Origin of the sequence: Mesorhizobium sp. IMUNJ 23033, from assembly GCF_044778005.1 — a bacterium.
Classification (GTDB): Bacteria; Pseudomonadota; Alphaproteobacteria; order Rhizobiales; family Rhizobiaceae; genus Mesorhizobium; species Mesorhizobium amorphae_A.
The window spans coordinates 1-51,338 of record NZ_JBJACT010000032.1 but is presented as its reverse complement, the minus strand read 5'-3'; the positions used below and the strand labels follow the sequence as shown (position 1 = coordinate 51,338).

At 63.3% G+C, this 51,338-nt stretch carries 64 protein-coding genes, 1 pseudogene and 1 riboswitch (1 of these 66 running past the window's edge); of the genes and pseudogenes, 34 read left to right on the top strand and 31 right to left on the bottom strand.

The annotated features are described in order from the left end of the window. The 3 genes from ACFX5Q_RS28205 to ACFX5Q_RS28195 all read right to left on the bottom strand — a co-directional run. On the bottom strand, positions 1 to 590 hold the 5' portion of the coding sequence (locus tag ACFX5Q_RS28205) for an RNA polymerase sigma factor (RefSeq protein ID WP_404283212.1). Its footprint begins 100 nt before the window's first position; the window shows 590 of its 690 coding nt (coding positions 1–590); its start codon is at positions 588 to 590; its stop codon lies beyond the left edge, outside the window. An 83-nt stretch (positions 591 to 673) separates the two neighbouring features. Next, entirely contained in the window at positions 674 to 1,762 is a 1,089-nt protein-coding gene (locus ACFX5Q_RS28200) for an HPP family protein (RefSeq protein WP_404283210.1), read from the bottom strand. A gap of 224 nt (positions 1,763 to 1,986) precedes the next feature. After that, the gene (locus ACFX5Q_RS28195; protein WP_404283208.1) at positions 1,987 to 3,156 is read right to left on the bottom strand and encodes a cystathionine beta-lyase; all 1,170 of its coding nucleotides are present in this window, start codon (positions 3,154 to 3,156) and stop codon (positions 1,987 to 1,989) included. A 360-nt stretch (positions 3,157 to 3,516) separates the two neighbouring features. Here ACFX5Q_RS28195 and ACFX5Q_RS28190 point away from each other — a divergent pair, with 360 nt between their 5' ends. The 7 genes from ACFX5Q_RS28190 to ACFX5Q_RS28160 all read left to right on the top strand — a co-directional run bounded on the left by ACFX5Q_RS28190 (position 3,517) and on the right by ACFX5Q_RS28160 (position 10,439). Further along, a complete protein-coding gene (locus tag ACFX5Q_RS28190; RefSeq protein ID WP_404283206.1) occupies positions 3,517 to 4,152 on the top strand; it encodes a DUF1326 domain-containing protein in 636 nt (211 codons plus the stop codon). A 9-nt stretch (positions 4,153 to 4,161) separates the two neighbouring features. Beyond that, positions 4,162 to 5,019, top strand: a complete 858-nt coding sequence (locus tag ACFX5Q_RS28185) for a DUF2182 domain-containing protein (protein WP_404283204.1) — start codon at positions 4,162 to 4,164, stop codon at positions 5,017 to 5,019. Positions 5,020 to 5,392: 373 nt separating this feature from the next. Beyond that, positions 5,393 to 6,421 (top strand): amino acid ABC transporter substrate-binding protein, encoded by a 1,029-nt coding sequence (locus ACFX5Q_RS28180; protein WP_404283203.1) that lies wholly within the window; start codon positions 5,393 to 5,395, stop codon positions 6,419 to 6,421. Between the two features lie 63 nt (positions 6,422 to 6,484). Further along, positions 6,485 to 7,672 carry an amino acid ABC transporter permease gene (locus ACFX5Q_RS28175; protein ID WP_404283201.1) on the top strand — a complete coding sequence of 396 codons (1,188 nt, stop codon included), beginning with the start codon at positions 6,485 to 6,487 and terminating at the stop codon, positions 7,670 to 7,672. Between the two features lie 4 nt (positions 7,673 to 7,676). Beyond that, a complete protein-coding gene (locus ACFX5Q_RS28170; protein WP_404283200.1) occupies positions 7,677 to 8,834 on the top strand; it encodes an amino acid ABC transporter permease in 1,158 nt (385 codons plus the stop codon). A 75-nt stretch (positions 8,835 to 8,909) separates the two neighbouring features. Continuing rightward, on the top strand, positions 8,910 to 9,659 hold the full coding sequence (locus ACFX5Q_RS28165) for an amino acid ABC transporter ATP-binding protein (RefSeq protein ID WP_192180127.1): 750 nt from the start codon (positions 8,910 to 8,912) through the stop codon (positions 9,657 to 9,659). 111 nt (positions 9,660 to 9,770) lie between these two features. Then, positions 9,771 to 10,439, top strand: a complete 669-nt coding sequence (locus ACFX5Q_RS28160; protein ID WP_404283199.1) for a TIGR02117 family protein — start codon at positions 9,771 to 9,773, stop codon at positions 10,437 to 10,439. A gap of 15 nt (positions 10,440 to 10,454) precedes the next feature. Here ACFX5Q_RS28160 and ACFX5Q_RS28155 read toward each other — a convergent pair whose 3' ends face one another. The 4 genes from ACFX5Q_RS28155 to ACFX5Q_RS28140 all read right to left on the bottom strand — a co-directional run bounded on the left by ACFX5Q_RS28155 (position 10,455) and on the right by ACFX5Q_RS28140 (position 12,602). Then, entirely contained in the window at positions 10,455 to 10,778 is a 324-nt protein-coding gene (locus ACFX5Q_RS28155; protein WP_404283198.1) for a BrnA antitoxin family protein, read from the bottom strand. Continuing rightward, positions 10,756 to 11,046 (bottom strand): BrnT family toxin, encoded by a 291-nt coding sequence (locus ACFX5Q_RS28150; protein WP_404283196.1) that lies wholly within the window; start codon positions 11,044 to 11,046, stop codon positions 10,756 to 10,758. Before ACFX5Q_RS28150 ends, ACFX5Q_RS28155 begins: the two co-directional genes overlap by 23 nt. Before the next feature lie 61 nt (positions 11,047 to 11,107). Further along, positions 11,108 to 12,343, bottom strand: coding sequence for an FAD-dependent monooxygenase (locus ACFX5Q_RS28145; protein ID WP_404283195.1), 1,236 nt, complete (start codon positions 12,341 to 12,343; stop codon positions 11,108 to 11,110). A 13-nt stretch (positions 12,344 to 12,356) separates the two neighbouring features. Then, positions 12,357 to 12,602: a zinc-finger domain-containing protein gene (locus tag ACFX5Q_RS28140; RefSeq protein ID WP_006200489.1), complete on the bottom strand. Its 246-nt coding sequence runs from the start codon at positions 12,600 to 12,602 to the stop codon at positions 12,357 to 12,359. Between the two features lie 168 nt (positions 12,603 to 12,770). Between ACFX5Q_RS28140 and ACFX5Q_RS28135 the strand changes: the two genes are divergently transcribed. Together ACFX5Q_RS28135 and ppx are read left to right on the top strand one after the other, a co-directional pair. Continuing rightward, positions 12,771 to 14,972: an RNA degradosome polyphosphate kinase gene (locus ACFX5Q_RS28135; RefSeq protein WP_404283193.1), complete on the top strand. Its 2,202-nt coding sequence runs from the start codon at positions 12,771 to 12,773 to the stop codon at positions 14,970 to 14,972. Then, entirely contained in the window at positions 14,969 to 16,501 is a 1,533-nt protein-coding gene (ppx, locus tag ACFX5Q_RS28130) for an exopolyphosphatase (protein ID WP_404283191.1), read from the top strand. Before ACFX5Q_RS28135 ends, ppx begins: the two co-directional genes overlap by 4 nt. 14 nt (positions 16,502 to 16,515) lie before the next feature. Here the strand turns inward: ppx and ACFX5Q_RS28125 are convergent, their stop codons facing one another. The 4 genes from ACFX5Q_RS28125 to ACFX5Q_RS28110 all read right to left on the bottom strand — a co-directional run bounded on the left by ACFX5Q_RS28125 (position 16,516) and on the right by ACFX5Q_RS28110 (position 19,765). Beyond that, on the bottom strand, positions 16,516 to 16,938 hold the full coding sequence (locus ACFX5Q_RS28125) for a DoxX family protein (RefSeq protein ID WP_404283189.1): 423 nt from the start codon (positions 16,936 to 16,938) through the stop codon (positions 16,516 to 16,518). Between the two features lie 138 nt (positions 16,939 to 17,076). After that, entirely contained in the window at positions 17,077 to 17,499 is a 423-nt protein-coding gene (locus tag ACFX5Q_RS28120; protein WP_404283187.1) for a DoxX family protein, read from the bottom strand. Positions 17,500 to 17,613: 114 nt separating this feature from the next. Further along, complete coding sequence (gene fumC, locus ACFX5Q_RS28115) at positions 17,614 to 19,011, bottom strand: class II fumarate hydratase (RefSeq protein WP_404283185.1); 1,398 nt, start codon at positions 19,009 to 19,011, stop codon at positions 17,614 to 17,616. 274 nt (positions 19,012 to 19,285) lie between these two features. After that, a complete protein-coding gene (locus ACFX5Q_RS28110) occupies positions 19,286 to 19,765 on the bottom strand; it encodes a cupin domain-containing protein (protein ID WP_404283184.1) in 480 nt (159 codons plus the stop codon). A gap of 109 nt (positions 19,766 to 19,874) precedes the next feature. Between ACFX5Q_RS28110 and ACFX5Q_RS28105 the strand changes: the two genes are divergently transcribed. Continuing rightward, positions 19,875 to 20,846: a LysR family transcriptional regulator gene (locus ACFX5Q_RS28105; RefSeq protein WP_404283182.1), complete on the top strand. Its 972-nt coding sequence runs from the start codon at positions 19,875 to 19,877 to the stop codon at positions 20,844 to 20,846. A 59-nt stretch (positions 20,847 to 20,905) separates the two neighbouring features. Here the strand turns inward: ACFX5Q_RS28105 and ACFX5Q_RS28100 are convergent, their stop codons facing one another. Both ACFX5Q_RS28100 and betI read right to left on the bottom strand, forming a co-directional pair. Then, positions 20,906 to 21,679 carry an SDR family NAD(P)-dependent oxidoreductase gene (locus ACFX5Q_RS28100; protein ID WP_404283181.1) on the bottom strand — a complete coding sequence of 258 codons (774 nt, stop codon included), beginning with the start codon at positions 21,677 to 21,679 and terminating at the stop codon, positions 20,906 to 20,908. 85 nt (positions 21,680 to 21,764) lie between these two features. Beyond that, positions 21,765 to 22,415 (bottom strand): choline-responsive transcriptional repressor BetI, encoded by a 651-nt coding sequence (gene betI / locus ACFX5Q_RS28095; RefSeq protein ID WP_120015947.1) that lies wholly within the window; start codon positions 22,413 to 22,415, stop codon positions 21,765 to 21,767. Between the two features lie 71 nt (positions 22,416 to 22,486). Here betI and choX point away from each other — a divergent pair, with 71 nt between their 5' ends. Both choX and ACFX5Q_RS28085 read left to right on the top strand, forming a co-directional pair. Then, entirely contained in the window at positions 22,487 to 23,425 is a 939-nt protein-coding gene (gene choX / locus ACFX5Q_RS28090; protein WP_404283179.1) for a choline ABC transporter substrate-binding protein, read from the top strand. Beyond that, a complete protein-coding gene (locus ACFX5Q_RS28085; RefSeq protein ID WP_404283177.1) occupies positions 23,422 to 24,273 on the top strand; it encodes an alpha/beta fold hydrolase in 852 nt (283 codons plus the stop codon). Before choX ends, ACFX5Q_RS28085 begins: the two co-directional genes overlap by 4 nt. Here the strand turns inward: ACFX5Q_RS28085 and ACFX5Q_RS28080 are convergent. Further along, positions 24,244 to 25,023 carry an NIPSNAP family protein gene (locus ACFX5Q_RS28080; RefSeq protein ID WP_404283176.1) on the bottom strand — a complete coding sequence of 260 codons (780 nt, stop codon included), beginning with the start codon at positions 25,021 to 25,023 and terminating at the stop codon, positions 24,244 to 24,246. The two genes, ACFX5Q_RS28085 and ACFX5Q_RS28080, sit on opposite strands and share 30 nt — an antisense overlap. Before the next feature lie 149 nt (positions 25,024 to 25,172). Between ACFX5Q_RS28080 and ACFX5Q_RS28075 the strand changes: the two genes are divergently transcribed. Then, entirely contained in the window at positions 25,173 to 25,793 is a 621-nt protein-coding gene (locus ACFX5Q_RS28075) for a TetR/AcrR family transcriptional regulator (RefSeq protein WP_404283174.1), read from the top strand. A gap of 26 nt (positions 25,794 to 25,819) precedes the next feature. On the opposite strand, the gene ACFX5Q_RS28070 is transcribed toward ACFX5Q_RS28075, so the two are convergent. Next, positions 25,820 to 26,416: a hypothetical protein gene (locus tag ACFX5Q_RS28070; RefSeq protein ID WP_404283172.1), complete on the bottom strand. Its 597-nt coding sequence runs from the start codon at positions 26,414 to 26,416 to the stop codon at positions 25,820 to 25,822. Positions 26,417 to 26,534: 118 nt separating this feature from the next. Between ACFX5Q_RS28070 and ACFX5Q_RS28065 the strand changes: the two genes are divergently transcribed. From ACFX5Q_RS28065 to ACFX5Q_RS28050, 4 genes are all read left to right on the top strand, one after another. Further along, the gene (locus ACFX5Q_RS28065) at positions 26,535 to 27,668 is read left to right on the top strand and encodes a metallophosphoesterase (RefSeq protein ID WP_404283171.1); all 1,134 of its coding nucleotides are present in this window, start codon (positions 26,535 to 26,537) and stop codon (positions 27,666 to 27,668) included. A 104-nt stretch (positions 27,669 to 27,772) separates the two neighbouring features. After that, a complete protein-coding gene (locus ACFX5Q_RS28060; protein ID WP_404283169.1) occupies positions 27,773 to 28,447 on the top strand; it encodes a glutathione S-transferase family protein in 675 nt (224 codons plus the stop codon). Between the two features lie 106 nt (positions 28,448 to 28,553). Next, positions 28,554 to 28,874, top strand: coding sequence for an ArsR/SmtB family transcription factor (locus tag ACFX5Q_RS28055; RefSeq protein WP_404283167.1), 321 nt, complete (start codon positions 28,554 to 28,556; stop codon positions 28,872 to 28,874). Continuing rightward, on the top strand, positions 28,874 to 29,653 hold the full coding sequence (locus ACFX5Q_RS28050; protein WP_404283166.1) for an SRPBCC domain-containing protein: 780 nt from the start codon (positions 28,874 to 28,876) through the stop codon (positions 29,651 to 29,653). The genes ACFX5Q_RS28055 and ACFX5Q_RS28050 overlap by 1 nt, the downstream gene beginning before the upstream one ends. 82 nt (positions 29,654 to 29,735) lie before the next feature. Here the strand turns inward: ACFX5Q_RS28050 and ACFX5Q_RS28045 are convergent, their stop codons facing one another. Next, positions 29,736 to 30,077 carry a hypothetical protein gene (locus ACFX5Q_RS28045; RefSeq protein WP_404283165.1) on the bottom strand — a complete coding sequence of 114 codons (342 nt, stop codon included), beginning with the start codon at positions 30,075 to 30,077 and terminating at the stop codon, positions 29,736 to 29,738. Between the two features lie 14 nt (positions 30,078 to 30,091). Between ACFX5Q_RS28045 and ACFX5Q_RS28040 the strand changes: the two genes are divergently transcribed. The 7 genes from ACFX5Q_RS28040 to ACFX5Q_RS28010 all read left to right on the top strand — a co-directional run bounded on the left by ACFX5Q_RS28040 (position 30,092) and on the right by ACFX5Q_RS28010 (position 32,941). Continuing rightward, positions 30,092 to 30,301 (top strand): cold-shock protein, encoded by a 210-nt coding sequence (locus ACFX5Q_RS28040; RefSeq protein WP_192180114.1) that lies wholly within the window; start codon positions 30,092 to 30,094, stop codon positions 30,299 to 30,301. Between the two features lie 175 nt (positions 30,302 to 30,476). Beyond that, positions 30,477 to 30,704, top strand: coding sequence for a hypothetical protein (locus tag ACFX5Q_RS28035; RefSeq protein WP_404283249.1), 228 nt, complete (start codon positions 30,477 to 30,479; stop codon positions 30,702 to 30,704). Beyond that, positions 30,704 to 31,111 (top strand): hypothetical protein, encoded by a 408-nt coding sequence (locus ACFX5Q_RS28030; protein WP_006203034.1) that lies wholly within the window; start codon positions 30,704 to 30,706, stop codon positions 31,109 to 31,111. The genes ACFX5Q_RS28035 and ACFX5Q_RS28030 overlap by 1 nt, the downstream gene beginning before the upstream one ends. Position 31,112: 1 nt before the next feature. Beyond that, positions 31,113 to 31,271 carry a hypothetical protein gene (locus ACFX5Q_RS28025; protein ID WP_404283163.1) on the top strand — a complete coding sequence of 53 codons (159 nt, stop codon included), beginning with the start codon at positions 31,113 to 31,115 and terminating at the stop codon, positions 31,269 to 31,271. A gap of 4 nt (positions 31,272 to 31,275) precedes the next feature. Further along, a complete protein-coding gene (locus ACFX5Q_RS28020; protein ID WP_404283162.1) occupies positions 31,276 to 31,659 on the top strand; it encodes a YkgJ family cysteine cluster protein in 384 nt (127 codons plus the stop codon). A gap of 91 nt (positions 31,660 to 31,750) precedes the next feature. Further along, a riboswitch (Fluoride riboswitch) is annotated at positions 31,751 to 31,812 on the top strand. 28 nt (positions 31,813 to 31,840) lie between these two features. Next, positions 31,841 to 32,209, top strand: coding sequence for a fluoride efflux transporter CrcB (gene crcB, locus ACFX5Q_RS28015; protein ID WP_404283161.1), 369 nt, complete (start codon positions 31,841 to 31,843; stop codon positions 32,207 to 32,209). 120 nt (positions 32,210 to 32,329) lie between these two features. After that, positions 32,330 to 32,941: a LysE family translocator gene (locus tag ACFX5Q_RS28010; protein ID WP_404283160.1), complete on the top strand. Its 612-nt coding sequence runs from the start codon at positions 32,330 to 32,332 to the stop codon at positions 32,939 to 32,941. Between the two features lie 94 nt (positions 32,942 to 33,035). Here ACFX5Q_RS28010 and ACFX5Q_RS28005 read toward each other — a convergent pair whose 3' ends face one another. The 3 genes from ACFX5Q_RS28005 to ACFX5Q_RS27995 form a co-directional block, all read right to left on the bottom strand. After that, positions 33,036 to 33,311, bottom strand: coding sequence for a hypothetical protein (locus ACFX5Q_RS28005; protein WP_404283159.1), 276 nt, complete (start codon positions 33,309 to 33,311; stop codon positions 33,036 to 33,038). Positions 33,312 to 33,422: 111 nt separating this feature from the next. Next, entirely contained in the window at positions 33,423 to 33,809 is a 387-nt protein-coding gene (locus ACFX5Q_RS28000; RefSeq protein WP_404283157.1) for a nuclear transport factor 2 family protein, read from the bottom strand. Between the two features lie 16 nt (positions 33,810 to 33,825). Next, positions 33,826 to 34,272: an OsmC family protein gene (locus ACFX5Q_RS27995; protein ID WP_404283155.1), complete on the bottom strand. Its 447-nt coding sequence runs from the start codon at positions 34,270 to 34,272 to the stop codon at positions 33,826 to 33,828. 119 nt (positions 34,273 to 34,391) lie between these two features. Between ACFX5Q_RS27995 and ACFX5Q_RS27990 the strand changes: the two genes are divergently transcribed. Then, positions 34,392 to 35,000 (top strand): TetR/AcrR family transcriptional regulator, encoded by a 609-nt coding sequence (locus ACFX5Q_RS27990; RefSeq protein ID WP_404283154.1) that lies wholly within the window; start codon positions 34,392 to 34,394, stop codon positions 34,998 to 35,000. A 402-nt stretch (positions 35,001 to 35,402) separates the two neighbouring features. Here ACFX5Q_RS27990 and groL read toward each other — a convergent pair whose 3' ends face one another. The 3 genes from groL to ACFX5Q_RS27975 form a co-directional block, all read right to left on the bottom strand. Further along, entirely contained in the window at positions 35,403 to 37,058 is a 1,656-nt protein-coding gene (gene groL, locus ACFX5Q_RS27985) for a chaperonin GroEL (RefSeq protein WP_404283152.1), read from the bottom strand. 62 nt (positions 37,059 to 37,120) lie between these two features. After that, complete coding sequence (gene groES / locus ACFX5Q_RS27980) at positions 37,121 to 37,417, bottom strand: co-chaperone GroES (RefSeq protein WP_006203049.1); 297 nt, start codon at positions 37,415 to 37,417, stop codon at positions 37,121 to 37,123. A gap of 293 nt (positions 37,418 to 37,710) precedes the next feature. Next, positions 37,711 to 38,478 carry an SDR family NAD(P)-dependent oxidoreductase gene (locus ACFX5Q_RS27975; RefSeq protein ID WP_404283148.1) on the bottom strand — a complete coding sequence of 256 codons (768 nt, stop codon included), beginning with the start codon at positions 38,476 to 38,478 and terminating at the stop codon, positions 37,711 to 37,713. Between the two features lie 107 nt (positions 38,479 to 38,585). Here ACFX5Q_RS27975 and ACFX5Q_RS27970 point away from each other — a divergent pair, with 107 nt between their 5' ends. After that, a complete protein-coding gene (locus ACFX5Q_RS27970) occupies positions 38,586 to 39,482 on the top strand; it encodes a LysR family transcriptional regulator (protein WP_404283146.1) in 897 nt (298 codons plus the stop codon). A gap of 6 nt (positions 39,483 to 39,488) precedes the next feature. Here ACFX5Q_RS27970 and ACFX5Q_RS27965 read toward each other — a convergent pair whose 3' ends face one another. Then, complete coding sequence (locus tag ACFX5Q_RS27965; RefSeq protein WP_404283144.1) at positions 39,489 to 40,097, bottom strand: TetR family transcriptional regulator; 609 nt, start codon at positions 40,095 to 40,097, stop codon at positions 39,489 to 39,491. Between the two features lie 143 nt (positions 40,098 to 40,240). Between ACFX5Q_RS27965 and ACFX5Q_RS27960 the strand changes: the two genes are divergently transcribed. The 4 genes from ACFX5Q_RS27960 to ACFX5Q_RS27945 all read left to right on the top strand — a co-directional run bounded on the left by ACFX5Q_RS27960 (position 40,241) and on the right by ACFX5Q_RS27945 (position 44,909). Then, a complete protein-coding gene (locus ACFX5Q_RS27960) occupies positions 40,241 to 41,425 on the top strand; it encodes an MFS transporter (RefSeq protein WP_404283143.1) in 1,185 nt (394 codons plus the stop codon). 71 nt (positions 41,426 to 41,496) lie between these two features. Beyond that, a complete protein-coding gene (locus ACFX5Q_RS27955; RefSeq protein WP_404283141.1) occupies positions 41,497 to 42,777 on the top strand; it encodes a D-arabinono-1,4-lactone oxidase in 1,281 nt (426 codons plus the stop codon). Further along, positions 42,774 to 43,907 (top strand): alanine racemase, encoded by a 1,134-nt coding sequence (locus ACFX5Q_RS27950; protein ID WP_404283139.1) that lies wholly within the window; start codon positions 42,774 to 42,776, stop codon positions 43,905 to 43,907. The genes ACFX5Q_RS27955 and ACFX5Q_RS27950 overlap by 4 nt, the downstream gene beginning before the upstream one ends. Positions 43,908 to 44,054: 147 nt before the next feature. Further along, a complete protein-coding gene (locus ACFX5Q_RS27945; RefSeq protein WP_404283137.1) occupies positions 44,055 to 44,909 on the top strand; it encodes a hypothetical protein in 855 nt (284 codons plus the stop codon). A 36-nt stretch (positions 44,910 to 44,945) separates the two neighbouring features. Here ACFX5Q_RS27945 and ACFX5Q_RS27940 read toward each other — a convergent pair whose 3' ends face one another. Next, a complete protein-coding gene (locus ACFX5Q_RS27940) occupies positions 44,946 to 46,112 on the bottom strand; it encodes a putative sugar O-methyltransferase (protein ID WP_404283136.1) in 1,167 nt (388 codons plus the stop codon). On the opposite strand from ACFX5Q_RS27940, the gene ACFX5Q_RS27935 reads away from it, so the two are divergent. Genes ACFX5Q_RS27935 through ACFX5Q_RS27925 form a run of 3 tightly spaced genes read left to right on the top strand, consistent with a single transcriptional unit; the run spans position 46,086 to position 47,532 of the window. Next, entirely contained in the window at positions 46,086 to 46,205 is a 120-nt protein-coding gene (locus tag ACFX5Q_RS27935) for a glycosyl hydrolase 108 family protein (protein WP_404283135.1), read from the top strand. The genes ACFX5Q_RS27940 and ACFX5Q_RS27935 overlap by 27 nt on opposite strands. Next, a complete protein-coding gene (locus tag ACFX5Q_RS27930) occupies positions 46,202 to 46,561 on the top strand; it encodes a putative peptidoglycan-binding domain-containing protein (protein ID WP_404283133.1) in 360 nt (119 codons plus the stop codon). Before ACFX5Q_RS27935 ends, ACFX5Q_RS27930 begins: the two co-directional genes overlap by 4 nt. A 32-nt stretch (positions 46,562 to 46,593) precedes the next feature. Further along, on the top strand, positions 46,594 to 47,532 hold the full coding sequence (locus ACFX5Q_RS27925) for a GNAT family N-acetyltransferase (RefSeq protein ID WP_404283132.1): 939 nt from the start codon (positions 46,594 to 46,596) through the stop codon (positions 47,530 to 47,532). A gap of 90 nt (positions 47,533 to 47,622) precedes the next feature. Here ACFX5Q_RS27925 and ACFX5Q_RS27920 read toward each other — a convergent pair whose 3' ends face one another. Further along, entirely contained in the window at positions 47,623 to 48,456 is an 834-nt protein-coding gene (locus tag ACFX5Q_RS27920; RefSeq protein ID WP_404283130.1) for a GyrI-like domain-containing protein, read from the bottom strand. Next, a complete protein-coding gene (locus tag ACFX5Q_RS27915; RefSeq protein WP_404283129.1) occupies positions 48,453 to 48,716 on the bottom strand; it encodes a hypothetical protein in 264 nt (87 codons plus the stop codon). The genes ACFX5Q_RS27920 and ACFX5Q_RS27915 overlap by 4 nt, the downstream gene beginning before the upstream one ends. On the opposite strand from ACFX5Q_RS27915, the gene ACFX5Q_RS27910 reads away from it, so the two are divergent. After that, on the top strand, positions 48,697 to 49,983 hold the full coding sequence (locus ACFX5Q_RS27910; RefSeq protein ID WP_404283128.1) for a mechanosensitive ion channel family protein: 1,287 nt from the start codon (positions 48,697 to 48,699) through the stop codon (positions 49,981 to 49,983). The genes ACFX5Q_RS27915 and ACFX5Q_RS27910 overlap by 20 nt on opposite strands. 53 nt (positions 49,984 to 50,036) lie before the next feature. Here ACFX5Q_RS27910 and ACFX5Q_RS27905 read toward each other — a convergent pair whose 3' ends face one another. From ACFX5Q_RS27905 to groEL, 5 genes and pseudogenes are all read right to left on the bottom strand, one after another. Beyond that, complete coding sequence (locus tag ACFX5Q_RS27905; protein WP_246800796.1) at positions 50,037 to 50,210, bottom strand: hypothetical protein; 174 nt, start codon at positions 50,208 to 50,210, stop codon at positions 50,037 to 50,039. Between the two features lie 89 nt (positions 50,211 to 50,299). Further along, a complete protein-coding gene (locus ACFX5Q_RS27900) occupies positions 50,300 to 50,494 on the bottom strand; it encodes a hypothetical protein (RefSeq protein ID WP_404283127.1) in 195 nt (64 codons plus the stop codon). 150 nt (positions 50,495 to 50,644) lie between these two features. After that, complete coding sequence (locus ACFX5Q_RS27895; protein WP_404283126.1) at positions 50,645 to 50,830, bottom strand: hypothetical protein; 186 nt, start codon at positions 50,828 to 50,830, stop codon at positions 50,645 to 50,647. Positions 50,831 to 50,869: 39 nt separating this feature from the next. Continuing rightward, on the bottom strand, positions 50,870 to 51,085 hold the full coding sequence (locus tag ACFX5Q_RS27890) for a hypothetical protein (RefSeq protein ID WP_404283125.1): 216 nt from the start codon (positions 51,083 to 51,085) through the stop codon (positions 50,870 to 50,872). A 23-nt stretch (positions 51,086 to 51,108) separates the two neighbouring features. Further along, positions 51,109 to 51,338 (bottom strand): annotated as a pseudogene (groEL, locus tag ACFX5Q_RS27885) (chaperonin GroEL); the annotation flags it as partial.

Sequence of the window (51,338 nt, the reverse complement as noted above, 5' to 3'; positions counted from 1 at the left end):
TCGTCCAGCGCCTTGCGCACCAAAGCACGCGCCCGGTGCAGCCTAGTCTTGACGGTCTCGGGCCGCACGCCGAGTAGGTCGGCGGTCTCCTCGATGCTCAGTCCCTCGATGACGCGGCCGACGAACACGGTGCGATAGACATCGGGCAGGCTGTCGGTCGCCCGTTCGACCAGACCGAGGATCTGCCGCTGCGCCATCGTCCGCTCCGGATCGTCGCTTGGGTTGAGGGGAAACCGGATGATCTGCGCTTCCGGGTTTTCAGGCATCGCCACGGTACGCCGCCGTTTGCGCAGGCGCCCAAGCGCCTCGTTGATGACGATGCGCGACAGCCAGGTGGCCAAGGAGGATTCGCCGCGAAACGCACCAAGATTGGCGAAGGCGCTGACATAGGCCTCCTGGACAATGTCCTCCGCCTCGGAATCGTTGCGCACCACGCCGCGTGCGATGCGGTAGAGCTTCTGGTTATGCGTCTTGATGATGGCGCGGAACGCATCCGGTTCTCGGGCCAGCGCGCGGAGCACCAGCTGCATGTCGCTGCATAGGACGTCAGGTGCGGAAGCTGCGACCGCTGGCACTGCAAGTTTCCTCATCTCGCCCCAATCTCCAATGCTTGACCAGGACATTGGATGCGCCTGCCGGCAAAAGGTTCCCGGCCTTTTCCACTCGCGGAAGGCTATCCTACAGCCACGGCCAGCGCCTTGTCTGTGGTCTGCACCCGCGCGGCCGCCGCCAGCAGGTCGGTCTGGGTGATCAGGCCGAGAATATGCCGCTCGCCGTCGACGATGACCGCGGCATGGCTGCGCCCGTCGGTCAGCACGGGAAGCAGGCTCATCGCCGGCGTGTCGGGCGAAGCGGTACCGGCCTTCGACATCACGTCCTTCACCGTATCGGTGGCCTTTGTCAGTTCGCGCAGGCCGACAGCGCCGACCAGCCTTGCCTCGGCGTTGACAACCGGCAAGGTGCGGATGTTGTGGTCGAGGAGCTGCTGGCGCGCCTGATCGGCGGTGTCATCCTCATGCACCGAGACGACGTCGCGCGACATGATGTCCTCGCAGAGCAAGGTCCGGTGCGTTCGAACCATCGCCTGCAATTCGACCTGCCGCAGCAGCCGTTCGAGGTCGTTGCGGTCGATGTCGAAGGTCTCGTGCAGCGCCCCCAGCGCGGCATCGATGTCTTCGGGCCGAAAGCCGACACGCTCCTGGGGCGGCGGATCGATTGTCCCATGCGCGCTTTTCGGGGCAGGGGCCGGGACATGCGGATAGCTGCGCCGCGACAGCCTGTGGAAGCCGTAGCCGAGCGCCACCAGCACGATCGAGTTCAGCGCCACCGGAACGAAGGGAAACAGGAAACCGGCGGCGGTGACCGCCGGTCCGCCGAACACGGCGGTCAGGGCGGCGGCCCCGCCCGGCGGGTGCAGGCAGCGTGCGAACGACATGGCGGCGATGGCCAGCGCCACCGCAATGCCGGTGGCAAGCGCCGGTTCATGGATGAAATGCGCCACGATCACACCGACCAGCGCCGAAATGGTGTTGCCGCCAATGATCGACCAGGGCTGCGCCAGCGGGCTTGCCGGCACGGCGAACAACAGCACGGCGGAAGCGCCCATCGGCGCCACCAGCAGCGGCACATGGGGGCCGTTGCCGAGCACCAGGCCGCCGATCGCGCCCGTCAGCGCAATGCCGATCGTCGCGCCGATACAGGCGATGAGACGTTCGCGCAGCGTCGCGCCGGCGAGAATGGGAACAAAGAGGCGAAAGGCCATGGCAAGCTCTGGAAAGGGTGCGGCACTGCTCGAAGTGCCCGCAATGGTGCCTGGCAGGCCAAGTTGGAAGCCAAATCAATCCGAAAAATCGCAGATTACGGAAATAACATTGCGCAAGGTCCGCCAACCCCGGCTTTGCGACATGGGCCGTCTTACGACAGCCCTCCAACCATTGCTTCAGGATGTTGCGCCGGTTTTCCGATTCATCGTGGCAAGTGTCGGGATCAGATGGCGGCCGCCGCCTCCAGCCCGCGCAGAATATCGGCCTTGAGGTCCTCGACATCCTCGAGCCCGATCTGCAGCCGGATCAGCGGCCCGTCATAAGGACCTTTGGCGATCATGCGGTCGCCGAGGAAGACCGGCACCGCAAGGCTCTCATAGCCGCCCCAGGAATAGCCGAGGCCGAAGATTTTGAGCGCGTCGAGGAAGGCGTGCTGCTGCCTCTGTCCGCCGCCTTTGAGCACGACGGAGAAGATGCCGCTCGAGCCGCAAAAGTCGCGCTTCCACAGAGCGTAGTCGGGATGGCTGGGAAGCGCCGGATGCAGCACGCGCGCTACGCCTGGTTGGCCCTCCAGCCAGGCGGCGATGGCAAGCGCGCTTTTCTGGTGATGCTCCAGCCTGACCCCCATGGTGCGCAGGCCGCGCAGCACCTGATAGACGTCGTCCGGTCCGGAACAGCAGCCCAGCGTGCAGAAACCTTCATAGAGCTGTTTCCAACACGCCTCGTTGGCCGAGACGGTACCGAGCAGCACGTCGGAATGACCGGCCGGGTATTTGGTCGCCGCATGGATCGAGATGTCGACGCCATGGTCGAGCGGCTTGAAATACAGAGGCGTCGCCCAGGTATTGTCCATCATGACGATGGCGCCGGCCGCGCGCGCCGCCTTGGCGATCGCCGGTATGTCCTGCACCTCGAACGTGTTGGAGGCAGGCGATTCCGTGAACACCACTTTTGTGTTTGGCTTGATCAGCGCCGCGATGCCGGCGCCGACATGCGGATCGTAATACTCGACCTCGACGCCCAGCCGCTTCAGCATCGTGTCGGCGAAATTGCGCGTCGGATGATAGACGGAATCGACGATCAAGAGGTGATCGCCCGCCGAGACAAAGGTGAGCAGCGGTATCGTCACGGCCGCCAATCCTGACGGCACGACGATCGTGCCGGCCGAGCCTTCCAGCGCGTCGACGGCCAGAGCCAGCGCGTCGGTGGTCGGCGTGCCGCGCGTGCCATAGGTGTATTTCTGGCTGCGCGCCGCCATCGAGGCCGCATCGGGATAAAGCACCGTCGAGGCATGCACGACAGGCGGATTGACGAAGCCGAAATAGTCGCGCGGATTGTTGCCCGAATGGGCAAGCCGCGTGTTGATGCCCATTTCGCTGCCGTCTTTCGCCATTGTTCTTGCCGTCCTTGGTCACGTGGGGAGGGCGCTAGCCATAGTGCGGCGGCACCGGCGGCGCAACCGGCCGAGACCCGCCAGCCGGCAGTCTTCGGATATGCCAATTCACTGCGGCAAAAGCGGTGAGGTCTCCCGCGGGATTCCGGCAGCGTGTTGGTCAGTGCCTCGCCGGCTGCTATCCGGTCTCCGCCGATCGGCCTATTGTCGGTGGCCGCGAAGGGCATAAACTTGAATTCTAATATTTATCGCCGGATTGCCCGATCAGAGCGGCCGGACGGACTAGCCGGTTACATTCCTGGTCCCCAATCCGGATATCGCGCTCACAGAGCATGAGCGCAACAACAGGGGAGGAATGTCATGGCTGACGTCAAATGGATGATCAAGGCGCGCGAATTCGTCAACTGCAACTGCGCCTATGGCTGCCCCTGCCAGTTCAACGCCCTGCCGACGCACGGGTTCTGCCGGGCTGTGGTCGGCGTGGAAATCGAAAGCGGCTATCACGGCGACACCAAGCTGGATGGCTTGCGCTTTGCCGGGATATTCCGCTGGCCCGGCGCGATCCACCACGGCAAGGGCGAGGCGGCGGTGGTCATCGACGAGCGGGCGACCGAGGCGCAGCGCGGAGCGCTGCTTCGCATTCTCAGCGGTGAGGACACCGAACCCGGCGCGACCATATTCCAGGTCTTTTCGACCACGCTGGAGACAGTCCACGATCCGATCTTCGCGGCAATAGACTTCGAGGTCGACATCGATGCCCGAACGGCTCGTCTGGACGTGCCCGGCGTGACCAAGGGCCATGGCGAACCGATCAAGAATCCCGTCACCGGCAACGAGCATCGGGCGCGCATCGATCTCACGCACGGTTTCGAATATGCGCTCGCCGAGGTCGGGCGCGGCTGGACCAAGACTTCCGGCCCGATCAAATTCGAATTGGCTGATTCCCACAGCCATTTCGCCAATTTGCATCTCTCGCAAAGCGGCATCGTGCATTGATCTGACCCGATGAGCGACACAGCCCTGGAGGCGGTGCTGCGGCGCGACCGTGCGGTCGTGGCGGTCGCGCTCGTCCTGATCGCCGGGCTCGCCTGGGCCTATGTCTTGTGGCTTGCTGCCGACATGGCCATGCCTGCCGCGACTGCGCCGGCCGCGGGCGGCGACATGGCCGGCATGGACATGCCGGGCATGGATATGTCGGGTATGGATATGGGCACAACGGCAGCACCGGGTTTCCGCGCCTGGGCGCCGGCCGACTTCGCCTTCATCTTCACCATGTGGGCCGTGATGATGGTCGGCATGATGACGCCGTCGGTTGCGCCGATGCTGCTGCTTTACGCCGGCGTCGGCCGCAAGGCCAAAGCCGGCGGCCGCCCGATCGCCTCGACGGCATGGTTCTTTACCGGCTACCTCCTCGTCTGGATTGCCTTCAGCGTTGCCGCGACCGGCGCGCAGTGGCTGCTTGCTCGCCTCGCATTGCTCAGCCCGATGATGGCCGCCAACAGTGCGGTTTTCGGCGGCGTGATTCTCATCGCTGCCGGCATCTATCAATGGACGCCGATCAAGGGCGTCTGCCTGCGGCAATGCCAGGCGCCGATCGCGTTCCTGAGCAGCCATGGCGGTTTTCGCTCCTGTCCGCTTGGCGCGCTTCGGCTCGGCGTCGAGCACGGCGCCTATTGCCTCGGCTGCTGCTGGGCGCTGATGGCGCTCCTCTTCGTCGGCGGTGTCATGAACGTCCTGTGGATTGCCGGCATCGCAATCCTCGTTCTTCTCGAAAAGACCATGCCCACCGGGCAATTGATTCCGCGCATCTCCGGCGCGCTGATGGCGGCAACCGGTGCGTGGCTGCTCGTTCGAGCGCTTTGAGCAGCCGTTTCCCGCCCTCCAGTTCGACGCGTGATCAAGCCAGCGACGCAAAGCAAATCCAGACCTCGGATTTCGCTGCTGCGGCGCGGACTTGCGTGGATCGGACTTTGCCGGCTTTGTATGCGGTGCTGACCAATTTGCGGGCGGCCTTGTCTGCAATTCAGGCATTTCCGGCAATTGGTTTTCAAACGCATTCGAATTCGGTCATTTCCCTTGACCTCACAGGAATAATCGCCTTCGATGCACTTCGTGAATGGGAGGCAGCGCGTCGGTTGCGATGCGGGGTTCCGGTAGTGGGCCGGAATGGGAGCTGCGTTCACACGGGAAAAAGATCAGGGTTTGCCTGAAAAACAGAGAAAAGGGTCTGTGGGTTATGAAACACATTGCAATCGGCCTTCTCGGCGCCGCCGCGCTTGGATTGACGGCATCGGCCGCTTCGGCCGGCACGCTCGACACCGTCAAGCAAAAGGGCTTCATCCAGTGCGGCGTGTCGACCGGCCTTGCCGGCTTCTCGGCACCCGACGACAAGGGTGACTGGCAAGGCATCGACGCGGACTTCTGCCGCGCCGTCGCCGGGGCTGTCTTCGGTGATGGCACCAAGGTCAAGTTCACGCCGCTCAGCGCCAAGGAACGCTTCACCGCGCTGCAGTCGGGCGAAGTCGACATCCTGTCGCGCAACACCACCTGGACCATCAATCGCGACACCGCACTCGGCCTGAACTTCATCGGCGTCACCTATTATGACGGCCAGGGTTTCATGATCAACGCCAAGAAGCTGCCGGGCGTGAATTCGGCGCTGCAGCTTTCGGGTGCCGCCGTCTGCGTGCAGAGCGGCACCACCACCGAGCTCAACCTTGCCGACTATTTCAAGTCGAACAAGATGGAGTACAACCCGGTCGTCTTCGAGAAGCTGGAAGAGGTCAACGCCGCCTATGACGCCGGCCGTTGCGACGTCTACACCACCGACCAGTCGGGCCTCTATGGCATCCGCCTGACGCTCGGCGCACCCGCCGACCATGTCGTGCTGCCCGAGATCATCTCCAAGGAGCCGCTCGGACCGGCCGTGCGCCAGGGCGACGATCAGTGGTACCACATCGTCAAGTGGACCTATTTCGCGCTCCTGCAGGCAGAGGAACTCGGCATCACCAAGGCCAATGTCGAGGAGATGAAGGCCTCCGACAATCCCGAGATCAAGCGCGTGCTCGGCCAGGAGGCCGACACCAAGATCGGCACCGATCTCGGCGTCTCCAACGACTGGGTCGTGAATATAGTCAAGGCAGTGGGCAATTACGGCGAAATGTTCGAGCGCAATGTCGGCTCGGGCAGCCCGCTCAAGATCGCGCGCGGCATCAACGCGCTGTGGACCAAGGGCGGCCTGCAATACGCTCCGCCGATCCGCTGATCGAAATGTGATCCGGGAGGCAGATCCTCTGCCTTCCGGTTTCTCTTTCCAGGGGACGGTCGCATGGCATCGCAGGAAATTCTTCGCGAGGAGCCAAGTCGGGCTTCCTTCGTAAATGATCCAAAGGTCCGCAGCATATTCTTCCAGGTCTTGGTTGTCGTCTTGCTGGGGGCGGGCGTCTGGTGGATTGTCCAAAACACCGTCGACAATCTGGCGCGGCTTCACATTGCATCGGGGTTCGGCTTCCTCAGGGGGCGCGCCGGCTTCGACATTTCTGACACCGCGATCGCTTATTCGTCGGATTCGACCTATGGCCGCGCCATCGTCGTCGGCTTCATCAATACCCTTATTGTTGCCGGCGCCGGTATCGTCACCGCGACCCTCATCGGCTTCATCCTCGGCATCGGCCGGCTGTCGCGCAACTGGCTGATCCGCAAGATCTGCATGGTCTATGTCGAAATCTTCCGCAACATACCGCCGCTGCTGGTCATCTTCTTCTGGTATTCCGGCGTGCTTGCCGTGCTTCCCATACCGCGCGAGAGCATCAACCTGCCTTTCGGCTCCTTCCTCAACCAGCGCGGTTTCTATTTTCCGCGCGCCGTCTGGGGCGACGGCTCCTGGTTGATCTTCGTCGCTTTGCTTGTCGGCATTGCCATGGCGTGGTTCGTCGCCCGCAAGGCGCGTCAGCGGCAAATGGCCACCGGCCAGCAATTCCCGGTGTTCTGGACATCGCTGGCGCTGATCGTCGGCCTGCCGCTGCTCGCCTACGCGCTGAGCGGCTTCCCGCTGACGTTTGATTTTCCGAAGCAATCGACCTTCAACCTGACCGGTGGCTTCCAGGTCAAGCCGGAGTTCCTGTCGCTCTATCTGGCGCTGTCCTGCTATACGGCGGCCTTTATTGCCGAGATCGTGCGCGCCGGCATTGTGGGCGTCAGCAAGGGCCAGACCGAGGCAGCCGGAGCGCTCGGCTTGCGGCCGGGATCGATCCTGCGGCTGGTCGTCGTTCCACAGGCGATGCGCATCATCATCCCGCCGCTGACCAGCCAGTATCTCAACCTGACCAAGAACTCCTCGCTGGCCATCGCCATCGGCTATCCCGATTTGACGGCGACAGCCGGCACCGTGCTGAACCAGACCGGCCAGGCGATCGAATGCGTGCTGATCATGATGGTTGTCTATCTCGTGCTCAGCCTGCTGACCTCGGCGGTCATGAACGTGGTCAACGCCAGAATGGCGCTGGTGGAGAGGTAGGGCCATGCAGGAACACGACACCTCCTGGGTTCGCACCGAAATGGCATTGGCGCAGCAGGCGCCAGCCGGCGTGCGCGGTCCTGGCGCCTGGGTGCGCAAGAACCTGATCGGTTCGGTTGGCGATGCCATCCTGACCATCATCGGCATCGCGCTGGTGGTGATGATCCTACCGCAAGTCATCAACTGGGCCTTCCTCAACGCACAGTGGACCGGCGCTGACCGCACATTCTGTGCCACGGTGGCGCAGGGCGGCATCCAGCCGGACGGCTGGTCCGGTGCCTGCTGGGCCTTCGTCAATGCCAAGTTCGGCCAGTTCATGTTCGGCCGCTATCCGATCGAGGAGCGCTGGCGGCCGATCCTGGTCGCCATCCTGTTCGTGGTGTTGCTGGTGCCGCTGCTCATCCCGAAGGTACCGCGCAAGGGGTTGAACGCCATTCTGTTCTTCCTGGCGATGCCGATCCTTGCCTTCATCCTGCTGGTCGGCGGCATGTTCGGCCTGCCGCATGTCGAAACTCCGCTGTGGGGCGGCCTGCTGGTGACGCTCAGCCTGTCCTTCGTCGGCATTGCCGCGTCGCTGCCGATCGGCATCGTGCTGGCGCTCGGCAGGCGCTCGAAGATGCCGATCGTCAAGGCGCTGTGCGTGGTCTTCATCGAGACCGTGCGCGGCATCCCGCTGATCACCGTTCTGTTCATGGCCAGCGTCATGCTGCCGCTGTTCCTGCCGGCCGGCGTCACCTTCGACAAGCTCCTGCGCGCGCTGATCGGTGTGTCGCTGTTCGCCGCTGCCTACATGGCCGAAGTGGTGCGCGGCGGCCTGCAAGCCATCCCCAAGGGCCAGTATGAGGGTGCCGATTCGCTCGGCCTCGGTTACTGGCAGAAGATGGGCCTGATCGTGTTGCCGCAGGCGCTGAAGCTGGTCATTCCCGGTATCGTCAACACCTTCATCGGCATGTTCAAGGACACCAGCCTTGTCTACATTATCGGCATGTTCGACCTGCTCGGCGTCGTCAAGCTGAACTTCTCCGATGCCAACTGGGCAACGCCGCAGACGGCCAGGTCCGGCCTGATCTTCGCTGCCTTCGTCTTCTGGCTGTTCTGCTTCGGCATGTCGCGCTATTCAATGTTCACGGAACGCCGGCTCGACACCGGCCACAAACGCTAAGAACAAAAAAGGGGAATTGCCATGGCCACTGAAAACGCCGTCAGCGCGGAAGAAATCAAGGTCAACGCCGCCAAGATGCATATCTCGACCACCGATGTCGCCATCGACATCATCGGCATGCACAAATGGTACGGCGAATTCCATGTGCTGAAGGACATCAACCTCAAGGTGATGCGCGGCGAGCGCATCGTCATCTGCGGTCCGTCCGGCTCCGGCAAGTCGACCATGATCCGCTGCATCAACCGGCTGGAGGAGCACCAGAAGGGCAAGATCATCGTCGACGGCAAGGAACTCACCAACGATCTCAAGAAGATCGACGAGGTGCGCCGCGAGGTCGGTATGGTGTTCCAGCATTTCAACCTGTTCCCGCACCTGACCATCCTGGAAAACTGCACGCTGGCGCCGATCTGGGTGCGCAAGACGCCGAAGAAGCAGGCCGAGGAAATCGCCATGCACTTCCTCAAGCGCGTCAAGATCCCGGAACAGGCCCACAAATATCCGGGCCAGCTTTCCGGCGGCCAGCAGCAGCGCGTGGCGATCGCGCGCTCGCTGTGCATGAACCCGCGCATCATGCTGTTCGACGAGCCGACCTCGGCGCTCGATCCGGAGATGATCAAGGAAGTGCTGGAGACGATGGTGGGCTTGGCCGAAGAAGGCATGACCATGCTGTGCGTCACCCACGAGATGGGCTTTGCCCGCAAGGTCGCCAACCGGGTGATCTTCATGGACCAGGGCCAGATCGTCGAGCAGAACACGCCGGCCGAGTTCTTCGACCATCCGCGCCATGAGCGCACGAAACTGTTCCTGTCGCAGATCCTGCACTGACCGATCCGACACAGATCGAGAGGGCCCGGCCGCATCGCGGCCGGGCTTTTTGCGTTTTGGCGGTCAGGTAATGATCGCCTGCGTTGAAACGCGACGGGACTGCAGAGCCTGATGAGAAAACTCCTGCGCTTTCTGGCCATGTTGGTTGCCGCGGTTGTGCTTTCCGCCGCGCTTGGCACGCTGGTGCCGCGGCCGCTGTGGAGAGCGGCCGCCGCCGCGCCCGCCGGCACGCGCCACATATTGGTGCTGAACAACCCGATCCACACCGATATCGCCATTCCGGTCGACGACGATGTGCGCCAGCGCTTCCGTTTCCTGGCCGATGCCGGCATTCCGGCCGACGCTCCGGAGGTGCGCTACATCGTCTTCGGTTGGGGCGGCCGCGCCTTCTATCTGGAGACGCCGACCTGGTCCCAGCTGAAGGCGGTGCCGGTGCTCAAGGCGCTGACGCTGGACGCCGCGGTGATGCATGTCGATGTCGCTGGCGCCATCGTCGAGCCGCATCCTGACGTCGCCGGCTTCGACATCGGCGAGGAGCGTTTTTCCGCGCTGCTCGATTTCATCGCGGCGAGCTTCCAGCAGGGGCCGAACGGCCCGGTCGTCGTCGAGAATGCCGCCTATTCCCGCTTCGATCGATTCTACGAGGCCAACGGCCATTTCAACGCGCTGGTCGGCTGCAACACCTGGACGGCGGCAGCCTTGCGCACCGCCGGCCTGCGCACCGGCTGGTGGAACCCGCTGCCAGCCTCGCTGGGGCTATCGATGCGGTTTTACAATTGATGATGGCTCGGCGGATTAGCCGGTCTTGCGGTCCTGTTTCGTTACATAGTCGCGTAGCGCCTTGTTGATCGCACTTTGATAGCCGCGACCATCCGGTGCGCGCCTTTTGAACCAGGCAACGAGATCGGAATCGAGACGAAGCGTCAGTTGTTGCTTGATCGGCTTGAAATACGGATTTCGGACGGCGTTCTGCCAGAACTCTTCAGTCAACTCGGGAATGTCGCTTGTATCAACATCGTCCTCCGGCCGCGCCTTCAAAGCCGCGATCTCCGCTTTCTGAGCCTCAGTTAGAGGAGGCGGATTTGCCGGGTCCAGTTCATGTCGCACGATTTTGCCCATAGTGTCTTTTCTCCGAAGGTGTCGCTTGTCGGGCCGAAATGATGCGGATCACCTCGATCCCATCTTCCTCCCGGTCTGCATGTGCGACCAACAGCACAAATGTCCCATCGACAACGCCGATGGTCTGCCACCGGTATTCGGCTCCCTCCACCCGGTCCTGAACTGTCAACGCCAGAGGGTCGAGAAAAACACGAGTGGCCAATTCGAAGCTTACGCCATGCTTGCGCAAGTTGGATTTTGCCTTTTCGAGGTCCCACTCAAATCGCAATCCCTACCTCGCATCCTACAAAAATGTAGTTACAAAATCCCACTACGTCAAGAATGAACCCTCACACACTAGCTTCCGGCGCTTCCCACCCATAGAGCCAGTCCAAATCAGCGGCGAGTTTCTCCGGCGCCCGCATCTTCAGGAACAGGTTGCGCGCCAACGCCACCGGGCCAGCAGCGTGCCAGGCAAGGCGGTTGACGGCGCCGCGACGTGCGGCCTTGGCGACGCGCGACCGTCGCAGGCCTTCCCAGATTTGAAGACTTCCGGCCAGGTCGGCAGGGGAGGCGGCCATGAGGTCGGCCAGTGTCGCGGCGTCCTCGATCGCCATCGCCGCGCCCTGCGCCGCGAAGGGTGTCATCGCATGCGCGGCGTCGCCGATCAGCGCGATGCCGTCCGGCGCCGTCCAAGGCTGCTTCGGGTCGACCGTATGGATCGGCCAGGCCATCCACGGGCCGGCTTCCTCGGCCAGGCGGGCAAGTGCGGGCGCGGTGCCGTGCATGGCCTCGGTGAGGATGCGGGGATCGGCATGGCCCGACCACGCCTCGGCGATGCGCTCGCCTTTGGTGAAGGCGGCGAGGTTGAAGGCAGTACCGCGGCTGACCGGATAGGCGACCAGGTGGAAACCGGGATGCAGGAAGGTGGTGACTGAGTTCGTTGCGCCCACTGCGGCAAAGGCCTTTCCGGCGACACTGTCGGCCGGCACCGTGGCGCGCCAGGCCAGTTCGCCCGAAAACCGGCTTTTACGGGAAATCGCCTTGTGGTCCGGGAACCGCTCCCGAACCTGCGACCAGACGCCGTCGGCGCCGACCAGCAGCGATCCTTCGGCGTCGACTGTCTTGCCGTCGGCCTGGGCCGTCACGGCGATGCCGTGCGGTCCGGTGGCGACGTCGCTGACGCGGGCGCCGGTGACGAGCACGATCCCCGGCCGTTCCGCCACCTGCGCCGTCAGCGCGGCTTGCAGGTCGGCGCGATGGGCGACGAGGTAGGGGGCACCCCAGCGGCTTTCGGCTGCCTGCCCGAGCGGTATGCGGGCCAGTTCGCGTAGCGTCGCGGCATCCTTCAGCACGACCGCTTCCGGCCGCACCGCGTGCGGCGAGAGCCGGTCAAGCACGCCGAGTTGGCGCAGGATGCGTGTTGCGTTGGGGGAAAGCTGGATGCCGGCGCCGGTCGCTTCGAGCTGCTGGGCTTGTTCGAACAGTTTTACCGGATAGCCGCGTTCAGCAAAGGCAAAGGCTGCGGTCAGCCCGGCGATGCCAGCCCCGGCGATGACAATTTGCCGGGACCGCGCGTCGCTCATGGTGGCGAGAGGATCAGGCGGCCTGGTCGATATAGAGGCAGCCGGCGGGCTGCGTTTCCGTTGCCTTCAGCTTTGGCGAATAGCGATAGAGCGTCGAGCAATAGGGGCAGACCTTTTCATTGTCGTCGCCCATGTCGAGGAACACATGCGGATGGTCGAAGGGCGGGTTGGCGCCGGTGCACATGAATTCCCGGACCCCGATGTCGATCGCCGGATGACCCGCATCGTTCTGGAAATGGGGAATGGAACCGCCTGCCATCGTCGTCTCCTTAACTCGGTCTCGTCTGCATCTGGATCATAACCCGTCTGTTTGCAAGATCGATGAAATGAAACTGTCGCAAAAGCCTGTCAGAGGATAAGTTAAGCCGGTTAACCGGCTTGAGCATTTTGCGGCCAGGCGGAACCTGGCACGGGAAGAGCAGGAACAATGAACGAACTGAAGCCGGTACAGAGCGAATTCACCACCGTGGAAAAGGCCAGCCCCCAGAGCGGCAACCCGGATCGTTTCGTCAACCGCGAGTTCTCCTGGCTGCAGTTCAACCGGCGCGTCCTCGAGGAATCGCTGAACGCGCATCATCCGCTGCTCGAGCGGGTCCGCTTCCTGTCGATCTCGGCCGCCAATCTCGACGAGTTCTTCATGGTCCGCGTCGCCGGCCTTGCCGGTCAGGTGCGCGAGGGCATCGCGCTGAAGAGCCCTGACGGCCGCACGCCTGAGCAGCAGCTGGAACAACTGCTGCGCGAGGTCGAGCGCCTGCAGGAGGACCAGCAGAATAGCCTTTCGGCGCTTATGCTCTTGCTCAACAAGGAAGGCATCGAGAGCATCACCCGCGATGGGCTGACCAAGGACGAGAGGACCTGGCTGGAAGAGCATTTCCAGGACCAGGTGTTTCCGGTGCTCACCCCGCTATCGATCGACCCGGCGCACCCGTTCCCGTTCATACCCAATCTCGGCTTCTCGATGGCGCTGCAATTGCGCCACCGCAAGAATGGCGAGGAGATGAGCGCGCTGCTGCGCCTGCCGGTGGCGCTGAAGCGCTTCATCCGCCTGCCGGACCGCAAGAACCATGTCCGTTTCATCCCGCTGGAAGAGGCGGTCGGTCTCTATATTGGCAAGCTGTTCCCCGGCTATGAGGTCAAGGGCTCCGGCACGTTCCGCATCATCCGAGACAGCGATATCGAGGTCGAGGAGGAGTCCGAGGATCTGGTGCGCCTGTTCGAGACGGCGCTGAAGCGCCGCCGCCGCGGCTCGGTCATCCGCATCGAGTTCGACATGCTGATGCCGCCGGAGTTGCGCGACTTCGTCGCCGGCGAACTTGGCGTCTCGTCGAGCCGCATCAGCGTCTTGACCGGTCCGCTGGCGCTCAGCCAGATCTCGGAGATTGTCGCCGTCGCCCGCGATGACCTCAAATTCATGCCCTACAATCCGCGCTTTCCCGAGCGCATCCGCGAACATGGCGGCGACTGTTTCGCCGCCATCCGTGAGAAGGATATCGTCGTCCACCACCCTTACGAATCCTTCGACGTGGTGGTGCAGTTCCTGCGCCAGGCGATGGCCGATCCGGAAGTGGTGGCGATCAAGCAGACGCTCTACCGCACCTCCAACGACAGCCCGATCGTGCGCGCGCTGGTCGATGCCGCCGAGGCCGGCAAGTCGGTGACCGCACTTGTCGAGCTGAAGGCGCGCTTCGACGAGGAAGCCAATATCCGCTGGGCCCGCGATCTCGAGCGCGCCGGCGTCCAGGTGGTGTTCGGCTTCCTCGAGCTGAAGACCCACGCGAAAATGTCGCTGGTGGTGCGGCGCGAGGACGGCAAGCTGCGCAACTACGTGCATCTCGGCACCGGCAACTACCACCCGGTCACCGCGCGCATCTACACCGACCTGTCCTTCTTCACCACCGACCCGACGATCGCCCGCGACGTCGCCCAGCTGTTCAATTTCATCACCGGCTATGCCGAACCCGCCGAGGAGATGCGGCTGGCGATCTCGCCCTTCACGCTGCGCAAGCGCATCCTGAAGCACATCTCGGACGAGGTTCAGCATGCGCTGGAGGGCCGTCCGGCCCGCATCTGGATGAAGATGAATTCGCTCGTCGACCCGATCATCATCGACGCGCTCTACGACGCCAGCCGTGCCGGCGTGGAGATCGATCTGGTCGTGCGCGGCATCTGCTGCCTGCGGCCGCAGGTGCCCGGCCTGTCCGAGAACATCAGGGTAAAATCGATCGTCGGCCGCTTCCTCGAACACAGCCGCATCTACTGCTTTGGCAACGGCCATGGCCTGCCCTCGGACGGGGCGATCCTCTACATCTCCTCGGCCGACCTGATGCCGCGCAATCTCGACCGCCGCGTCGAGACCATGGTGCCGATCACCAATCCAACTGTGCATGAACAGGTGCTTGGCCAGATCATGCTGGGCAACATCATGGACAACCAGCAAAGTTTCGACGTATTGGCTGACGGAACCTCCCGGCGCGTCGTGCTAGAGGAGGGCGAGGAACCGTTCAACGCGCAGGAATATTTCATGACCAATCCGAGCCTTTCCGGACGGGGTGACGCGCTGAAGTCGCACGCGCCCAAGCGCATCGCACAGTTCAAGCGCCGCAAGAAGAACGCAGCGACCGGCGGATGATTTCAACATCCCAGGGCCGGCTCCAGGATCGCCGACCGCTGTCCATCATCGACATCGGATCGAACTCGATCCGTCTTGTCGTCTATGAGGGGCTGGCGCGCTCGCCGACCTTGCTGTTCAACGAAAAGATGCTGGCCGGCCTCGGCCGCGGCATCGTTTCGACCGGCAAGCTCGACCCCGAGGCGGTCACCCGCTCGATGGAGGAGTTCCGCCGCTTTCGCGCGCTGTCGAACCAGGCCGGCGCCGAGCACATGTATGTGCTGGCGACCGCCGCCGCCCGCGAGGCGGTGAACGGCCCCGACTTCATCCACCGCGCCGAGGACGTGCTGAAAACCGAGATCCGGGTGCTCTCCGGCCGCCAGGAGGCGCATTATTCCGCACTTGGCGTCATCTGCGGCTTCCATCCGGCCAATGGCGTTGCCGGCGACCTTGGCGGCGGCAGCCTGGAGCTGATCGACATCAATGGCGAGGCGATCGGCGACGGCATCACGCTGCCGCTCGGCGGCCTGCGCCTGCAGGACATGGCGAAGAACTCGCTAGCCCAGGCAGCAAAGATCGCGCGCGAGCACCTGGCACGGGCAAAGCTGCTCAAGGGTGGGCAGGGCAGGGCCTTCTATGCCGTCGGCGGCACCTGGCGAAACCTGGCCCGGCTGCACATGGAGATGACCAACTATCCGCTCGGCGTCATGCATCACTACGAGATCAGCGCCGACAGTGCCCAGAACTTCCTCAAGCAGGTGACGAAAGCCGAGATCGAGAAGGTCAAGGGCATCGAGGGCGTGTCCAAGAACCGCCGCTCGCTGCTGCCCTATGGCGCCGTCGTGCTGCAGGAGATCATGGCGGCGATGCAACCCTCGAAGATCGTCGTCTCGGCGCTCGGCGTGCGCGAGGGGTTTCTCTATTCGCTGCTGGACGAGGCCGAGAAGAAAGCCGATCCGCTGATCTCGGCGGCCGAGGAACTTGCCCGGCTGCGCTCGCGCTCGGTCACCCACGCGCATGAGCTGGTCGAATGGACCGGCAAGGCCTTCGCCGCCTTCGGCATCGACGAAACCGAGGACGAGGCGCGCTATCGCCAGGCGGCCTGCCTGCTGGCCGATATCGGCTGGCGCGCTCACCCCGAATATCGCGGCAAGCAGTCGCTCAACATCATTGCCCACGCCTCCTTCATCGGCGTCGACCATCCTGGCCGCGCCTTCCTGGCGCTGGTCGGCCTGTTCCGCCACGAGGGCGTGTTCAACGAAGCGGTCCCGGAAATCCGCGGGCTGGCGACGGCGCGCTATCTCGAGCGCGCCCGCTCCCTGGCGGCGATGCTGCGTGTCGTCTACCTGCTGACGGCGGCGATGCCGGGCGTCATGCCCAGGCTGAAATGGGAACCCCGCCCCAATGGCGGGCTGGCGCTGGTGTTGCCGGCCGCGCTCGCCGACCTCTACGGCGAGCGGCCGGCCGGGCGCCTGGCGCAACTGGCAAGGGTCACCGGACGCCGGCTGGTGCTGGCGGTCGAAGGCGGCCCCAGCGTTTCGGTGAAATAGCCCGTCAGATAGAATCAGGTGGCGTCAGCGCCGATCCCGAAGCTCCTTCCGTCGATCGCCCAGGCGCCGGCGCCGGCCATCGCCAGCGCCAGGAAGCCGCCAGCAATCGCAATGTCCTTCATCAGCATCTGCTGGTGCAGGAAGGCAAGCGTCGCGTCGTCGGCGCCCTGGCCGTAATGACCGATGAAGCCGGCGGCGATGCAGAAGGCGGCGAGCAGCAGCGCCGCGATCCGCGTCTGGAAGCCGACCAGGATCAAAAGCCCGGCGATCAGTTCGAACAGGCCGGTTCCCCAGGCGGCGAGCATCGGCAGCGGCAGGCCGAGACCTGCGAAATAGTCTGTCGTGCCGGAAATGTTGGCCAGCGCCTGGAAACCGGAGGGCACGAGCAAAGCGGCGAGCAACAGCCTGGACAAGAGAAGCAGCGCGTTGCGGGGCATGGAGACCTCCGTCGTCGTCGGCCGACTATCCCGACTTCCCGATCCTAGCAGGAATCGGTAATCCGGGCGCCTGGATCGACAACGAAAAAGCGGCGCGGAAAATTCCGCGCCGCTTCTGTCATGTATCCGGTAGGTGGTTCAGCCGCGCTTGGCGTCGACCGAATAGGCGCCGGCGCCCGAGGAAGCCAGCGCAATGAAGCCGCCGGCAATCGCCAGATTCTTCAAGAAGCTGATCATCTGCATCTGGTCGGCCCAATTCATATGGGCGACCAGCCCGGTGGCGACCGTGAAGACCGCCAGCACCCAGGCGACGATCCGGGTCTGGAAACCAACGAGGATGGCGAGGCCGCCGAGCAATTCGATGAGGCCGACGACAATGGCGGTTACGGTCGGCAGCGGCAGGCCGAGGCTGCCGAAATAGCCGGCGGTGCCGGCGATCGCGGTCAGCTTGCCGAAACCGGACAGGAGGAAGATTGCCGCAAGCAGAGCGCGGCCAAGCAGGATCGAGGTAGAGGCGTTGGAAGCAGCGCCGGAACCGGCGGCGGAAGTGTTGATGGACATGGTGACTCTCCAGGGGCTTGGGATGATGCCCCTCCAGATAGAGCAGCCCAACTGTTCACCAAAGATGTCGATCTGGCGACAGATCGTTCACAAGGTTACATCGGTGATACTAACTTACCCCGGATGCGTCATGTCCTCAGGCCGCACCAGCCGGTCATAGTCGGCCTCGCTGACCAGCCCGGTGGCCAGGGCTTCCTCGCGGAGCGTGGTGCCCTTCTTGTGCGCGGTCTTGGCGATCTTGGCGGCATTGTCGTAGCCGATGGTGGGCGCGAGCGCCGTCACCAGCATCAGCGAGCGGTCAAGCGCTGCCTTGATGTTGTCCTCACGTGCCTCGATGCCGACCACACAATTGTCGGTGAAGGAGACCGAGGCATCGGCGAGCAGCTGCACCGACTGCAGGAAATTGTAGGCCATCAGCGGATTGTAGACGTTGAGTTCGAAATGGCCCTGGCTGCCGGCGAAGGTGAGTGCGGCATTATTGCCGAACACCTGGACGCAGACCTGCGTCAGCGCCTCGCACTGGGTCGGGTTGACCTTGCCCGGCATGATCGAGGAGCCCGGCTCGTTTTCCGGTAACGACAGTTCGCCGAGGCCGGAACGCGGACCGGAGCCGAGGAATCGGATGTCGTTGGCGATCTTGAACAGCGCCGCGGCCGCCGCGTTGATGGCGCCGTGCGAGAACACCATGGAATCGTGGGCGGCGAGTGCCTCGAACTTGTTCGGCGCGGTGACGAAGCCGATGTCGGTGATGGCGGCGATGCGCTCCGCCACCTTCTCAGCGAAGCCGACCGGGGCGTTGAGGCCGGTGCCGACGGCGGTGCCGCCTTGCGCCAGTTCCTGCAGGCCGGGCAGCGTCATCTCGATGCGCTTGATCGACGAGGCGACCTGCGCCGCATAGCCCGAGAATTCCTGGCCCAGCGTCAGCGGCGTCGCGTCCTGCGTGTGCGTGCGGCCGATCTTGATGATGTGGGAGAACGCCTTGGTCTTGGCCTCGAGCGCTGCATGCAGGTGTTTCAGCGCCGGCAGCAGATCGTGGACGATGCGCTCGGCGCAGGCGATATGCATGGCCGTCGGATAGGTGTCGTTCGACGACTGGCTCATATTGACGTGGTCGTTCGGATGCACCGGCTTCTTCGAGCCCATAGTGCCGCCCAGAAGTTCGATCGCCCGGTTGGAGATCACCTCATTGGCGTTCATGTTGGACTGCGTGCCCGAGCCGGTCTGCCACACCACCAGCGGGAAGTGGTCGTTGAGCTTGCCGTCGATAACCTCTTGCGCCGCTTCGATGATCGCCTTGCCGATCGCCGGGTCGAGCCGCTTCAAATCCATGTTGGCTTCGGCCGCCGCCCGCTTGACGATGCCCAAGGCGCGGACGATCGAAGCCGGCTGCTTTTCCCAGCCTATCTTGAAATTGCCGAGCGAACGTTGCGCCTGCGCGCCCCAGTAACGGTCAGCGGCGACCTCGATGGGACCGAACGTATCGGTTTCGGTTCTGGTCTTCTCAGCGCTCACTGGAGGTCTCCGGTTCTCGAAATTCGGCAACGGCGTATCGCGTTGCACAAATCGCTTCAAGCGGAGATTGCGGGCGGTGGCGATGCAAATCGGTTGAAGGCGTGGGCGCTATCTTCCTTCTCCCCTTGTGGGAGAAGGTGGCCTCGCGAAGCGAGGTCGGATGAGGGGTGCTCCAGCTTGGCGTCGACAGCGATCCGTCCAACACCCCTCAACCGTCTCGGCGCTGCGCGCCGATCCACCTTCTCCCACAGGGGGAGAAGGTAAAGAATGCCTCTCACCCCAATGGCGGACCGACAATATCGATGCCGTTCTTCGCGCAGATCCGCGTCAGGGCCTCGATCATCTCTGGCGTAGGCTCCGATGCCGGCGGCAGGTCCGGCCGTTCGGCGGGACGGCTGGCCTGGCGCAGCATCGTTTCGAAATCGGAGCCGCGCGTGATGGTGAGGGTACGTGCACCTTCCGGGGATTCGACCCTGAACGTGTGCGGCAGGCCTTTCGGCGCGATCACGGTCTCGCCGGCGACGGCAATCCGCTCGCGGCCGTCGACGACGAAGCGCAGCCTTCCTTCCAGGATGTGAAACACCTCATCCTCATGCCGATGCACATGCAGCGGCGGGGACTCGCCGTAAGGCTTGAGATGCTCGACGACGCAGAGTCCGTCCTCGCCCTCGGCGGACGAAATCTGGATGGCGACGAGCGTGTTGTTGAACCAGAAGAGTTCCTTGCCTGCGATGGTCCGGTTGATCATTGTCATGACAGCTTCCCCTTGTGCTGGCGGTGCCGACGGAGCGGCGTCGGCAGCGACCTAACCAAGGATGGGCAGGCGACGGAAATCGAATGATCGTATGGGGCGAATTGATGGGATGAATTTGAACGCGCTCGATCTCAACCTCGTCAGGGTGCTGGACGCGCTTTTGCGCGAGAGAAGCGTGACGCGCGCCGGTGAGCAGATCGGCCTCAGCCAGCCTGCCGTCAGCGCGGCGCTCAACCGCCTGCGCCATGCCCTCAACGACCAACTTTTCGTGCGGCGCGGCAACGAGATGGTGCCGACGCCGCGCGCCGAAAGCCTGGCGGAGCCGGTTCGCGTGGCGCTGCGCGAGATCGAACGCGTCTTCCAGCCGGCGAAAGACTTCGATCCGGCCGGGCTGGAGCGAACCTTCACCTTCATGGGCGCGGATTTCTTCTCCATGCTTTTGATGCCGCCGCTGGCGGCGCGCATCGCGGCCGTGGCGCCCGGCGTGTCGTTCCGCTTTCTGGACAGCGCAAGCGGTGATGTCTCCAGGCTGCTCCAGGAGGATCAGATCGACGTGGCTCTGGAACGCCCGCTGGAGGTTTCCGACTGGGTCTCCAGTACGCCTCTCTTCGGCTCGCCCTTCGCCATCATCGCCGCGAAGGACAATGCCGCGATCAGGCAGGCGGGGATCGCCGAGGGCGAGCGCCTGCCGATCGACCTCTTCTGCCAACTGCCGCACGCCATCCGCTCCATCGATGGCTCGATGTCGGGATTTACCGACGAGGCGCTGGACAAGATCGGACGGACACGCCGCGTCAGTCTGGCGCTGCCGCACTTCCAAGCTGTCGCGCTGGCGGTAGCCCACGGGCTCTACCTGGCCGCGATTCCAAGGCAGTTCGCGGTGGTGGCGGCGAAGTCGCTGCCGATCGCCGTCTATGAAGCGCCGTTTCCCATTCCTTCACCTGCGGTGAGAATGTACTGGCACGCCCGTCACGATGATGAGGAGCCTCACCGCTGGATCCGCAGCCGGATTCTGGAAACCGTCGAGGCTCTTGGATTCCGTGACTTCGAGGGTGCCGAAAGCACAGGTTCGCAGGGCTAAAGCAATTCCAGCAAAAGTGTGTGGCGGCTTTCCGTCCGGAATTGCGCAAGAACAAATACTCACCCCGCCGTATAGCCGCCGTCGATCGCGAAAATCCCGCCGCTGGTCCACGCCGCCTCGTCGCTGGCCAGATACACGGCGATGCCGGCGAGATCGCTGGTCTGGCCGATGCGGCCGAGCGGATAGCTGCGCTCGACATAGGCTTTCAGTTCTGCCTGCGCTTCCGCCGGCAGGTTGACGATCGATTTGCGTCGCATGGCGGTATCGACCGTGCCAGGCGCGATCGCATTGACGCGGATGCCGCGCGGGCCGAGCTCGAAGGCCAGCGACTTTGTCAATGAGTTGAGAGCGCCTTTGGACAGCGAGTACAGGCTCGACGGTCGCTTCGGGATCATCTTGCTGGCGAAGTAGGACGAGATGTTGATGACGGAGGCGGCAGCAGTGAGATGCGGCAATAGCCGCTGTGTCAGGAAGAACGCCGCCGTCACATTGAGTGCGAAGGATTGCTGGAATTGCTCTTCTGTAACGCTATCGAAGGGCACCAGGAAGGCGACGCCAGCATTGTTGACGAGGACGTCGAGCGGCCGCCCCTGTTTCACATGCGCGGCCACCGCATCGATGCCGGCTGAGGTCGAAAGGTCGGCCGACAGGGTTTCGACCGTCGAGCCGTCCTTGCTTGAGGCAATCAGCGTCTGGCGCGCCGCCTCAAGCTTGCCGGCGTCGCGGCCGACGATCAGAACATCGGCGCCCTCGCGTGCGAATGCCTCAGAGATCGCCAGGCCGATCCCGTCCGAACCGCCGGTGACCAGCGCCCGTTTGCCGTGAAGTCTCATGGGATGCTCCTGCTTGTGCCATTGGCAAAGAGCATGCCGAACGGCTTGGGCGGTCAACCCAAGAGCCTATCCCGCAGTATGAACTTTATCCGGCCGAGGCCAGCCCGACGGCCGCGGGCCGTCGCATGGCGAGCCGCCCCGCAACATATTCTTTCACCTGACGGATCGCCTGTTCGCGCGAGACGCTGCCCGGCTGCAGGCCGAGCCGCAGCCACAGCCCGTCGATCAGCGCGGTGACGCCAAGCGCGATATCGTCGGCCTCTACGGACGATGCAAGACCGCGCAGACCGGACAACAGGTTCGAGCGCATGCGTGCATGTATGACCTTCTGAATGCGGGCGAGCTTGTCGTCGCGCGGCACCTCCGCGCAGAGCGAAAGCCAGGCGTGGCAGAGAGGTGGCAGGAACAGATGCTCCTCGAAATTGCCTTCGATAACCGCATCTAGGCGCTCCATCGGCGTCCGTGCCCGCCGAAGCCGCGCGATCACTGCGTGGCATAGGACTGCGTTCGCCTCGCGCATCGCGTGCTCGAACAACTCCTGCTTGTTGCGGAAATAATGCAGCACGATGCCTTTCGAGGCACCGGCTTGGGCCGCCACCTTTTCCAGCGTCGCGCCGGCTATGCCTTCACGTTCCAGCACCGCGAACGCCGCCTGCCGCAATTCCCTGCGCCTGATATCGCTGATGCGGCTGAGCTTCACCGGAGAATCCACCTGTTCGCGATTACAGATTGACATCCTTATCCGTTGAGATCAAGAATTGACCCATGGGGCAATTATTAGTCCGAACGGACAAAAGGAGACGTCGCATGCATCGCACTCTGGCAACCGGGGTCTGCCTGGCCGCACTGGCGCTGGCTTCTCATGCGGCTCGAGCGGCCGAGGCCGAGCAGTGCAGAGCGGTCCGCATGGCCGAACCTGGATGGAACGATCTGGCCTTCACCACTGGTGTCGCCAATGTTCTTTTCGGTGCGCTCGGCTATCAGCCGCAGAGCTCGGTGCTGGGCATCAACGTCATCTACGAAGGGATGAAGAACAACGATCTCGACCTGTTCCTGGGTTACTGGAACCCGGCCATGGTCACCTACTACGAACCCTACAAGAAGGACGGTTCGGTCGAGGACGTGCGCGTCAATCTGGAAGGGGCCAAATACACCTTCGCCGTCCCGACCTATGTCTGGGACGCCGGCGTCAAGGATTTTGCCGACCTGCACAAGTTCGCCGACAAGTTCGGAAAGAAGATGTATGGCATCGAGCCCGGCTCGAACCAGCTGATGATGGACGCCATCGCCGATCCGTCGCTCGGCCTCGATGGCTGGCAGGTCGTCGAGTCGAGCGAAGCCGGCATGCTGTCCGAGGTCGGCTACGAGATAAAGGAAAAGCAGTTCATCGTCTTCCAGGGCTGGGCCCCGCATCCGATGAACACCATGTACGACTTCAAGTACCTGACCGGCGGCGACAAGTTCTACGGCCCAAACCTTGGCGCGGCGACGGTCACCACGCAGGTGCGCAAGGGCTATCTCGAACAGTGCCCGAATGCCGCGCAGCTGCTGAGGAATCTCGCCTTCGACGTCGACTTCGAGAATGTCGGCATGGGCTATCTGATCAATGACGGCATGAAGCCCGAAGAGGCCGGACTGAAGGCGATCACCCTGAACAAGGGCCGTCTCGACGCCTGGCTCGCCGGCGTCACCACTTTCGACGGCAAGCCCGGCCTGGCTGCCGTGAAGGAAAAGCTCGGCCTGTGAGCTTCGTCGAATTCGAGGTCGAGCAGCAAGCCTGGGCAGGCCGCAAGCGAATGGCCGATGTCGATGGCCTCTCTGTGGCCTATGTCGAATTCCCCGGTGCCGAGCCGGCCTTGCTGCTGATCCATGGCTTCACCGACACCAGCCGCAGCTTTTCGCTGCTGGCGCCGCACCTTGCCGGACGCCGGCTGATCATTCCGGACTTGCGTGGCCACGGCGCTTCGCAGGCCGGATTGCGAGCCTTCCGGCCTGCCAGCTTCGCCGACGACATTGCCGGGCTGATCGGGCAGTTGCGGCTCGATCGGCCGGTCCTCGTCGGCCATTCGCTTGGTGCCATGGTGGCTATCGCGCTGGCCGCGCGGCATAGGAAGCTCATCGGCGGGCTGGTGGTCCTGGCCGGCACGTTGAAGCCCGATTTCGCGCCGGATCATCCGTTGGTCGCCGGCGTTCAGGCTCTGCGCGATCCGATCTCGCCGGCCGATCCTTTCTATGACTGGTGGCATGCCTGCCGGCCTGGTGTGCCCCAACCCTTTCTCGCCGGCATGGCGAAAGACGCCTCGACAATGCCGGTGGCGAGCTGGCGCGCGATCCTCGAAGAAATTCGTCGCACGAATCTGACAGACGCGGCGCGAGCTGTACAGGTGCGAACGCTGATCATCGCCGGTGCAGTCGACCCGCTGTTTGGCGAAGCGCATCAGCAAGCGCTGCGGCACTGTCTTCCGGGTTCCGACTTCATCCGCATCGAAGGCTGCGGCCATAATCCGCACTGGGAGGATCCGGCGCTTGTTGCCGCGGCCGTCACCGACAAGTTCAGGGCAGGGCTAGCTCAACAGCGATTGCGAGGTCGGTGAAAGCCGCAGGGTCTGCGTCGGTCTGGCGCGATTCGGTCCCGTTGCCCGGTGGAAGGTCCGCCACATCGGTGAAGCGGCCAGTGTCGCTTCATGATTTGCGTGCGCGTCGGCGCTGTCGAATCCCAAGGCGCTGATGAACACGTTTTCGCCTGATCGCACAGGCAAGCGCGGAAAGCTGTTTTCGGCGTGCTCGGTGACGAAGGTGCCGAGCAACCTTGCGCCGAGCGTCTCGATCAGCGGAACGGCCCGGGCCTCGAAGTTTTCGGCAAAGCCGGCCTCGGTGCCAGGCTGCAAATGATGTATCTTGATTGCAACAATGGCCTTCAAGCGGCTGTCATCGCTCGGTTTTTCCTGCTCAGACCCATCAGCTCTTCGCAAACCCGACAGGTCGAAGCCGGCGCCCGGCCATGCCGGTTTCAGCAGCAGCACGTCGTCGGAATCGATCATCGTGGCGTTGGCGGTTTCGCGGTGTACGGCCCATACCGGCCCGTCATAAAAGGTCGTCAGAGCTTGTTTCCGCGCATCCATGCCGTCAAAGCCGCGCATCCAGACGAACATGTCGGGCCGGTCGAGGTCGCGGAACTGGCCGATGATGGTCATGCCGGCCGCTTCCTGGCCCTCGATCAGACGGCTGTCGAAGACATCGATCAGCGTGTCGCGCCGGCCGGGTCTTAGCGTGTACTGCCGCAATTCGACCACGGGCGAGGCGAGCAGGCCGGCTGTCGCGGGGGCTTTCAGGGGCAGCTTCATCGCGCACGCTCCAAAACAGGATGATCGTCCTGTTTACAAAACAGACCGGTTGTCCTGTTTTGTCAATCTGCTATCGTTTGAAAATGTCAGCAGAGATTTCCGCTCGCCCAAGATCGCGGGCTCAAAAACGCACCAACGACCCCGAAGGCATGCGCAACAGGGTGCTCGATGTCGCGGAAGCGTCGTTTCAGGAGCGCGGTTATCACGCTTCCAGCATCGGCGACCTGATGGCAGCGGCCGGCGTCACCGGCGGCGCGCTGCATCACCATTTCCCGACCAAGAAGGCGCTGGCCCTGGCGGTGATCGAGGAGCGGGTGGCTGCCGCCGTCGAAGAAACCTGGATCGTGCCGGTGCAGGCGGCGGGCTCGGCCCGCGAGGGCATACGCGCCGTGTTCGAGACGGTGGTGGCGAAACTCGAGCAGCAAGGTTTCGTGCGCGGCTGTCAACTCAACAACCTGGCGCACGAATTGTCGCTCGCCGATCCGGATTTCCGCGTTGCCCTTGCCAGCATCTTTGCCGCCTGGCGCGAGGCGATCGCCGGCAAGGTCAGGACCGATCAGCAAACGGGCGAGGAACAGGGTACCGATCCGGATCGCTTCGCTGCCTTGGCGGTCGCCGCCTATTCCGGCGCCATGTCGATGGCCAAGACGGCGCAGGATGCCGGCCCACTGCGCGATTGCCTGGAGGCGTTGCAGAGGGCTGCGCCGTCACAGAGCGGACAGGCGGCGAGGCGACGTCGCAGGGTGCTGCTACGGCCGGGAAAGCCCTAGAACTGGAGGGGCAGAAGGGCGCCGCTCTATTTCGCCAGCGGTTTGATCGTCTCGTAAGCGTTCACCGATTCCGCGCTGGTGCCCTCGTCGTAGCGCCGGGCGAGAGCTGCCTGCAGATCTGGCGCATAGAGCGCAGTGAACGCATCCAGCGTCTCGCCGGCCCCATTCTTGAAGGTCTCTTTGACCGCCAGTACCTTGTATTTGCAGTCGCCCAGGCTGAACGTCTCCTTGCCCTTGACGACCAAAGTCAGCGTCTTGGTGTTCTTTGGCTGCTTGTTCGGCGCTAGCTCGACGAATTCGATCGTGCTCTTTGCCCCGGTCTTCAGCGGAAACAGTTTTCGCAGATCGGAAAACGGGATCATCGCCACCCGACCGGTATCACTGTCGCGAAACACCTCGATCAGGCCGTTGAATAGGAACTGCGTCTGCGGCGATTCGGATTCGTATTTGTTGGCGACGGCAACCATGCCGCCGGCCGTCGGGCGAAACTCGCTGCGGATGCCGGGCTTTTCCAGCACGAAGCCATCCCTGGCGGATTTCGCGTCGACGCAGTCGGCAGCATGGGCAACGCCCGCCGGCAGCAACGCCGCCAGCATCATCATCATGATCGGTGCAGCTTTCATGGCGTCCTCCTATGCCCGTGCAAGTTGAAGGGCCAAGACATGCCAGACCTGCGGCGCCATGTCGATGGATGGGCGCTGCACTGGACGGCCGGGCGCCGGCTGTGCTGAATTTCGGCGCATGATGAATCGCCTCCCGCCCCGCCTACCGTCCCGGCGCGATTTTTTGGCCCAGGCGCTGGGGGTTGCTGCCGCCAGTGCCTTTGTGCGTCCGGCGCTCGGCCAGACCGGGCAGCGCATCCAGCCCATCGACGCCACCTTCCTCTTCATCGCCGACGTCCATGCCTGTCGCATGGCGAGCGGCCTCAGCCCCAACTGCCAGCAGGAAGGCAAGACCGACGCCGCCTTGCTGCGCAACGTTGCAGCGCTGAACGGCCTCAGTGACAAGGACTGGCCGGCCGAGATCGACGGCGTCGCCACCGGCCTGCGCTCGGCTGGCAGCCGCATCGGCACGCCGCTCGGCCTCGTCGTCGGCGGCGACATCACCGACGACGGCGGCGGCCAGATCACCCAGCCCAGCGAAGGCACGCAGCTGCTGCAGTTCAGCCAGCGCTACCAGCAAGGGATCGGCCCCGACCGCGTCCACATGCCCGTCTATATCGGGCTCGGCAATCACGACCTCGACCAGAACGGGCCGCCGCATCATGTCGACTGGTACCGCCGCGAGATGCGCGACTATGTCGAAGTCAATCACCGCCCCGGCGTCTTCTTCAAGCCGCCGGTGCCGGCCACCGAATACGATGTCGACACCGACTGCTATTCCTGGGACTGGGGCGGCCTGCATCTTATCCAGACGCATCGTTTCGCCGGCGATACGGGCCACGGCGCCATCTCCAGCCTGCCATGGCTGAAGCAGGATCTGGCCACCTATGCCGGCGACGGCCGCCCGGTCATCCTGTTCCAGCATTACGGCTGGGATACTTTTTCGACCGAGAAATGGGATCCGACCAAGCGGACTTACGACAATGAGGGCGCCGGCGCGCCGCATTGGTGGAGCGAGAGTGACCGCCAGGCGCTGCTTTCGGCGCTGAAGGGCTACAATGTCATCGCCATTTTTCACGGCCATCAGCACGAGGTGCCGATGATCTACCAGCGCGACGGTCTCGACCTCATCAAGCCGAAGGCCGCCTATATGGGCGGCTTCGCGCTGGTGCGAGTGACCGATGACGGCATGGATGTCGTGCTGGGCGAGGCGACCGGCGACCATGGCGAGGTGATGTTCACCAACGCCTTCTCGAAGAGCCTGAGCTTCTGAGGCGTGCTGGCGGGACGGCGGCAGTTGTCGTATTTTCGGGATCGGCCCGGCTTCTCCCGGGCTAAGCAGGCAGGGTTGGCTGCGCAGGCAAGTCGGGAGAAACCATGGCTGAATTCACCCTCTTCATAGGCAACAAATGCTTTTCGTCCTGGTCGCTCCGGCCCTGGGTGGCGATGCGGCATCTGGAGATACCGTTCGAGGAGGGCTTCGTGCGCCTGCGCACGCCGGAAACCGCCGCCAACCTGGCCAAGGTGTCGCCGACTGGCATGGTACCGGTCCTGAATCACAAGCCGTTGAAGGGCGGGAGCAGGATCGTCTGGGAAACCCTTGCCATCCTTGAATATCTCGCCGACCTGTTTCCGGAGAAAAAACTCTGGCCCGATGACATCGGCACCCGCGCGCTGGCCCGCTCGGTGGCGACCGAGATGCATTCCGGCTTTCGTGAGGTCCGCTATGGCTGGCCGATGAATTTGCGCCGGCCCAAGGCGTATAAACCGCTCGACGCCGATGGCGAGGCACAGCGGGCGCGCATCGAAGCGATCTGGCGGCAATGCCGTGCCGAGTACGGCAAGGGCGGCCCGTTCCTGTTCGGCCATTTCACCGCGGCCGATGCCATGTATGCGCCGATCGTCACCCGCTTCGACACTTATGGCGGTGAGCTGGCGCCGGATACACGCGCCTATGTCGACGCCGTGCTTTCAACGCCGGCGATGCGGCACTGGTACGCGGAAGCCGCCAAGGAGACATGGCCGGAACCTGGCCCGCACGAACAGGACTGACCAGCAAAGCGTAGCCGCAGCAGGGGGCGCCTGACCCCATCCCGCAGCGGCGTTGTTGACGAGCAATCGCGATCGGCATAAATACGTAACCAAATGGATACGCATTATGCCGCAGGCTGATCCCGATCGTTCCGTTTTTCGCGCCATCGCCGATCCGACGCGCCGCGCCATCCTAGATCGTTTGCGGCGGGGCCCGGCGCCGGTCAACGAACTCGCCTCGGCCTTTTCGCAGAGCCGGCCGGCGATCTCCAAGCACCTCAGGATCCTGCGCGAATTGCGCGTCGTCTCCGAGCAGAAGCATGGCCGCGAGCGGCTCTACCGGCTGGAACCGGCGGAGCTGAAGGACGTCGCCGACTGGATCCTGCCCTATCGCGATTTCTGGCAGGCAAGCCTCGGCAATCTGAAATCCTATCTGGAGAACGAATGATGGCCAGCAGCGACGGACCGCGTGCGGTCGCCGACGTCTCGGTGGGCACCATCCTTGCCACAGTGACGATCGCCGTGCCGCCGGAACGGGTGTTTCGGGCGCTGACCGCCGAGGACCAGATCCCGCTCTGGTGGGGCTCGGACGCGCTCTACCGGACGACCAGGCACACCGCCGATGTCAGGCCGGGCGGCGCCTGGTATTCGCAAGGCAAGGGCGCCGACGGCCATGAATTCCACGTCCAGGGCGAGTATCTCGAAGTCGAGCCGCCGCATCGTCTGGTGATGACCTGGAAGGCGCCGTGGGACGGCGACAATGTCACGACCGTCACCTACACGCTCGAAGCGGTCGAGACTGGAACGCGGCTGACGCTGCGCCACGAAGGCTTTGGCGCACGTCAGGACGCATGCCGCGATCATGGCTCCGGCTGGGAGCGAGTGCTCGGCTGGCTGAATGCATTCCTTGCCGCCGAAGCTGGCATCAAGTCGCCAAGCATATTCCACTGTCGGATGATCCCGCCGCGCCCGGATTTCGCCTTTACCTTGACCGAGGAGGAGAGGGCGCTGATGGACCGGCATGCCGACTATCTGCGCGGCAAGCTGGCCGAGGGCACCATGATGCTGGCTGGTCCGGTTGCCGACCCGGCCGGGCCCTGGGGCCTCGCCATCCTGCGCGTCGGCACCGAGGCCGAGGCAAGGGCGTTGACCGATGCCGACCCGGTGGTGCGTTCGGGGCAGGGCTTTCGCTACGAAATCCTGCCGCTGATGTCAGCGATCATGTGACGTCCCCAAATACAAGAACGCCCCTCGCGCCTTTTATCGCGCGGGAGGCGTCCTTTTTTTGCCAGCCTTTCCAAGATTGCTCTCATGAACTGCTGACCATATCCAAATGCGCGGATGCCAGGATGGTTCCGCCCGTTGCGATTTTTTTTTCGATCTGGCGCTTGGCGGATTTTTTTGCATCCCGGACGCAACGGGAAGGGGCTTCGTCGTGCCTTGCCCGGCAGCCATGCGGCGTTTCGGCTGTCGTCGCCAAAACAAGAAATTTGACATGGCGGCAAAAGAAGTCTACTAGAAGTTTGTCGATATTTGTTTGCCCGACTTTTGTTATCCGCGCGCAATGCGCGCCTTTGACGAACTTCCTCCCATCAAAAATCGAGACAAACGCTGTTGTGCATTCGCACGACGGTGAACGAATATTTGCCATGGAAAGGGTTCGTTATGAGCACTGGCACAGTAAAATGGTTCAACGCCACCAAGGGCTTTGGCTTTATTCAGCCTGACGACGGTTCGGCCGACGTTTTCGTCCATGTTTCGGCCGTCGAGCGTGCCGGAATGCGCACCATCGTCGAAGGCCAGAAGCTTGGCTACGAGATGGTCCGCGACAACAAGTCGGGCAAGATGTCCGCCGATCAGCTTCAGGCTGCCTAAAACGGAATTCAGCCTTCCCGGTGACCACGGATGTACTGGCATCGGTAGATGGCGAAGGAAGGTCAGGCGAATGCCTGGCCTTTTCGTTTCTGGCTGTGAATTGTGCGCCGCAGGTCCCTTGGTATGTGCTAAGCACCTCGCGCCAACGTGGATCCCCAGAACCAGGAAGAAGAAGATGTCCCTCACTTCAAAGACATCAGGCGATCAGGCCGAGTCGCTTTTCAGCAAGACCCGGACGCAGTCGATGTCGCTCAATCGCATCATCTCCGAACGGGATGCCGTCAGCGATGCCCGGGAAGCCAAGACCGCGCGGCTGCGCGAACTGCGCCTGGAAAAAGAGGCCGACGACAGAGCGGCTGCTCTCGCTCAGGCCAGCATGCTGAAGCGCGCGGGCAAACGCTGATGGCCACCAAGCGCGTGCCGCCAACGCCGATCGCCGGCGACGCGACCATTGCCGACATGGTCGAACTTCTCGACAAGCCGGTCGAATTTGTCCGGCGCGTGCTGGAGAAGCTGGAGCGTTGCAAGCGCGCCCATGGCGATGCGCAGGTGCGCGTCGGTGTGCGCGGCCGCGCCGAAGCCCCGAACTATCTGATCGAATATGTGCGCGAGGACACCAAGACGCGCGAGCGGGTGACCCATCAGGATGCCGCCTATAGCGGCAGTACGCATCGCGAACTGGCGCCGCATCACATCGAGGACGCCAGGAACTGGTCGCCCGAGGAAATGAACATCACGGCGGTGTCGGCGCTGATCGGCCGCCTTCGCAATCCGCGCGCGCCGTCATCGCGTTTCTCTGACGAGGACTGACATGGCCATAAAATTTTCCGCCAAGGATCAGCCGGCAGCGCCGGCCGCCACCGCCAAGCCGGCCAAGCCGGCTGCCGCGCCGAAGGCTGACGAACCGGTCGCAACCGATCTGTTCAAGTCGCCAGCGGATGCGGCCCGGAAGACGACCAAGAAGAAATAGCGCCTTGCCGCGAAATGCCGACCGCGATCCTGTCGCGCCGGGCCTGCTTGCCCTGGCGGCAGCCGCAGACTTTTCGCCGCTAGAGCAAGGGGCCGGTGCGGCCCTGTTCGACTGCCAGGCCTGCGGCGCCTGCTGCTCCTATTCAGCCGAATGGCCGCGCTTTTCCACCGAGGACGATGCGCAGCTCGACCGCATTCCGCAGAAATTCGTCTCGACCGATCTGTCCGGCATGCGTTGCGACGGCGTACGCTGTTCGGCTCTGTCCGGCGAGGTCGGCAAACATACCGCTTGCGGCATCTATGACGTCCGCCCCGACGTCTGCCGCGCCTGCATGCCCGGCGGCGACGACTGCCTGATGGCGCGCAAGGCGCACGGGCTGCCGCTGTAGGGCTGTCGGTTCCTCGCCCCACGCGGATATGGCGGGGCAATGGCTGCGGTTCTACATGGCAGGCCTTGCCTGGAATGCAAGTCCTTGCCATATAGCGCTCGGGAATGGTGTCTCCCTGATAACCGCGCTGATGCTGATGACGCCTGCTGACGAACGCCCTTCGGGCGCGCAGGAGGCTGTCATGGGATTTTTCGTCGTGTTCATCGGATCAGGTATCGGTGGCGCTCTCCGCTACGGCGTCGGGCTTCTGTCCCTGCGACTGCTCGGTGCCAACTTTCCCTTCGGAACGCTTTCCATCAACATCGTCGGATCGGCCTTGATGGGCCTTGTCGTTAGCCTGTTCGCATTGCTCGAGATCGGCGGGGACGACGTCAGGTTGTTCCTGACGACAGGTATCATCGGCGGCTTTACGACCTTCTCGACCTTCTCGCTCGACGCCGTGACGCTGTGGGAACGCGGCCAGCATCTGGCAGCCATCGGATACATAGTCGCCAGTGTGACACTGTCGTTGACGGCTTTGGCGGCAGTTCTCCTGCTTATGCGCCGCTGATCGATTTTCGACGCGCTTGCGAACCGCGACAGCGTGAGCGCATCGGCGTGAGCCCACAGCTTGTGTAGAGCGCCCTTGCCCGGTACCTTGCCGCCGGGCCGGGTGCCGGAGGAGCAAGTCGTGAGCATCGAATTCCTGTTGACGTCGCTGATCGTCGTGGCCTCGCCCGGCACCGGCGTTCTCTACACGCTAAGCGCCGGCCTGTCGCGCGGGGCGCGTGCCTCGATCATCGCCGCCTTCGGCTGCACACTGGGCATCATCCCGCATATGGCGGCCGCCATCACCGGTCTTGCCGCGCTGCTGCACACCAGCGCCATCGCCTTCGAGACGCTAAAGTATCTCGGCGTCGCCTATCTGCTCTATATGGCCTGGAACACGCTGAAGGAGAGGGGCGGCCTGAGCGTCGACCAGGACGTCGCACCGCGCTCGGCCGGCAAGGTCATCACCTCCGGCATCCTGATCAACATCCTCAACCCGAAACTGTCGATCTTCTTCTTCGCCTTCCTGCCGCAATTCGTCAGCACCACCGAACCGCACGCGCTGTCGAAGATGCTGGAACTGTCGAGCGTCTTCATGCTGCTCACCTTCGTCGTGTTCGTCGGCTACGGAATCTTCGCCGCCTCGATCCGTAGCCACGTCGTGTCGCGGCCGAGGGTGCTGACCTGGATGCGTCGCACCTTCGCCGGCGCCTTCGTCATGCTCGGCGCCAAGCTGGCGCTGGCGGACCGGTAGGCGTCTGTTCGCGGGCTTTGTCGCCTGCATACAAGATGGCAATGAGAAGGCGAGCCAAGGCCCGCCTTCATCTGCTGTTCAGCCGGTAAGGTTGCTAGTTTGCGCCGCCGAGCGCCTGCAATTTCTCGCAGAACGGGGCATACGGCTTGCTCATTGCCGCATCCTGGCATTCCTTCATCATCATGGCCTGGTCGTCCTTGGACATCGCTGCCCAAGCAGCCTTCATCTCGTCATCGGACTTCATCGTCTTCATGCCCGAATCGGTGAAGAACGGTTCCATCATCTTGGGCGAGTCGAGTGCCCCGGCAAATACCGTGCCGCTGAGGACGGTCAATACGAGTGCTCCAAAGCAGGCGGTTCTGATGTTCATGACATTAGTCCTCCCTATGCTCTTTCTCGATCGTCGGATGGCGGTCGGGGGTGCCCAATTTCTAGCACAAGTTGACCTATGTTAGGAGTGTCTTATATGGGGGTGGTCGATCTATCCTTTGACGTAGCCCATCGCCTCGACGATCAGCCCGTCCTCGACGCGCATCAAATTGACGCCGCGCAGCGAATTGCCGTCGGCCATGAAATAGCGCCAGCGGATCGTTGCCCGATTGCCGGCGACGAAAGTCTCCTCGATCTCGAAGCGCGTGCCCGGCTGCGTGGCGATCGTCGACCACAGTCCGACGCATGCCGCCTTGCCGGCATGGCGCGCGCCGTCCGGCGCCGGCACCGTGTTTTCGATCACGCAATCCTCGGCCACCAGTTCGGCAAGTGCCGACGGGTCATGCCGTTGGAACACGTCGTTGAAGCGCCGCATGATCTCGGCCGTCTGGCGGGACAGATCATTCGCGGCGATGTCCATGACAGGCTCGTATGTCATCGTCATTCTCCTGATTTCATTGATGCTCGACGGCGTCGACGAGCACGGCCTTGAGGGTGATGTCGGCCACGCCGGCAAGCGCGCGCGAGACCAGGCATGTCGTCTTGGCAGACTGCGCTAGCCGCTCGAATTCCTCCGGCGCAAGTTCCGCGACCTCCGCCTGCGTTTCGAGCTCGATGCGGGTGATCGTCGGCCCGGCCGCGGTCGCGCCGAGATGCACTTTCGCCGTGGTCCGGATATTCCGGGGGATATGACCCTCCCGGCCGAGAATGGCGCTCAGCGCCATCGAGAAGCAGCCGGCATGGGCCGCTGCGATCAGTTCTTCCGGATTGGTGCCCGGACCATTTTCGAAACGCGACGGGAAGGAGTAGGCGCCCTCGAAGACGCCGCTGCCCAGCCGAAGCCGGCCCGAACCTTCCTTCAGCGCACCTTGCCACTCGGCCGAAGCTTCACGAATTGTCATTGGTTCCTCCATGAGTTCGATTGAAAAATGCACATATGTAGACCGATCTACATATTATGTAGACCGATTGTCATATTAGTAACAAGGCCTATAATGGCTCTCTCCTGACAGAGGCTGACATGGCGAACGACACCCGCACCCGCATGATCGAGGCAACGGCGCAGCTGATTGGGCAGCGCGGCTATCACGGCACCTCGCTCAACGACATACTGAGCGCCAGCGGCGCACCGCGCGGTTCGCTCTATTTCCATTTTCCGGGCGGCAAGGACCAATTGGTCATCGAGGTGACGCGCGACAGCATCGCCAAAGTGACCGAAAGGCTGGGCGAGGACCTTGCCGCCGAAACGAGCCCGGCGGTGGCCGTCCATCACATCTACCAGTCGGTTGCCCGCATGCTGGAGGACAATGAATTCACGCTCGGCTGCCCGATCGCGCCCCTTGTGCTGGATTCACCGGCGAACGTGCCGGAACTGGCCGAACTGTGCCGCTCGGCCTTCGAGCAGTGGATCGGCCTGCTGCGGCAGGCCTTCGTCAGGGCAGGGGTGCCCGAACGCCGTGCGCATGCCTTGGCGTTGCTGGTCGAATCCTCGCTGGAAGGGCTGATGGTGATTGCGCGCGCCACCCGTGATCGCGCCCCGCTGCTGGCCGTGGCCGACGAAGTCGCGGCGCTGGTCGAGTCGGCCGTGCTGGCCGGCGAAGCGCGGCAACGTGCGGAGGCCGCCGTCTGAGGCGTGAGTCCAGGGCGTCTGTTTCCGACCGGAACTTCGCAAAAACAAACGGTTAGAACGGTTTCGTGATTCTAGCGCTGAGCTCAAACAGAACGATAGGCCACATCCTGATTCGATCGGGATCGGATGGGCCCTAAGTCCCCTGGTTGGGAAAGCAGGCCTGCACTGAGGGCCGGACCATTGGCCAGCGCGGTCAGGAAGTTCGGTTTTTGGCCAGGTATGCATCTCTGCGCGCGCTCACAGTCGGCCAGTGCGGTAGAACGTCGCCATGAAAAAGGGCGGCATTGCTGCCGCCCTTTTCGTAAGCCTAGCGAGTTGGCTGGATTAGAAGTCCATGCCGCCACTCAAGCCCGCTTGCGGGCTTGAGCATTGTTAGTTGATGGGCGTGCTTTAATGGACTTCTTAGAAGTCCATGCCGCCCATGCCGCCCATGCCGCCGCCGCCCATGCCGGCAGGCATGCCGCCGCCAGCCGACTCCTTCTTCGGAGCCTCGGCGATCATGGCTTCGGTGGTTACCAGCAGGCCGGCGACCGAGGCCGCATCCTGCAGAGCCGTACGAACGACCTTGACCGGATCGACGATACCCATGGCGATCATGTCGCCATATTCGCCGGTCTGGGCGTTGTAGCCGAAGGTCGCGCCCTTGTTGTCGAGGATCTTGCCGGCAACGATCGAAGCTTCCGCACCGGCGTTGGCCGCGATCTGGCGGGCCGGAGCCTGCAGCGCACGACGCACGATGTTGATGCCGGCGGCCTGGTCGGAGTTGGCGCCGGTGGCCTTGAGGTTGGCCGAAGCGCGCAGCAGGGCCACGCCACCGCCAGCGACAATGCCTTCTTCCACGGCCGCGCGGGTCGCGTTGAGGGCGTCATCGACGCGGTCCTTCTTTTCCTTGACTTCGACTTCCGTCGCACCGCCGACGCGGATCACCGCAACGCCGCCCGCGAGCTTCGCGAGACGTTCCTGCAGCTTCTCCTTGTCGTAGTCCGAGGTGGTCTCCTCGATCTGCTGCTTGATCTGGGCGACGCGGCCCTGGATCTCGGCCTTCTTGCCGGCGCCGTCGACGATGGTGGTGTTCTCCTTGGAGATCGACACCTTCTTGGCGCGGCCGAGCATGTTGAGGCCGACATTCTCGAGCTTGATGCCGAGGTCTTCCGAGATGACCTGGCCACCGGTGAGGATGGCGATGTCTTCCAGCATGGCCTTGCGGCGATCACCGAAGCCCGGCGCCTTGACGGCGGCGATCTTCAGGCCGCCACGCAGCTTGTTGACGACCAGCGTGGCCAGAGCCTCGCCTTCGACGTCTTCCGAGATGATGAGCAGCGGCTTGGAGGTCTGCACGACGGCCTCGAGGACCGGCAGCATCGCCTGTAGGTTGGAGAGCTTCTTCTCGTGGAGCAGGATGTAGGCGTCCTCGAGATCGGCAACCATCTTGTCGGCGTTGGTGACGAAGTAGGGCGACAGGTAGCCGCGGTCGAACTGCATGCCTTCGACGACTTCGAGTTCGGTCTCGGCGGTCTTGGCTTCCTCGACCGTGATGACGCCCTCGTTGCCGACCTTCTGCATCGCTTCGGCGATCATGGCGCCGACCGACTCGTCGCCATTGGCCGAGATCGTGCCGACCTGGGCGACTTCCTCGGAGGTCTTGATCTTCTTGGCGGCCTTGCCGAGCGCCACGACGACTTCGGTGACGGCGAGGTCGATGCCGCGCTTCAGGTCCATCGGGTTCATGCCGGCGGCAACCGCCTTGTGACCTTCCTGGACGATCGACTGCGCGAGAACCGTCGCGGTCGTGGTGCCGTCGCCGGCGATGTCGTTGGTCTTCGAAGCAACTTCGCGGACCATCTGCGCGCCCATGTTCTCGAACTTGTCCTCAAGTTCGATTTCCTTGGCGACGGTGACGCCGTCCTTGGTGATGCGCGGGGCGCCGAACGACTTGTCGATGACGACGTTGCGGCCCTTGGGGCCGAGCGTGACCTTCACCGCGTCGGCGAGGATGTTGACGCCGCGCAGCATGCGCTCACGGGCGTCGCGGGAGAATTTTACTTCTTTGGCAGCCATGTTTAGCTCCTGGCAGGGGCTTTGATCGAGCCCGCAGATTTAGATGACGGTGAGGCCGATATTCAGCCGATGATGCCCATGATGTCGGATTCCTTCATGATCAGAAGGTCTTCGCCATTGAGCTTGACTTCGGTGCCCGACCACTTGCCGAACAGGATGCGGTCGCCAGCCTTGACGTCCAGGGGGACGAGCTTGCCGGCTTCGTCGCGGGCGCCGGAACCGACGGCGATGATCTCGCCTTCCTGCGGCTTTTCCTTCGCCGTATCCGGGATGATGATCCCGCCGGCCGTCTTGGATTCGGATTCAACCCGGCGAACGACCACGCGGTCATGAAGCGGGCGGAACTTCGACTTTGCCATTTTTTCTTCCTCGAAATGAGAACGGTGAGAACTGTTCCTCCGTCCGGCGAAGCCGGACAAACCAAGCCCGGCAGCGCCGGACCCTTGGTTAGCACTCACCAATGGCGAGTGCTAACGTGCCGGTGAAATAGGCTGCTGGCTGGCGAGAGTCAAGGCGCGCGAGAGGGCGCAATGGCGCGAAATTTTGTTTGAGCAGTCGCCCGGTTTTGGAACGCGCCGATTGCTATTGGCTTTGGCCACGAAAAATGCCCGCTGCGCCGCCCAGGATCGGCGTGGGAAGATGAGGTGCCTGGCTAAATGTTCATGCCGCCCGACACTTCGATGCGTTGGGCGTTGACCCAGCGGCTGTCGTCCGACAGCAGCGAGGCGATCATCGGGCCGATATCGTCGGGCACGCCGGCGCGGCCGAGCGCGGTGACGCCTGCCACCATGCGGTTGATCTCGGCGTCGTCGCGCACATGGCCGCCGTTGAAGTCGGTTGCGATCGCGCCGGGTGCTACCGTGTTGGCGGTGATGTGGCGGGCGCCGAGTTCCTTGGCGAGATAGCGCGTGAACACCTCGATGCCGCCCTTCATCATCGCATAAGCAGATGAGCCGGGGACCGAGAAGCGCGCCAACCCGCTCGACACATTGATGATGCGGCCACCATCCGCGATCAGCGGCAGCAGCGCCTGGGTGAGGAAGAATACGCCCTTGAGGTGGATGTTCACCAGCGTGTCGAATTCCTCTTCGGTCGTCTCGGCGATGGTCTTGCGCAGGCCGGTGCCGGCATTGTTGACGAGGAAGTCGAACTGGTCGCGCTGCCAGGTCTCGCGCAGCGTGCGCTCCAGCACCTCGACGAAGGCCGGGAAGGTTGCGACCGTGCCCGTATCGAGTTGCAGCGCCGCGGCGCGGCCGCCCGCCGCCTCGATCTCCGCGACGGCCGCCTGGGCCTCATCCGCGCGGGAGCGGTAGGTAATCACCAGGTCGACGCCCTTGCGGGCGAGGCTGAGCGCGGTGTTGCGTCCCAATCCACGGCTGCCGCCGGTGATCAGGGCTATCGGGCGATTGGTCTTGGTCATGGTCGTCTCCATCGATTTGCGATGGCATCTATTTATTCTCCCGTCTGGCGGATATAATCAGGCAATAAATGCCTTCTCTATTCAAAAAAGACGAACAATCGAAAAAAATGGACAAGCTCGATAGCATGCGCCTGTTCACCCGCGTCGTGGAGCGGCGCAGCTTCACGGCCGCCGCCGCCGATCTCGGATTGCCGCGCTCCACCGCTACCTCCGCGATCAAGCAACTCGAGGAACGATTGGGCGTGCAACTCCTGCGGCGGACCACCCGCCACGTCACCACGACACTCGATGGCGAGGCCTATTATCAGCGCTGCACCGGCATCCTGGCCGACATCGAGGATGCCGAAGGCGGCTTCGGCGCGAACGAGGTTCGGGGGCGGCTGCGCGTCGACGTCAACGGCCATATGGCGCGCACCTTCATCCTGCCGGAGCTGCCGGCGCTGCTCGCCCGCCATCCGGGTCTGACCGTGCACATAGGCGAGGGGGATCGTCTGGTGGATCTGGTGCGCGAAGGCGTCGACTGCGTGATCCGCGCCGGCGTGCTTCCCGACAGCGACATGATCGTGCGCCGGCTGGGCACCGCGCGCGAGATCACCGTCGCCAGCCCCGCCTATCTCGAGCGCCACGGCGTGCCGCGCTCTCTCGACGATCTTGCCGGGCACAGGACGATCGGTTTTGTCTCCTCGCGCACCGGACAGGTAATGCCGTTGGAGTTCATGGTCGACGGCAAGGTCCGCGAGATCGTCCTGCCGTCGCTGGTCACCGTGGCCAATTCCGACACCAGCGCCACTCTGGTGCGGCTCGGCTTCGGCCTCTACCAGGCACCGCGGCTTCGTTTCGCCGAGGATCTTGCCGCGGGCAGGCTGGTCGAGGTGCTCTCCGACTACCCGCCGACAGCGACACCGATTTCGGTTCTCTATCCGCGCAGCCGGCAGTTGTCGCCGCGGGTCAGGGTGTTCGTCGACTGGCTGGTCGAGATCTTGGCGCCGAAGCTGGATCCCTGAGGTCGATCAAAGAAACAGCCGTAACTGCGCGTGAATGATCGACCGGTAATCATCAATCGTCCGCCGCCCTTCCTCCCCGTCCTGCGTCAGCGCCAGCCGCACCACCCCGCCGGCAAGCTGGAAGATCAGGAAGACCACGCGCCCGAACTGCTTGCGCTTTTCCGGATCGATGAGCGGGCCGACATGGTCGCAGAACATCCTCGCCTGCTGCCTTGTCTCGGCGATGTCGAGATTCTGCAACGCCTTGTCGGCCTGGATCGCATTCTGCAGATCCTGGATGGCGGGGTCTTCGGCGACGCGCTCATAATAATCGTCGAGCAGGCGGTCGGCCGCCGCCGTCACGTCGTCCAGCCCACGGATCTCCGCGATGATCGCACCGAAGCGGGCGCGGCTGACCTCGGAGAAGCGCTCGTAGAGCATCGCCAGGATCGCCGATTTGTTGGGAAAATAGTGATAGACGGTGGCGATCGGCCCGCCGGCCAGCGCCCCCACTTCCTTCATCGTGACGGCGTCGATGCCCTTCTCGCCGATCAGCCGCATGGTCGTCGACAGGATGGCGTCGATGCGCTCGCGGCTGCGCTCCTGCTTGGGCAGGCGCCGGGGCCTGGTCACCATTCCCCTTGCTTCCACTACATCGACCCTTTCCGACAGGTCCGAATTTCAGGTTGACAAGAAACATGATTAACTATCAGTTTCCAGAAATGCTGACAGATTGTCAGTTTTTTCGCCGTGCGGCAAGGACGTTGGGGGAGGCACCTTTGGCATCGAATGCCGGACATCAGGGGAATGGCGATTGGCTGGTCGGCAATCCGACCGGCGCCGAGCTTGCCTCGGCCCTGTGGATCGGTTCGGTCGGCCTGCTCATCCTCGGGCTCCAGCCGGTGCTGCTCGGCGCCCTCTACACCGAGGGCCATGTCAGCGGCGACGAACTTGCTTTGGTCGCCACGGCGGAGATGATTGCCATTGCCGTCGGCTCAGGCGTCGTGGCGATGCTGCTTGCAGCCCGCAACATGCGCTGGAAAAGCGCTGTCCTGCTGATCCTGCTGGCGCTGGCCAATTGGTGGACGGCCTATGCAGTCAGCCCGAATTCGCTGATCGCCACACGCGCCGTGGCCGGGCTCGCCGAGGGCGGCCTGGTGGCGGTCGCCACCGAGCTCATCGCCCGCTCGCGGCGGGCCGAACGCATCGGCGGCTATTTCGTCACCATCCAGACGCTCATGCAATGCGCGTTGGCGCTGTTGCTTGCCCTCTATGTGATTCCGGCTGCCGGGTCGGCCGGCGGCTTCATTGCGCTGGCCCTGGTTTGCCTGGCGTCCCTGGCGATCGCCTGGAAGGTGCCAGGCGACTATGCCGACCTGCCCAAGGAAGAGCACCTGGCCAATGTGCTGACGGTCCCTTCGATGACCGCGCTCCTGTCGGTCTTCTGCTACTTCATGTTCTTCGGCGCGGTCTGGGCTTTTCTGGAGCCGCTTGGCGCGCAGTACGGCATCGATGGACGCACCGTCGGCCTGATCGTCTCGGCCAGCCTCGCGGTTCAGGTTCTGGGCGCGATGACGGCGACCGTGTTCGAGGCGCGCATCGACTATCGCCTTGCGATCGCGGCGATCGGCGCTGTCGCGCTTGTCAGCTCGCTGGTGCTCGCCGGCGGACCGGGCCTGACGACCTTCTGGGTCGCGGCTTTGGTCATGGGCTTCATCCTCCTGTTCATCGTGCCCTACCAGATCCGGCTGGCGATTACCGCGGATGAGACGCGCACGGCCGTGCTGCTGGTGCCGGCCGCACAGCTCTTCGGCCTGGCCATCGGCCCGATCGCGGCATCGCTGCTTATCGAAGGCAAGGATTTTCGCCCGGTGCCGGAATTCGCCGCCGCCAGCGCGCTTGCCAGCGTGGTACTGCTCGGCCTGTTCGTCCTCGTGTCGCGGCGCCGCCGCGTAGCAGCATGATCCCGAAAAGTGGAAACCGGTTTTCGGAAGAGATCATGCTCCAACAAAAGGCCTGAGGAGGAGGAGGCGCCATGTCGAACAGTTGGAGCAACTGGTCCGGCTTCGTCCGCGCCGACCCAAAACTGATCGCCACCCCGTCCGACACGAATGAGCTCGCCGATCTGGTGCGCACCGCGCCCGGCCCGCTGCGTGTCGTCGGCGCCGGCCATTCCTTCACCCCGCTGGTGAAGTCCGAAGGCACGATTGTCTCGCTGGAGAAGATCGAAGGGCTGGTGTCGCATGATGCGGCAAAACATCAGGCACGCGTGCGGACAGGGACCAGGCTCGGCCCGCTGATGCACCTGCTGCAAGGCATCGGCCAGGGCCTGCCCAACATGGGCGACATCGACCGCCAGGCAATCGGCGGCGCGCTCGGCACCGCCACCCATGGCTCCGGGCCGACGCTCGGCGCCTATCACACGCAACTGGAGACGGTGCAGATTGTCGACGGGCTGGGCAAGCTGCGCGAATACTCCAGGTCAGGGGATCAGGAGACGATCCAGGCCATTGGCGTCGCGCTCGGTGCCTTCGGCGTCTTGACCGAGGTGACATTGAACAACATCGCCAGCTATCGGCTACGTCGCCGCAAATCGGTGCTGCCGATCGCCGACATGTTGCGCGACTTCGAGACGATGATGCGCGCGCATCGCTCGGCCGAGTTCTACTACATTCCGTTTTCCGGCTATGCGCAGTTCATCGCCAGCGATCTGAGCGATACAGCGACGACGCCACGGCCGACCGAGGACGACGAGGCAGGCCTTCGGACCCTGCGCCGACTGCGCACCGCGCTCCGCTGGCTGCCGTCGATGCGCCGCCGGCTGATCCTGGGCGCCATCGCCAAACTGCCGGCCGAGGACTACGTGCAGGACTGGCTCAACGTCTATGCCAGCGACCGGCAAACCCGGTTCAACGAGATGGAATATCATCTGCCCTTCGAGGAGGGCCCAAAGGCGCTGGCCGAAATCATCGAACTGACCGAGAAGCGCTTTCCCGAAATCTATTTCCCGATGGAGGTGCGCTCGGTGGCAGCAGACGAATTCTGGCTGTCACCGTTCTACAAAAGGCCGACCTGTTCGATCGCCATCCACCACGATGCCGCGAACGATCCGCTGCCGTTCATGCGGGCGGCCGAGCCGATCTTCTTGAAATACGGCGGCAGGCCGCATTGGGGCAAGATGCACAGCCTGAAGGCGGCGGATTTCAAGAAACTCTATCCGCGCTGGGACGAGGCGATGGCAGTGCGCCGCGACATCGATCCGCAAAACCGCTTCGTCTCGCCCTATATGGCCAGCGTGTTCGGCATCGAGACATGAGCGCCTATTTCGCCGTGCTGTCGGACGCGCTGAAGGAGGCCGGCATTTTCCAGCCGTGCCTGCTGCTCGACCGCGACAGGCTGGACGACAACATCGCGCTGGTAAAGGAGCGACTGGACCCCGGCCTTGCCGTGCGGCTGGTCGACAAATCGCTGGCTTGCGTGCCGTTGCTGTCGCACATCGCCAAGGCGCTCGGCACCCATCGCTTCATGACCTTTCATCCACCGGTCACGCAGGCCGTGCTCGACGCCTTTCCGGATGCCGACATGTTCTATGGCAAGCCGATGCCGGTCGGCGCGGCGAGGGCCATGCTGATGAGAGGCGGCGGGGAGTGGTCGCGCGTCTGCTGGCTGTTCGACACAAAAGAGCGGCTGGCCGAGTATGGCGCGCTGGCCGCCGAACTCGGCATCGAATTGCGCTTCGCCTTCGAGGTCGATGTCGGGCTGCACCGCGGCGGCTTTGCCAGCCCTGAGGCACTGAAGGCGCTATCGATTCCAGAACGGCTGCACTGCGAAGGCATCATGGCCTACGAGGCGCATGCACCCGAGATTCCCGGCCTGTTCGGCGGCCAGGCCGGCGCGTTGAAAAAGGCCTCGGCACTGGCCGAAGAGTTCGCCGATTGCCTCGGCGAGGACCAGCGCCGCATCCTCAACATCGGCGGCTCGAAGACGGCGCTGCTCCACAATGGCGGGGTGGCCAATGAAGTGTCGATCGGCTCCGCCTTCGTCCTGCCCAGCGATTTCGACAAGCCCGGGCTCGCCGGGTTCCAGCCGGCGGCGTTCATCGCGACGCCGATCCTGAAGGCGGTTGGGCCGGTGCTGCCCGGCCCGGCGGCACTGTCGCGGATATTGCAGGCACTCGGCCTGTTCCCGCGCCAGGGTTGCTATCTCTATGGCGGCAAATGGATGGCCGAGCCGGTGTTTCCCGAGGGCATGAAGACCAACGGCTTGATCGGCTTGTCCTCCAACCAGCAGTTCATGGGTCTGCCCGCCAGTGCCACGGTCAAGCCCGGCGACTATGCTTTCCTGCGGCCGACACAGAGCGAGGCCGTGCTGCAGCATTTCGGCTCGATCGCGGTGCTTTCCGGCGGCAGGATTGTCGATCGCTGGCCGGCTCTGCCGATGGGGTGAGCCGCTTCTCAGCGCTCGCGATTGGCGATGGCCTCCACGATGTCGTCATCCTGGGGCGAAGCAAGGAGTGAAGCGACGTCGCGGAGACCGCAGGATCCGTGCCGTGACGTCTGAGCTCCGCTGCGGTTCGGAATCTAAACGCATTGCGTGAACAGCATTGCGTTCTGGGCCGCTCTGCTCTCCGGCAGCCGTAACGGCATGGATCCCAGGGTCTCCGCGACGTCGCTTCGCTCCTGCTACGCCGACGGGCTGAGCATCAATTCAACGACCGGAGAAATCTTCGGCACACCGACCGGCACCGGCGTTTCTCCGGGTATCGTGGTGCGCGTCACCGATGACATCGACCAGACCGACGACCTGCCGTCGTTCACCATCACGGTGCGCAATTCGCTTATCCGCCTGGTCGACCAGCGCAGCCATATAGGCGCGGCGACCTTCACGCTGGATGACGTCGAGTGCGGACAGGAGCACGCCAGCCGCGTGATTGCCGTCGCGGCCACTGGCGCCGGTGTCTCGCACGAAGTTTCCGGCATGGTCATTGCCAGCGCCACGGGCCTTGGTGTCGCTACGACGAACGATCGCTCGGCGGCCATCTATTTCGCGGCCACGCCAACCGGCGAAACCGCCGACATCGACGTCACCGTCTCCAACATCAACATCTTCGTGCAGTTCGAGGTGTTTTCTCTCTACGGGGTCGATGCCACCGTCTTCGATAGCGACACCCTAGTCGATGCCAGCGGCCTCAACGACAGCTTCAATGCGTCGGTCAGTGCCGATGACGACGGTATCGTACTGGCCGGCTTCTGCAGCAACAACAACAGCGCCAGCGTCACATGGACCAATCTTGACGAGATCAGCGATGTCGACACGGCCGGCTTTGCCAATGAACGGCATTCGACGGCCGGATTGATGGACAGCGCTGCCGGGACGCTATCAGTCACGGTCGAGACCAGCGCCGCCACGGGCGGATCACTGGTGGTCGTGTCGTTCGCCGGGCTTTGACCGCAATCTGCTGATCTGCCAGCGCTCTCAGCATAGTCAATTTTTCGGTTTGCGAAGCAAGGTTTCAAAGAAACTCGACTGGACCTTCGGCAGCCGACGATAGACCCGGTGCCATCGCTCCAACGGATAGTCACCCTCGCGGATGATGATTCCCTCGAATGGTACCTTCGAGACTTTCCAGGCCTTGAGGTAGAAGTGTCCTTCTGGACGTACAAGGCGGTAGATCTCCGACAAGTAACATTCGATCTGGTCGATCCGCATTTCATGCAGGGATGAGATGTTGATGAACAGATCGACAGTGGAATCGGGCAAAAGTGAAAGTTGGTGAGGCAACAGAAAGGCAAGTGCGGATGCTTCGAATTCCTCTCGAACGGTTTCGAAATCGTCGAAGGGACGAAAGCGGAAATGCTTCCTGTCCGGAAACACCTGGCAGAGATATTCCTGGGCGACCCCGAGCGCAGGCGGGATATCAACCATGATGTATCTGACGGTCGGACGCAGCGAAGCAATGACGAACGCTGTTCGACCATAGCCGCCACCAAGCTCACAAATCGTACCCGCCGCGACCGGTTCGATCGATTTATATTCCAGGATTGAATTTGCGAGATCCTGAGAAACAATTCCTCCGCCGATGCGGATAGCCGGCGGATTGCCGATTGATGGCTCCGACAGGGCCGCAATTTCTTCCGGAAATTCCTGCTCCGCATATTGCCAGACGAGCCGGGTGAGAAAGTTCAGGGCGAAGCCCTCGAGCAACGGAATATGGCGATGCTTGAAGGGAGACAGGACCCCAAGCGCGGCCCGGAGCGAAGCTGCGAGCGGAAGGTGGCCGACCAAAAAACGAATTTGAGGATCCCAAGGCAGAACCCGCATCCATGTGAAATAGTCCTTGGCTAGCGTCCGTTTGAAATTCGCGATGCCGGACGATGCTGTGCGCTCGGCATGCCGCCGGTTCAAGTCTTGCCAGAACTTCGAAGGCTGCATCTCTGCGGGGGCCGCCTTCATCTCATCGAACATCGACCGCAGCGCGGCGCTGAAGCTGTCAGTCACAAGAATATCCTCCCTCACCGAGCGACAGTGCTTCAACAGAACAGAGAACACAACTTCCGAGATCGCTGAAAGGTAAACGGCCATGGCGCGCAATCGCGCGAACGGGCTTCGCTCGACAAACTGCTGGTGCATGAAGGCGGCTACGTCAACCATCCCAAGGATCCGGGCGGGCCGACCAATAAGGGCGTCACCCAGCGCGTCTATGACGCCTATCGCAAGGGCAAGGGCAAGACACGCGCTCGGTGAAAAACATCACCATGGGCGAGGTCTATGAGATCTACGACCGACAGTATTGGGACGCCTTCGAGGGTGACCTTCTACCCGATGGCTTCGACTATGTCGTACTCAACGGCGCGGGCAATTCCGGTGTCAGCCAGTCGATCAAATGGCTGCAGCGCGCGCTCGGGCCGCTCTACAAGGGAGCCATCGACGGCGTCATGGGCTTTTCGACGCTTGATGCGCTGAAGGGCGTCAACAACCACGACGCCCTGATCGCCAGGATCTGCGACCAGCGGCTGAATTTCCTGCGCCATCTGAAAACCTGCCCTGGGATGACGAAGGTTGTGGTCGCCGCTCCGCATTTACTTGACTCCGTCAACTAAATGCTCGATCCTGTCTCCGACAGGAGAATGCCATGACTCTTCACCATCAACCCGGCAAAGAACGCATCGACGCGGTGCGGGCCTTCAATCGCTTCTACACCCGCCAGATCGGCCTGCTCGACGAAGGGCTGCTGAAGAGCGCCTTCTCGCTGACCGAAGCGCGGGTGCTCTACGAACTGGCGCATCGCGATGGCCTGACCGCCACCGACCTTGTCCGCGACCTTGCGCTTGACCCCGGCTATCTCAGCCGGTTGCTGAAGAAATTTGAGGAGCGAGGCCTGGTCGAGCGCGCCGCCATCGAAGCCGATGCGCGGCGCTCGTCGATTGCGCTGACGCCCGCCGGACGGCAGGCCTTCGCGCCGCTGAACCGGGATTCGCACGACCAGGTCGCGGCTTTGCTCGATCGGCTGGCGGCATCGGACCAGGACAGGCTGGTCAAGGCCATGCAGACGGTGCAGCGCCTGCTGGGCGGCGACAATGCCGAGCCGAAAATTCCCTACATGCTGCGGCCGCTGCAGGTCGGCGATATAGGCTGGATCGTGCGTCGCCAGGGCATGCTCTACGCGCAGGATTATGGCTGGGACGAAACCTACGAGGCGTTGGTTGCCGAGATCCTTGCGGCGTTCGTCAAATCCTTCGACCCGAAATGGGAGCGCAGCTGGATCGCCGAGCGGGAAGGGGAGGTCGTCGGCTCGGTCTTCGTCGTGCGCAAGTCGGACGAGGTGGCGAAGCTTCGCCTACTCTATGTCGAGCCTTCGGCGCGCGGGCTGGGGATTGGCAAGCGACTGGTCGATGAATGCGTGAGCTTTGCCCGCGCCAAGGGCTACAAGACGATGACGCTTTGGACCAACGACATCCTGGTCTCGGCGCGCCGCATCTATGAGGCGGTGGGCTTCAAGCTCGCCGAGGAAGAGCGCCACCATTCCTTCGGCAAGGATCTGGTCGGCCAGAACTGGAATTTGGAATTGTAGAGTTGGTCCGGCCCTTCGCTATGGCTTCGGGCGTTCGTCGCTTCAATCGACAAATCGTTGTCGATTGATCGGCCTACGGCCGACCGCTCCTCACCCCTTCACCGGGATCCAGATCTCCAGCCCGCCATTGCCGCTGCGCGGATCGAATTCGGGGCCGTAGCGCTCGAACTCCGGCGCGTCCGCGATCTCGTGGCCGGAGGCCGGCAGCCATTTGTTCCAAATCGTGTTGACCGTGCGGCGGATGGTCGAGATGTGCTCGCGATGCGAAAACACGGCGTATTTCTGCGCCGGCACGCGCACGCGAAAAAACTCCTTTGGCAGGTCGGCGAAATCCGAGACCTCGACGCCGGCGATATAGTCGAAATTGCCGGCATCATCGCCGTTGACGCAGACGCCGTAGGCGACATCGCCGATCTCGCCCGGAATGTTGCCGACATAGGGACCGAAACGCTGCCACTGCATCGGGATCGCGGCGCTGCTCTCGCAGCTGTAGCGTTCGCCGAGGCCGGCGACGAGGAAGGGTCGGCTGGTCTCGAAGCGCGGCGGCTCGAGGCTGGCAAGCAGGGACTGGTTCATCAGGATCGGCTCCACGAGATCGAGATTGTCGAGGCTGCCTTGCACGCGCACCAGCTCCGGCGTGGTGGCGAACTGGTCGCGGAAGGCGCGGGTGAAGGCCTCATGCGAGTTGTAGCCGGCGTCGAGCGCGACCGAGAGGATGTCGGGCGCGCCGGCGGCGAGCTTGCGCGCCGCCTCGCTCAGCCGCCGCGCCCGCATATAGCCCATCACCGAACGGCCGGTCGCGGCGCCGAAGGCGCGCGTCACATGGAAGCGCGACACGCCGCTGCTTTGCGCGACATCGTCGAGCGACACCGCTTCCGGCAGATGGCTTTCGACGAACCACAGCGCTTTTTCGGTCGGGTTCATTTTCTCCTCGCATTGGCCGGGATCATGCTGCCGTTTCCTGGCGCGGCCAGTTTGATCGAAATTGCGCAGTGCGCAAAATCGAAACGACGCTGATCGCCATGGCGGTCATTTTTCCTGCGGGGCCTTGCTGCGGTTGTTCCTCCGTCACCGCCCGCAAAACCGCCCCGAAGGTCAACTTGACCAATCACAAGGCCGACGACATTGTGGACGTGCAATTCGTAGCCAAGTGGTCGTGTGGCAATGGATTTTCGCGACGCCATCGATAGATCGCTGGCCTGGGCCGGCGGATGGTTCGACTATGCCGCCACGCCGTGGTTCGTCTATCAGGCCGCCATCATTGTCTCGCTGTTCCTGGTGGCGAAGCTCGCGGCGCTGCGGGTCGAGCCGCTGGTCGAGAACCAAGCACGCCAGATCAAAGGCCATCCCGGACTGCTGAGGGTCGTCATCGCGCTGCTGCGGCGCACCGACTGGATCCTGTTCACGATCCTGCTGTTTGCCGCGCTCAACCTGTTGCGCGCCATCACCTGGCCGAGCCGCACCCATCTCCTGCTCGTCGCGCTGCTGCTCTCGCTGGCGTGGCTGTTCGCGACCGTGCTGTCGCGCATCATCCGCAACCGCCTCGTCGCGCGCACGCTCGGCTGGCTGGCCTGGATCTACGCGGCCCTCGTCATACTGGGCGTCGGCGACGAGGCAGCCGCTTTCCTCGACAGCGTCGCAATCCCTCTGGGCGCGGTTCGCCTTTCGGCGCTGATGGTGCTGAAGGCGGCGCTGCTCTTGATCGCCACCGTCTGGCTTGCGGTGGTCACCGGCAATTACATCGATGAGCGCGTCCGCGTCTCCGAGGAGCTGACGCCGTCGATCCGCGTCCTCGTCGGCAAGGTCGCCAAGATCGGTCTCGTGCTCGTGGCAGGCGCCGTGGCACTCTCCGCCGTCGGTCTCGACCTGACGGCGCTGACGGTGTTTTCCGGTGCTGTCGGCGTCGGTCTCGCTTTCGGGCTGCAGAAGGTCGTCTCGAATTTCGTCTCCGGCGTGATCATCCTGCTCGACAAGTCGATCAAGCCCGGCGACACCATTTCGCTCGAAGGCACCTTCGGCTGGATCCGCGAATTGCGGGCGCGCTTTGTCTCGGTGGTGACGCGCGACGGCCGCGAATTCCTGATCCCCAACGAGGACTTCATCACCCAGAGGGTCATCAACTGGTCGTTCAGCGACAACCTCGTGCGCCTCGACGTGAACTTCGGCGTCTCCTACGATGCCGATCCGCACAAGGTCAGCGAACTGGCGATAGAGGCCGCGATCACAGTCGGCCGGGTCGACGCCGACCGGAGGCCGGTCTGCTGGCTGACCGACTTCGGCGACTCCTCGCTGAACTTCGTCCTGCGCTTCTGGATCCGCGACCCCCAGCAAGGCCTGACCAACGTGCGCGGAAAGGTGCTGCTGGCGCTGTGGGACACATTCAAGGCAAACGGCATAAGCATTCCCTATCCGCATCGCGAGATCATCATGAGAGAGGCGGACGGGCGCTGAGGGTGTGGGCGCGGTGTTCACCGCCAAGGGGGGGCGGCAGGGACGTCGGCACATCAAATCAAACGGTTGCTTTCCGCAGTTTGACGCGCCCGCCGCACCGTGCCGTCGGTGTCGGCGATCTTTCGTCTTGCGGCTTCGTCGCTTCTGATCGTCAGCCGCTTCGACAGGACTTTGGTGGCCTCGACGATCGGCTCGACCGTTACAACTGGGGCGTCCGGGGTTTTCATGAATCTCATGCTTGTTGTCCTTTCTGGCAAAAAATGAAAGCAGGCGCGGAGCGGCTGTCCGCTCCGGCACCTTATGCACGGCGACAAAGTTACTTTCGCACGACCCAGGCCAGCAGCGCCGATTCAAAATCGGAGTTGCCGGTATAGTCACGGATCAAAAGCGCGGCGTATCCTTGCCACTGATCCTCGGGGATCCGATTTTCGATGACCGACGTTCTGAAGGCGTCGCGCAGGATATTGCAGTCAAAAGTCGAGATCATATCGGCCGAATGATCATTGTCCATGATGCAGCTCCCATTTAGGGGGCGGGAGTACGGTGGACGCTCTCAAGCGCCGGTGCCCTTGTTCTGGCCGGCGACCACGGGACTGTACGCCCCCGACCGCTGGTTAGCGAATCATTCCGGCAGATTTGTCCTTTGGTGCATCAGCACAAGTCAGCGGCCGGCCTCTTCCCGCCGCTTGAAGTCTTGATCGTTCAGCCGGCCGACTATCTCGTCCGCTTCGCCGGCATTGATGCCGACCATGACCTTGTGATCGGACTCGGCGGGCTGGCCGGTGAAGACGTCGAAAACGGTCCAGCTGTCCGGATGGTCCATGCGAAGCGCGTAGCGGTTTGCCATAGTCCGCGTCCTTTTCGTTTTCGCCCGCCACCGACCGGTTTAGGCCTGCAGAATGAAAAACACTGCCGCCAGGACAGTGACTGTCCACAACACCACGCCCAGCTTCAAAGCCAGGCCCCCGTGCGAGGAGAGACCCTCCCGCATACGGGCCGACAGGTTCGTGATGCTGCTGGATCTGGCCGGCGTCGCCGCAACGGCGACCGGCGGCTTGACCCCAAGCCTGCCGAATACCGGAAGCAGTGTCGGTTCACGCACGGCCTTCTCCTGGCGCCAAAGTCTCAGTACCCCATCCCGCCCATGCCGCCGCCGCCGGGTGAAGGCGCGGCATCCTTGGCCGGAATGTCGGTGATCATGGCTTCAGCGGTGATCAGAAGCGCGGCGATCGAGCCGGCATCCTGCAGTGCCGTGCGCACCACCTTGGCCGGATCGACGATGCCGGCCTTGATCATGTCGACATAGACCTCGTTCTGGGCATCGAAGCCCTGATTGTGATCCTTGCTGTCGGCGA

What these genes read in the sequence shown, in the direction of transcription:
- ACFX5Q_RS28200 (WP_404283210.1), bottom strand. Translation starts at nt 1,762, where the DNA reads ATGGCCTTTCGCCTCTTTGTTCCCATTCTCGCCGGCGCGACGCTGCGC.
- ACFX5Q_RS28195 (WP_404283208.1), bottom strand. Translation starts at nt 3,156, where the DNA reads ATGGCGAAAGACGGCAGCGAAATGGGCATCAACACGCGGCTTGCCCAT.
- ACFX5Q_RS28190 (WP_404283206.1), top strand. Translation starts at nt 3,517, where the DNA reads ATGGCTGACGTCAAATGGATGATCAAGGCGCGCGAATTCGTCAACTGC.
- ACFX5Q_RS28185 (WP_404283204.1), top strand. Translation starts at nt 4,162, where the DNA reads ATGAGCGACACAGCCCTGGAGGCGGTGCTGCGGCGCGACCGTGCGGTC.
- ACFX5Q_RS28180 (WP_404283203.1), top strand. Translation starts at nt 5,393, where the DNA reads ATGAAACACATTGCAATCGGCCTTCTCGGCGCCGCCGCGCTTGGATTG.
- ACFX5Q_RS28175 (WP_404283201.1), top strand. Translation starts at nt 6,485, where the DNA reads ATGGCATCGCAGGAAATTCTTCGCGAGGAGCCAAGTCGGGCTTCCTTC.
- ACFX5Q_RS28170 (WP_404283200.1), top strand. Translation starts at nt 7,677, where the DNA reads ATGCAGGAACACGACACCTCCTGGGTTCGCACCGAAATGGCATTGGCG.
- ACFX5Q_RS28165 (WP_192180127.1), top strand. Translation starts at nt 8,910, where the DNA reads ATGCATATCTCGACCACCGATGTCGCCATCGACATCATCGGCATGCAC.
- ACFX5Q_RS28160 (WP_404283199.1), top strand. Translation starts at nt 9,771, where the DNA reads ATGAGAAAACTCCTGCGCTTTCTGGCCATGTTGGTTGCCGCGGTTGTG.
- ACFX5Q_RS28155 (WP_404283198.1), bottom strand. Translation starts at nt 10,778, where the DNA reads ATGGGCAAAATCGTGCGACATGAACTGGACCCGGCAAATCCGCCTCCT.
- ACFX5Q_RS28145 (WP_404283195.1), bottom strand. Translation starts at nt 12,343, where the DNA reads ATGAGCGACGCGCGGTCCCGGCAAATTGTCATCGCCGGGGCTGGCATC.
- ACFX5Q_RS28140 (WP_006200489.1), bottom strand. Translation starts at nt 12,602, where the DNA reads ATGGCAGGCGGTTCCATTCCCCATTTCCAGAACGATGCGGGTCATCCG.
- ACFX5Q_RS28135 (WP_404283193.1), top strand. Translation starts at nt 12,771, where the DNA reads ATGAACGAACTGAAGCCGGTACAGAGCGAATTCACCACCGTGGAAAAG.
- ppx (WP_404283191.1), top strand. Translation starts at nt 14,969, where the DNA reads ATGATTTCAACATCCCAGGGCCGGCTCCAGGATCGCCGACCGCTGTCC.
- ACFX5Q_RS28125 (WP_404283189.1), bottom strand. Translation starts at nt 16,938, where the DNA reads ATGCCCCGCAACGCGCTGCTTCTCTTGTCCAGGCTGTTGCTCGCCGCT.
- ACFX5Q_RS28120 (WP_404283187.1), bottom strand. Translation starts at nt 17,499, where the DNA reads ATGTCCATCAACACTTCCGCCGCCGGTTCCGGCGCTGCTTCCAACGCC.
- ACFX5Q_RS28110 (WP_404283184.1), bottom strand. Translation starts at nt 19,765, where the DNA reads ATGACAATGATCAACCGGACCATCGCAGGCAAGGAACTCTTCTGGTTC.
- ACFX5Q_RS28105 (WP_404283182.1), top strand. Translation starts at nt 19,875, where the DNA reads ATGAATTTGAACGCGCTCGATCTCAACCTCGTCAGGGTGCTGGACGCG.
- ACFX5Q_RS28100 (WP_404283181.1), bottom strand. Translation starts at nt 21,679, where the DNA reads ATGAGACTTCACGGCAAACGGGCGCTGGTCACCGGCGGTTCGGACGGG.
- betI (WP_120015947.1), bottom strand. Translation starts at nt 22,415, where the DNA reads ATGTCAATCTGTAATCGCGAACAGGTGGATTCTCCGGTGAAGCTCAGC.
- choX (WP_404283179.1), top strand. Translation starts at nt 22,487, where the DNA reads ATGCATCGCACTCTGGCAACCGGGGTCTGCCTGGCCGCACTGGCGCTG.
- ACFX5Q_RS28080 (WP_404283176.1), bottom strand. Translation starts at nt 25,023, where the DNA reads ATGAAGCTGCCCCTGAAAGCCCCCGCGACAGCCGGCCTGCTCGCCTCG.
- ACFX5Q_RS28075 (WP_404283174.1), top strand. Translation starts at nt 25,173, where the DNA reads ATGCGCAACAGGGTGCTCGATGTCGCGGAAGCGTCGTTTCAGGAGCGC.
- ACFX5Q_RS28070 (WP_404283172.1), bottom strand. Translation starts at nt 26,416, where the DNA reads ATGAAAGCTGCACCGATCATGATGATGATGCTGGCGGCGTTGCTGCCG.
- ACFX5Q_RS28065 (WP_404283171.1), top strand. Translation starts at nt 26,535, where the DNA reads ATGATGAATCGCCTCCCGCCCCGCCTACCGTCCCGGCGCGATTTTTTG.
- ACFX5Q_RS28060 (WP_404283169.1), top strand. Translation starts at nt 27,773, where the DNA reads ATGGCTGAATTCACCCTCTTCATAGGCAACAAATGCTTTTCGTCCTGG.
- ACFX5Q_RS28055 (WP_404283167.1), top strand. Translation starts at nt 28,554, where the DNA reads ATGCCGCAGGCTGATCCCGATCGTTCCGTTTTTCGCGCCATCGCCGAT.
- ACFX5Q_RS28050 (WP_404283166.1), top strand. Translation starts at nt 28,874, where the DNA reads ATGGCCAGCAGCGACGGACCGCGTGCGGTCGCCGACGTCTCGGTGGGC.
- ACFX5Q_RS28045 (WP_404283165.1), bottom strand. Translation starts at nt 30,077, where the DNA reads ATGGCAAATATTCGTTCACCGTCGTGCGAATGCACAACAGCGTTTGTC.
- ACFX5Q_RS28040 (WP_192180114.1), top strand. Translation starts at nt 30,092, where the DNA reads ATGAGCACTGGCACAGTAAAATGGTTCAACGCCACCAAGGGCTTTGGC.
- ACFX5Q_RS28035 (WP_404283249.1), top strand. Translation starts at nt 30,477, where the DNA reads ATGTCCCTCACTTCAAAGACATCAGGCGATCAGGCCGAGTCGCTTTTC.
- ACFX5Q_RS28030 (WP_006203034.1), top strand. Translation starts at nt 30,704, where the DNA reads ATGGCCACCAAGCGCGTGCCGCCAACGCCGATCGCCGGCGACGCGACC.
- ACFX5Q_RS28025 (WP_404283163.1), top strand. Translation starts at nt 31,113, where the DNA reads ATGGCCATAAAATTTTCCGCCAAGGATCAGCCGGCAGCGCCGGCCGCC.
- crcB (WP_404283161.1), top strand. Translation starts at nt 31,841, where the DNA reads ATGGGATTTTTCGTCGTGTTCATCGGATCAGGTATCGGTGGCGCTCTC.
- ACFX5Q_RS28005 (WP_404283159.1), bottom strand. Translation starts at nt 33,311, where the DNA reads ATGAACATCAGAACCGCCTGCTTTGGAGCACTCGTATTGACCGTCCTC.
- ACFX5Q_RS28000 (WP_404283157.1), bottom strand. Translation starts at nt 33,809, where the DNA reads ATGACATACGAGCCTGTCATGGACATCGCCGCGAATGATCTGTCCCGC.
- ACFX5Q_RS27995 (WP_404283155.1), bottom strand. Translation starts at nt 34,272, where the DNA reads ATGACAATTCGTGAAGCTTCGGCCGAGTGGCAAGGTGCGCTGAAGGAA.
- ACFX5Q_RS27990 (WP_404283154.1), top strand. Translation starts at nt 34,392, where the DNA reads ATGGCGAACGACACCCGCACCCGCATGATCGAGGCAACGGCGCAGCTG.
- groL (WP_404283152.1), bottom strand. Translation starts at nt 37,058, where the DNA reads ATGGCTGCCAAAGAAGTAAAATTCTCCCGCGACGCCCGTGAGCGCATG.
- groES (WP_006203049.1), bottom strand. Translation starts at nt 37,417, where the DNA reads ATGGCAAAGTCGAAGTTCCGCCCGCTTCATGACCGCGTGGTCGTTCGC.
- ACFX5Q_RS27975 (WP_404283148.1), bottom strand. Translation starts at nt 38,478, where the DNA reads ATGACCAAGACCAATCGCCCGATAGCCCTGATCACCGGCGGCAGCCGT.
- ACFX5Q_RS27970 (WP_404283146.1), top strand. Translation starts at nt 38,586, where the DNA reads ATGGACAAGCTCGATAGCATGCGCCTGTTCACCCGCGTCGTGGAGCGG.
- ACFX5Q_RS27965 (WP_404283144.1), bottom strand. Translation starts at nt 40,097, where the DNA reads ATGGTGACCAGGCCCCGGCGCCTGCCCAAGCAGGAGCGCAGCCGCGAG.
- ACFX5Q_RS27955 (WP_404283141.1), top strand. Translation starts at nt 41,497, where the DNA reads ATGTCGAACAGTTGGAGCAACTGGTCCGGCTTCGTCCGCGCCGACCCA.
- ACFX5Q_RS27950 (WP_404283139.1), top strand. Translation starts at nt 42,774, where the DNA reads ATGAGCGCCTATTTCGCCGTGCTGTCGGACGCGCTGAAGGAGGCCGGC.
- ACFX5Q_RS27940 (WP_404283136.1), bottom strand. Translation starts at nt 46,112, where the DNA reads ATGGTTGACGTAGCCGCCTTCATGCACCAGCAGTTTGTCGAGCGAAGC.
- ACFX5Q_RS27925 (WP_404283132.1), top strand. Translation starts at nt 46,594, where the DNA reads ATGACTCTTCACCATCAACCCGGCAAAGAACGCATCGACGCGGTGCGG.
- ACFX5Q_RS27920 (WP_404283130.1), bottom strand. Translation starts at nt 48,456, where the DNA reads ATGAACCCGACCGAAAAAGCGCTGTGGTTCGTCGAAAGCCATCTGCCG.
- ACFX5Q_RS27910 (WP_404283128.1), top strand. Translation starts at nt 48,697, where the DNA reads ATGGATTTTCGCGACGCCATCGATAGATCGCTGGCCTGGGCCGGCGGA.
- ACFX5Q_RS27915 (WP_404283129.1), bottom strand. Translation starts at nt 48,716, where the DNA reads ATGGCGTCGCGAAAATCCATTGCCACACGACCACTTGGCTACGAATTG.
- ACFX5Q_RS27905 (WP_246800796.1), bottom strand. Translation starts at nt 50,210, where the DNA reads ATGAAAACCCCGGACGCCCCAGTTGTAACGGTCGAGCCGATCGTCGAG.
- ACFX5Q_RS27900 (WP_404283127.1), bottom strand. Translation starts at nt 50,494, where the DNA reads ATGGACAATGATCATTCGGCCGATATGATCTCGACTTTTGACTGCAAT.
- ACFX5Q_RS27895 (WP_404283126.1), bottom strand. Translation starts at nt 50,830, where the DNA reads ATGGCAAACCGCTACGCGCTTCGCATGGACCATCCGGACAGCTGGACC.